This is a genomic window from Actinacidiphila glaucinigra, from assembly GCF_900188405.1.
Taxonomy (GTDB): Bacteria; Actinomycetota; Actinomycetes; order Streptomycetales; family Streptomycetaceae; genus Actinacidiphila; species Actinacidiphila glaucinigra.
Genome location: NZ_FZOF01000005.1, coordinates 392,470 through 450,140, shown reverse-complemented (window position 1 = coordinate 450,140; position 57,671 = coordinate 392,470). Strand labels below are relative to the sequence as shown.

The following is a 57,671-nucleotide window of genomic DNA, read 5'->3' as shown; positions in this document are numbered from 1 at the left end:
TCCGACCGCGCGGGGCTCGGCGACTGGACGGTCGACCGGGAGGTGTGGCCCGACGGGCTGACGCCGCTCGCCGGCCATGTGCGCTCCCTGGGCATGGAGTTCGGCCTGTGGGTCGAACCCGAGATGGTCAACCTCGACTCGGACCTGGCCCGCGAGCACCCGGACTGGGTCCTCGCCCCCGTGAGCGGCGTCGGCCCCGCGGCCCGGCAGCAGCACGTCCTCGACCTCTCCCACCCCGGCGTCGTCGCCCACCTGCTCGGGGCGCTGGACGCCCTGATCGGGGAGTACGGCATCGCCTACCTCAAGTGGGACCACAACCGCGAGGTGCACGAGGCCGTGAACGGACCGGCCGACCGCCCGGCGGCGCGCGCCCAGGTCGAGGCGCTCTACCGGCTGCTGGACACCCTCCGGGAGCGCCACCCCGCCCTGGAGATCGAGAGCTGCGCCAGCGGCGGCGGCCGCGTCGACCTGGGCATCCTCGCCAGGACCGACCGGGTGTGGGCCTCCGACTGCAACGACCCGGTGGAACGGCAGTCCATCCAGCGGTGGACGGGCCAACTGCTCCCCCCGGAGCTCGTCGGCGCCCACGTGGGTCCCCACCCCAGCCACACCACCGCCCGCGTCAGCTCCGACACCTTCCGCCTTGCCACCGCGCTCTTCGGCCACCCCGGCATCGAGCAGGACATCACCCGCTGCACGCCGGAGGAGCTGGCCCGGCTCACCGCGTGGACCGCCCTGTACCGCGAGGTGCGCCCGCTGCTGCACGGCGGACGCACCGTCCGCGCCGACCTCCCGGACGACGCGACGCTGCTGCACGGCGTCGTCGCCCACGACGGCACGGCCGCGCTGTACTGCTGGGCCCGCGTGGCGACCTCCCCCGAGGGCCAGCCGGGCCGGGTACCGCTGCCCGGCCTCGACCCCGCCCTCCGCTACCGCGTACGCGTCCGCACGGACATCGGCCTGCCCTCCTTCCACCAGAGGAGCGGCCCGGCCTGGCTCACCGAGGCGATCGACGACCGCCTCACCCTCCCCGGCACGCTCCTCACCGCCGCGGGCCTGCCGATGCCGCAGCTCAACCCCGAACAGTCCCTGCTGATCGAGCTGCGCCAAGCCGACTGACCCACCCCGCGCCCCGGGCCCGGATCGCTTCTCGCTCGCCCGTCCCCCTACTCCTCCTCGGCGTCCCCGGGCGCCGGCGCGGCCTGGCGGCCGAGCCAGTACAGGGCCGTGTCCATGTCGCGGGCGGTCCAGCCGTCCGCGACGGGGCCGGAGCGGACGAGGAGGTCGTCGAGGAGGTCCATGTAGCGGCCGTAGCGGCCCGGCGCCGACGTCAACTGGTAGCCCAGCCGCTCCAGGCCGAACTGCGCGCGGCGGTCGTAGACGGCCATCCGGTCCGGTGCGGCGGCGGTGAGCAGTGCCGAGGCCAGTGCGTCGCCGTTGCGGCAGCCGGGCAGGGGGAGCAGGGCCCTGCGGCCCTCGCGGGCGGCCGCGCCGCGCGGGGCCTGCGGGTCGCGGACCGCGTCCACGGCCCCGGACGTGACGGCCCGGACCTCCGCGTCGCGCAGGTTCATCAGCTCGACGACCCACGCGGTGCTCGCCTGCAGCCGCTTCCACACCACCAGCGCGGCGATGTCCGTCTTGCCGAGGCTTCCGGTGTCCCGGGCACGCTCCGCGACCTCCGTCAGCACCTCGTCGTACGCGGCCGGGACGGCGGCGCGGTACGCCTCGCGGGCGGCGGACAGGGTGGACCAGACCCCGTCGGGGAGCGGGGTGAGGGCGGCGGTCGCGGATGCGTTCATACGCCGATGGTGACCCGTCTCGGCCCGCTCCGTGTGCACTTGGCCGCATGTGATCGGTTCCGGTGTGATGTGCCGTCAGGACGGATCAGATCCAGCCACGCGCATGGGCCTCCGACCCGGCCTGGAAGCGCGTGTTCGCGTCCAGCCGTGCCATGAGCGCCGCGATGCGGCGGGTCGCCGTCCGTGTGCTCAAGCCCAGTTGACGGGCGATCGCCTGGTCCTTGAGCCCGGCACGGAGCATCGTCAGCAGCGCGACCTCCTCCGGGGTGGGTCCCTCCCCGCCGGCCGTCCGGGCCGGTGCGCCGATCGGTTCGGCCCTGGCCCAGTACGCCTCGTACAGCTCGATGAGGGCGTCCAGCAGACCGGACGGGTGCACGACGGCGAGGCTGTCGTAGACTCCGCCGACCAGCGGGACGAGGGCCACGCGGCGGTCGATGATGTGCAGCTTGAAGGGGAGGCTGGGCAGCATCCGGGCCTGCTCGCCGAGCGCGGCCATCTCCAGCACCGTCTCGAACCGGCCGGGCCGCTCCATGGACTCCGGGCAGTAGACCGAGCGGATGTCGACTCCGTCGCGCGCCCACGCGGCGGTCGACGCCTTCTCCGCCTCGTTGGTGTGCGGGAGCCCGTCCGCGCGGTCGAGGTAGGGCGGCTTGTCGAGGATCCATATGTGCGTGCTGACCGAGCGGTTGAGCTCGTCGATGCGCGGCGCGACGACATCGCGTCCCGAAAGCACCTCCACCAGGCTGCCCGGGTCGCTGCGCAGCCGTCCGGCCCGGTACTCCTCGGCGAGGTCGTCGACGACCGACCGCACCCCTGCGAAGGCGGCCTCGGCCTCCAGCCGGCGCCGGTCGAGCAGGGCGGTGAGCGCGGTACCGGGCCCGACGGGGCGGAACTCGCCCCGTCCGTCGCGGCGCAGGAGACCGAGCCCGGCCAGCCGTGCCACGGCGTGGCGGACGCGCTCCGGGGAGACTCCGGCCGTTCCGGCGTACTCCTGTGCGTCGAGGCCGGCCCGGTTGAGGAAGGCGCGGTAGACGTCCTCGTCGAACTCGCTGATACCCAGGGCCTGCAGCACGTACGCGCTCCTCGTGATGGCGTGGTCCGCCAGCTGTCCGAAGACGCCACAAGATTATCTGGACATCGAACGGTCGTGGGACGTTCACTTTTGAATCGTTCCTCACACCCGCACCGGGAGCGGCGGTTCCGTACCCGCCCCCGCACACCCCACCGCGCTCCGACGCGCGGTGACGTCCCTGGCCTCTTCCCTCTGGAGGACCGAACGTGACCTCGACGTCACGCATCAGACCGGCCGCCCTGGTGGCGGCCGCCGCCGTCGCACTGGCCCTGTCGTCCGCCGTCCCCTCCCAGGCCGCTCCCGCGGCCGGGCCCGAGCCGGTCCCGGTGGCGGGCCACCTCGTCGCGGGCCGCTACATCGTCACCCTCGCCGACCGGCCGATCGCCGCCTACCGCGGCGGAGTCGACGGCATACCCGGCACCGCCCCCGCGCCGGGCGCCAAGGTCGACCTGGCCGACCCGGACGCCGTGCGCTACCGCGCGCACCTCACCGGCGCCCAGCGCGCCGCGGCGGCCTCGGTGGGCGCGCGGATCAAGAGCCGGTACTCCGTGGTCACCAACGGCTTCACCGCGGACCTGTCCGCCACGCAGGTGGCGGAACTCTCCAAGGCCCCCGGAGTGCTGTCGGTCGCGCCCGACACCCTCAACAAGGTCTCCGACGACCGGAACTCGCAGGACTTCCTCGGGCTCACCGGGCGGCACGGCCTGTGGTCGGCCCTCGGCGGCACCAAGGAGGCCGGCCGCGGTGTCGTCGTCGGCGACATCGACACCGGCATCTGGCCGGAGAGCCGCTCCTTCGCCGCCGCCCCGCTGGGCACCGCGCGGCCCACGTCGAAGGACCCGTACCGCCCCTACCGCAAGGGCGACAAGGTTGTCATGCGGAAGGCGGACGGCGGCACCTTCACCGGAACCTGCCAGGCCGGCGAGGAGTTCACCGTCGGCGCCTGCAACAGCAAGCTGATCAGTGCCCGTTGGTTCGGCGACGCCTGGCTGGCCCAGGTGCCCGCCGAGCGCCGCGCGGACTACGTCTCCGCGCGGGACGGCGAGGGCCACGGCACGCACACCGCCTCCACCGCCGCGGGCGACAGCGGGGTCGACGTCACCGTCGACGGGCGGCACCTCGGCGAGGTCTCCGGTGTCGCGCCGGCCGCCGCGATCGCCGTCTACAAGGCGTTCTGGACCGGCAAGGCGGCCGGCGACAGCGGCGGCATGACCTCCGACATCGTCGCGGCCGTCGACCAGGCGGTCGCCGACGGCGTCGACGTCCTCAACTACTCCGCGGGCTCGGTCATCGAGACCGCGCCGGACTCCCCGGTCCAGGCCGCCTTCCGCACCGCCGCGGCCGCGGGCGTCTTCGTCGCCACCGCCGCCGGCAACTCCGGTCCCGAGGTGTCCTCCGCCGACAACGTCGCCCCGTGGACGACCACGGTGGCCGCGAGCACCCTGGCGCCCTATGAGGCCACCGTGCGCCTCGGCAACGGCGACACCTACGTCGGCGGAAGCACCACCGTCGACTCCCCGCTCGGCCCGAAGCCCCTCGTGCTTGCCGAGAAGGTGAGGAACGCCGCCGCCTCCGCCGGTGACGCCGCGCTGTGCCAGGACGGCACCCTCGACCCGGTGAAGGCCGCCGGCGCGATCGTCGTCTGCGACCGGGGCGTCAACCCGCGTGTGGACAAGTCCCACGAGGTCCAGCGGGCCGGCGGCGTCGGCATGGTCCTGGTCAACGTCAGCGACCTCGACACCGACGGCGACCTGCACGCGGTGCCCACGGTGCACCTCAACACCCCCGGTGCCACCGACGTCCGGGCGTACGCCGCCACCGCCGGGGCCGAGGCGAGCCTGCTCCCGGGCGGCACGACCGGCCAGCCGTACCCGCAGATCGCGCCGTTCTCCTCGCGCGGTCCGTCGACCGTGAACAACGGCGACCTCCTCAAGCCCGACATCGCCGCCCCGGGCGTCGGCATCCTCGCGGCCGTCGCGCCCGCCTCCAACTTCGGCCACGACTACGACTTCATGACCGGCACCTCGATGGCGACCCCGCACATCGCCGGCCTTGCCGCGCTCTACCTGGCCGAGCACCCCTCGTGGTCGCCGATGGCCGTGAAGTCCGCGATGATGACGACCGCCGTCGACACGAAGACGGCGACCGGTGCGAAGAACACCGACCTGTTCGCGCAGGGCGCCGGTGAGGTGCGGCCGGCGGGCATGTTCGCACCGGGCCTGGTCTACGACTCCACCGAGAAGGACTGGCTGGGCTACCTGGAGGGCCTGGGCGTCGACACCGGCAGCGGGGTGAAGGCCGTGGACCCCAGCGACCTCAACTACCCGTCGATCGCCATCGGGCGGATGGTCGGCTCGCAGACCGTGACCCGTACCGTCACGGCCGTGACGCCGGGCACCTACCGGGCCTCGATCTCGGTGCCCGGGGTCAAGGCCACCGTCCACCCCTCCGTACTGCACTTCAGCAGGGCGGGCCAGAAGGCCAGGTTCACCGTCAGCTTCGAGCTGACGACCGGGCGGTCCGGCGAGACCGTCACCGGTGACCTCACCTGGCGGCACGGCCGCACCGGCGTGCGCAGCCCGGTCGTCCTGACCCCGTGGAGCCTGATCGCCCCCGACCAGGTCTCCGGCCCCGCGGGCAGCGGCAGTGTCTCCTTCCAGGTGACGCCGGGCACCACCTCGCTCGCACTGACCCCGCGCGGCCCGGTCGCGGGCACCCCGGTCCGCAACGCGGTGTCCAACGACAAGCCCGAGCAGGACTTCGCCTTCACGGTGCCGGAGGGCACGCAGGCCGGGCAGTTCTTCGTCACGCCCGACAACCCCGAGGCCCGCCTCACCCTGCTGATCGCGTACGACCCGGGCGACGGCCAGGACCCGTACATCGTCGGTGACCTCGCCCTGGACCAGACGCGGCCGGTGGTGAGCCTGCCGAGCATGAAGGCCGGCAAGTACCTGGCCCTCGTCATGACGCTGGGCGGCCAGCCGGAGCTGACGGACTTCCCGTTCTCCTTCCAGGCCAACCTGATCGGCCCGGACAGCACGCCGACGCAGGGCACGTTCACGGTGACACCGCGGAACCCCGCCACGAAGCCCGGCGTCCCGCTGACGCTGACCGCCTCGTGGAGCGGCGTCCCGTCCGGCCGTCCCGCTACCGCCTACATCGGCTACCCGAACGCGGCGGGCACCCTCGTCACCATCGGCTGACGGGCCCCACGCGACGGTGCCGGCCCCCTCGGTGACGAGGGGGCCGGCACCGTTTCGTCATGGCGCCCGGCCGGATCAGGCACGTACGGTCCCCGGCCCCGAGCCCGCGCCCGGCAGGCCTCCCGGCGCCCGGGGCGACCCCGCGGAGGACGGGGCCTCGTAGCCGAGTTCGCCGCGGAGCGCCGCCGCGGCGAAGGCCGCCGCCGAGGCGAGAAGGAGCAGCGCCAGCGGTCCCCAGACCGCCGGGATGGACCACATCGGCCACTCGCCGGCGGCCTGCACCCAGAGCACCACGACGGCCGCGACGCCCATGGGGACGCCGTGCCACCGCACCACCCTCGCCGCGCGCGCGTGCCGCGGCCCCCGCGTGAAGAGCGCCCACAACGCGCCGACGAGCGCCATCAGGCCGGTCGAGAGTCCGGCGAGCGCGCCGACGAGGCGGTCCTCCGGCCACTCCAGGGGCCCGTCGCTCGTCTCCTGCCAGGTTCCCGCGGCGTCCCGCACCTCGACGACCTGCCCCCGCCAGATGAGGCCGACGACCTTGTCGTCCGGCTCCAGCTGCGAGAGCACCGGGCCCGTCCGGCGGAAGGTCAGGTGCCACGGTTTTCCGGAGGGCAGCAGGAAGTCCGCCTCGGGCGACTGCCGCTTGCCGCTGTGGGTGTCCACCGACCGTACGGTGAACCGCTGCTCCCACCGGCACTCCGACACCTCGACCGGTGCCGAGGCGCACGGCGGCGCGGCGCGGAACTCCCGTTCCCGCTCCAGCGCGTCACGCGTGAGGAAGACCATCGCCACCCCGACGGCCAGTGCCGTCACGGCGATCAGCAGCCACACCACGGCCGACGACCTGTTCCGTTCCACCTGTTCCACCGTGTCTCCCCACCCGCGTACGCCTCCCGCACCTCCCATCCGATCATGCCGGGCCGAGGGCCGGCCAGGTCCGCTGCCGGCAGCGGACGCCGCCTCCCCGTTGCCGGTTCGGGGCAACGGGGGAGCGCCGGGGAACGGCAGCGCGGCCGGCCCCCGAGGGGACCGGCCGCGCTGTGTGCGGACGCGGATCAGGCCAGGCCGGTCGCCCGGATCACCGTCTGCGTCACCGTGTTGCCGCGCTTGTCCGAGGCGCGCACGCGCAGCGACAGGAACTCGGCGCGTCGCGGCGCGTCCAGGCGGACCCGGGCGGCGCCGTCCTCCGCGCCGCGCAGCGAGGCCCGGTGCCACGTCCGGCCGTCGTCGTACGAGACCTCCACCGCGTCGGTGCTGACCCGCCCGGCCGACACGCCCGGCAACGGGGAGGCGCTCACCGTGAGTTCGGCGTCGCGCCGCGCGGCGCCGCCCGCATCGGTGCGGATCCCGTAGTCGAGCTGCAGGAGCGGGAGCACCTGCGGGTCGTCCGTGCCCGGCGTCGCGGAGGAGAAGCCCCACTCGGTGCGGGTCGCGGTGGAGTACGGGTACCCCTCCGTCCGCTCGGTGGACGTCACCAGCCGGTACCGGCCGGACGCCGCCGGGACGTCGCCGCCCAGCCAGCCGCCCTCGGTGCGGGTGACGAGGTCGCCGCCCCGGTAGAGCTCGTTCACCTGGGAGGTGGTGCCCGGACCGACCACACCCGCGTGGTCGCGGCCGCCGTCACCCCAGGCCGGGATGGTGACGTCGAGGACGTCGCCGTTGCGCTGCGGCAGCCACTGGCTCTCGTTCATCCGCGGGTGCTCCACGGGCCCGAACCACTGGACGTCGGTGGTGCGCCCGGCCGGGTAGCCGACCAGCCCGGAGAACTGGATCGAGCGGATGCCGTTGGCGGCCTCCTCCATCCAGGTCGCCTCACCCGACGGGGTCACCCAGTCGGTGCGCTCGGCGCCGGCGGACGACAGCCGGGTGCCGCCGACCTTGACACCCAGGTAGGGCTGGATGTCGTAGCGGAACTCGTCGACCTCCGTGCCGGGTTCGTTGCGGAACCCGACGTCGACCCGGGCCAGCCGGTGCTCGGCCGGCGCGTAGCGCTGGGTCTGCGGGATCGTCCCGTGCCAGGTGTGCACCAGGTCGTACAGGTAGTCCGTCTCGGCGTGGCCGACGACCCGCATCGGCACCGAGCCGGAACGGCTGTCCTGGATGCGGCCGATCAGCGTCTCGCCCTCGGTGCGGGAGATGCCGGCGACGACGAGGGTGGTGCGGCGCACGGGCTCGCGCAGCCGGCCGTCCAGGTCGTTCACCACGACCAGCAGGGCGACGCCCGCCTTCTGGGCGTCGGTGATCTGGTCGTCGTCCCCCGTGTAGCGGACCACGGCCACCTTGCCCTTGGCGCCGGCGGACGCGTACTCGGCCGCGGTGCCCTTGCCGGCGAAGACCGCGGGCAGCGTGCCGGTGCCCTCGGCGGGACGGCCGGAACCGGGCTGGAGCCACAGGTCGTCGAAGACCTGGTCACCGGAGGAGAGCGCCAGCAGCGGCTGCTGCATGCGCCAGCGGGCCGTGTACGCCAGGTCGCCGCCGGAGGCCTTCGGCATGGGCAGCGCCCACACGCTGTCGAAGCCGTCGCCGACCGTCGCGGTGTCCGTGATCGCCGGGGACCCGTCCTTGAAGGACTGGTTGAAGTCCATGCGGATGTCGCTGTCCGTGGAGGTCTTCGGCGTGACGACCTCGGTCCTGCGCAGCTTCGTGCCGTCCAGCGTCGTGTCGGTGTCGGCGTTGCCGACCACGACGCCGGTCCTGGCCAGCAGCGCCCGCCCGTAGGAGGACTCGCCGTGGACGCCGCGCACGGCGCCCCAGGTCCAGACGGTGTACGTGCCCGGCGGGACGACGGTGTCGAGCACGCCGTCGAGGTCGGTGTAGAGGGCCTGCGCGTACTCGTCGCCCTTGCGCTGGTACATCACCAGGCCGACCATCGGGTCGCCGGCGCGGTCGGTGACGTGGACGCGCAGGTGGTGGTACTCGTCACGGGTGCTGACCGCGAGCAGGGTGCGCGTGACGGCCTTGCCGTCGACGACGCCCTCGACGTGCCCGGTGAAGCGGGATCCCGCCGGGGCCCGGTCGAGCGTGGTGGTCACGGTGGTGGACGCGGTGCCGTGTGCGGGGACAGTGACCTGACGGTCTGTCACCGTGAAGAGGCCCTCGGGCGCGTCCCCCGCGTCCAGGCGCGGCGTCACGGTGACCGCGGTGTCACCGGAGTTGGCCCATTCCACGGTGCGGGTGACGGTCCCGCCGGCCTCGCCGCCCGGGGGGTGGATGCCGGCGTCGGCGGTGGCCGTGGCCACGAGCGTGCTGCTGGTGGCGGCCACCGCGTCCACGCGGCCGTTGCCGCCGGAGTCCGCGGGGATGTCCGGCGTCGCCACGGAGGTCGAGACCAGGGCGTCCTTGATCCGGGCGCCGTTCCAGTCGGGGTGCTTCGCCGCCACCAGGGCGGCGACGCCCGCCACGTGCGGGGTGGCCATCGACGTGCCGCTGAGGGTGGCGTACGACCCGGTGCCGAAGGGCGCCCACTGCGAGCGGGCCGCCAGGATGTCGACGCCGGGGGCGGTGATCTCCGGCTTCATCGCGTCGTCCCGGAAGCGGGGGCCGCGGCTGGAGAAGTCGGCGATGGCGTCGGAGGAGTCGACGGCGCCGACGGTGAGCGCGGCGTCGGCGGCGCCGGGCGCCGCCACGGTGCCCTCGTACGGGCCCGAGTTGCCGGCGGCTATGGTGAACAGCGTGCCGGTCTCGGCGCTGAGTTCGTTCACCGCCTGGCTCATCGGGTCGGTGCCGTCGGTGGGCTGGTCGCTGCCGAGACTCATGCTGACCACGCGGGCCTTGGCCTCGCGGGCGGCCCACTCCATGCCGCTGATGATCCAGGAGTCGGAACCGCTGCCGGCGTTGCTGAGGACCTTGCCCACGTGCAGCCGCACGCCGGGGGCGACGCCCTTCTCCTTGCCGTCGGAGGCGGCGCCGCTGCCGGCGATGGTGGACGCCACGTGGGTGCCGTGGCCGTGGTGGTCGTCGACGTCCTCGCCGGGCACGAAGCTGCGGGAGTCGGTGACGACGCCGTCGAGGTCGGGGTGCCCGGGGTCGTAGCCCGTGTCGAGGACCGCGACGTCCACACCCTGGCCCGTGTCGCCGCCCGCCCACACGTCGGGGGCGCCGATCTGCGCGACGCTGTCCGCGAGGTCGGCCTTGACCTTGCCGTCCAGCCACACCTTGCGCACGCCGCCGGTGAGGGCGAGGCCGCCGGCTTTCGCCTTCGCGGTGGTCTGCGCGGTGGCCGGGCCGGTCAGGTCGGCCCAGAACTCCGCCGCCTGGTCGTGGTCCTGGGTGGTGGCGGTGCTGTCGATGCTGGTCAGCGCGCGTGCGCCGGTGGCCCCCTCGGGGAGGGCGGGCGCCGCGAGCCTGCGGCGGGCGTCGGAGGAGTAGGTCAGGATGACGGGCAGGCCCTTGGACCGCGCGTCGTCGTAACCGTCCGCGATCAGGCGCGTGACGTTGAAGAGGTCGGTGTCCAGCAGCCCGGCCGCCACGTACCGCTCGGCGGCGAACGGGTAGACGTAGGTGTCGCCTTGCCGCGTGGTGATGCGGGCGTCCGCGCGGTGGCCCCGGGGGCCTTCCACGGTCACGGAGGCGCGGCCGTCGCCGCCGGGTGCGACGGTGACCCGGTCGCCGGTGATGAGGGTGACGGTGCGCGGGGTGGAGCCGGCGGGGGCTCCGCCGGTCACGGTCACGCTGTCCGACGGGGAGCCGGCGGCGGCGTGGTCGCTGGCAGCCGCCGGTGGGATCACCATCAGCACGGCCGCGACACCCGCGACGATCGGCAGGCCGGTTCGGCCTGGGAAGAGCGGTCTCACAGGGGATCCTTCACGTTAGATCCATCCAATGTCCGCCGCATGCTAGCGAGTTAAACGATTCAACGGACCGGTAAACGAGAGACGAACAGCGGCGTCTTTCCGCCTGCTGTCGGGATCACGACAAAATCGGGCCCCGCCCGCCGGTGCCGGGCAGGGCGCGGCGACAGGGGAGCGCGGCGACACGGGAGCGCGGCGCGTGGGAGCGCGGCAGTGGGGACGCGACGAGGCCCGCGGCCCGCTACCGCGGTGTGCCGAGGCGGTCGACGAGGTCGTGCCAGCCGGCGTCCAGCCGCTCGACGGGCATGCCGCGGGACGTGAGCAGGTACTCGACGAGCACGGTGTCGAGATAGCCCTGCAGGGTGTGCCCGGTCAGTTCGACGTCACCGGGGGCGCCCACCTGCCGGAGCAGCAGCGTCAGATGAGTGAGCCTGACCTGGTACGACGGGTTGTAGCGGCGGCTCTGCTCCCGGTGCGCGGCCATGTACAGGTCGCGATGGGCGTGCTCGTGACGTATCACGGCCGGGCCGAAGGCGCGCAGCCGCTCCAGCGGCGGGGCGTCCGGCCCCAAGGGCGGCGGGCCCGAGAGGAAGGCGGCCTGGATCTGCTGCTCGATGTGGTCGAGCAGCGACAGCATCAGCCCCCCGCGGTCGCCGAAGCGCCGGAAGACCGTCCCCTTGCCGACCTCGGCCGCGGCGGCGACGGCCTCCATGGTGACGTTCGCCGCGCCGCGCTCGGCGGCGAGTTCCGCCGCCACCTCCAGCAGGCGCTTGCGGTTCCGCGCGGCGTCGGCGCGCAGCCGCGGTGGCTCGCCCGCCGGTGTGAGCGTGAGGTCCGCGGGTCCGGCGGAGGCGTCGCGCACGGGGAAGACGGCGCGGGGCGGCTCGGTCATGGCCACAGCGTAGCGGCGGGAATGAAAGTGGACCGCAGTCCGTTTAGCTGCTACAACTTTCAACCGGACCGCGGTCCGTTTTCAGTCGGTCAAGCAGCTAGGGAGATCGCCCATGTCCGTCCGCATCCTCGCTCTGGTCGGCAGCCTCCGCGCCGGTTCGCACAACCGCCAGCTCGCCGAGGCCGCCATGAAGCACGCCCCCGAGGGCGTCGAGATCACGCTCTACGAGGGTCTGGCGGAGGTCCCCTTCTACAACGAGGACATCGACGTCGAGGGCTCGGTGCCGGAGGCCGCCGCACGCCTGCGGGCCACCGCCGCCGCGGCCGACGCGCTCCTGCTCTTCTCGCCCGAGTACAACGGCACCATCCCGGCCGTCCTCAAGAACGCCATCGACTGGCTGTCGCGCCCCCACGGCGCGGGCGCCCTGTCCGGCAAGCCGGTCGCCGTGGTCGGCACCTCGTACGGCCAGTACGGCGGCGTGTGGGCGCAGGACGAGGCCCGCAAGGCCGCCGGCATCGCCGGTGCCGCGGTCCTCACGGACGTCAAGCTCTCCATCCCGGGCTCCGTGATCCGCTTCGCCGAGACCCACCCGGCCGACGACTCCGAGGTCGTCGAGGGCCTGACCGGGGTCATCGAGCAGCTCAGCCGGGCCGGCGCCGCCGCGGCCTGACCCGCCCCACGCCGGGACCCCGGGGGCCGCCGCCCCCGGGGTCCCGGCGTCTTCCGTGGCACCGCGTGAAGCGGGGGGGCGAAGGCGTATGGCAGGGTCTTCGGGGTGATCGACAAGGACGGCGGCCGGCGCCGCGGATTCGTGCCCGCGTGCGGACTGGAGCCCGCGGACGTGGTGCTCGTCCACCGGGAGGCGTTGCGCGTCCTGCGGCCGGATCTCCACAGCGCGCACGTCGACGCCTACACCGACGGTGCCTGGCCCGACGAGGCGCTGTCCTCGTACCGGGGTGTGCTCGCCCTGGCCCGGGAGGCGGTGACAGCCGGGACGCGCTCCCGGAGGGACGACCCCGGAATGGGGATCGACATCGACGCACGGGACGACGCGCAGTTCGGCCTGCTGCTCGACCTGGCCCCGTACACGATCCACGCTTAGGCCGTGTCGTCAAATGCCCTCCCCCAACCTTCGGCCGGGGGTGCCCCCACTCGGCGACGCTCCCCCAGCTCCGCCGGGAGGTGCCCCCAGGCACGGCACTCCCCCAGCTTCGCTGGGAGGTGCCCCCACGCTGCGTTGTCGAATCGTCCGAGTAGCCCACTACGAGGACGACTCTCCGCCTTGCGATGCACCGCACCTGGGGGCACCGCCCAGCGTCAGCTGGGGGAGCCGCCGAGCCCGCCCTCCGGGCGGTGGGGGCACCTCCCAGCGGTAGCTGGGGGAGCTCATTTGACGACACGGCCTACGGCCGGTGCGGGGGACGGACGGTCTTCGTCGCGCACGACGCGGGGACCGGTCTGCGGATCGCCGTCACACGGCCGCAGGAGGCGGAACTCCTGGCGCGGCTCGCGGCACACGGGATCCCGGCCGCCGCGCTCGCGGCGCGGGGGCGATGACGGCGGTGCGGGCGGGCCGTGGACGGCCCGCCCGCACCGGTGGGGATGCGGTGCCCCCCTGTCAGCGCAGGCCGAAGGCCCGGGTCACGGTCTGGGTGACCGCGTTGCCCGCGGAGTCGTGCGCACGCGCACGCAGCGAGACGAACCGGGCCTGCTTCGGGGCGGACAGCTTGAAGCGGCCGTCGTGCCCGCAGGCGGTCTTCCGCCAGGTGCGTCCGTCGTCGTAGGACACCTCCAGCGAGACGGCCGAGAGGGTACCCGCGCCCACCGCGCCCGGGAGGTGGGCGGCGGTCACGGACAGCGTGTCGTTCCGGGCGGCCCTGCCCTCCTCGTCCGTGGCGACGCGGTAGTCGATCTGCGGCAGCGGCAGCACCGCGGCGTCGTCGCCCGACGGCGCCTTGGACGTGAACTCCCACTCGGTGCGCGTGGCGGAGGAGTAGGGGCTCACCGACGCGTCACGGCTCGCGTCCAGCACCAGGCGGTAGGGCAGCTTGCCCGCGGCCGGGGCGGTGCCCCCCATGCTGGTGTTGGTCGTGCTCCGGCCCAGGAGCGTGCCGCCCTGGTAGAGCGCCAGCGTCTGCCGCGTGCGGTCGTAGTCCATCGACATGCCGACGTGGTCCGCGCCGCCCCAGGCGGGGATGTCGAAGGCCAGCCAGCTCCCGCTGCGGGTGGGCAGCTTGTAGTTGTTGTTGAGGTACGGCCGCTCGACGGGCTTGAACCACTCCTGGGAGTGCCTGCTGCCCGCCCGGTACGTGGCGCGCGGCTCGATCTCGTACATCAGGCCGTCGACGTACGCCTCCTGGCCCCAGGAGTACCCGGGTCCGGTGGAGACCCAGTCGACCCGCCGGGAGTTCACCGGCTCCCGCATCGTCAGGCCGAGGCCCCAGTTGGAGTACACGGGCCAGTCGAAGCGGAACTCGCCGCCGCCCTTGGCCGGGTCGGGGCTGTCGAAGGTCACGTCGACCCGGGCCAGGTTCTTCGTGCCGCCCTCGACGACGAGCCGGCCCGGGATCTCGTTGTGCCACGTCCACATGAGGTCGTAGACGTACGGGCTGACCGGCTGCGAGCCGACCTTCAGGACGGCGCCCCGCGCCGACGCGCGGCGCATGAGCCGCTCGCCCTCGTCGGTGCTGAGCAGCGCGACGTCGATGGGGGCGGGCGGGAGGAAGGGGTCGCCGGTGTAGCTCCGCAGCTGGCGTCCCGGCTGGTCGTTCACGACGAGCAGGAGTCTGGCGCCCGCCGCGACCGCCGCCGCGGCCTGCTCGGCGTCGTCCACGTTCCCGTTGCGGCGCACGACCACGGCCTTGCCGCGGGCGGAAAGGCCGGCGTAGTCCGCGCTCGCGCCGTCACCGGCGGCCACCAGCGGGAACGAGTAGTTGCCCTTGGGGAGTGCGGTGACGTCCTCCTGCCGCAGGACGTCGGTGAACTCGTCGTCGCGGGTCGTCACTGACAGGGCGGGCTGCTCCTTGCGCCAGCGGGCGCCGAGGTAGAAGTCGCCGTGGGTGACCTTGTGCGTGGTGGGCTGGGCCCAGAGGCTGTCGTAGCTGGTCTGGGTCTCCATGTAGTCGCGCCATGTGCCGCCGCCCATCGCGCGGTTGTACTCCAGGCGCTGGTACGTCGCCTCGGTCGGCTGCGGTGTCGTCATCTCGACGCGCTGGAGCTTCGTCGCGTCCAGCGTCACCGTCCGGTCGCGGTCCATGACGACCTCGGGGTCGCCGAGGAGCGCCATGCCCATCGAGTGCCCGCCGTGCACCCCGCGCACGTCCTTGAAGGACAGCACCGAGTAGACGTCGTCCGGGATCCAGGTCTCCAGCCGCCCGGTCTGGTCGACGAGGTAGAACGCCGGGTCGAAGTCGCCGGAGCGCAGCACCTGGACGACGCCGGACATGGGCTTGCCTTCGCCGTCCTTGAGGACCATGGTCAGCTTGTGGGCGGCGTCGCCCAGCGACACCGCCGTGTGGGTGACCGTCTTCCCCGCCGTGTCGGCCGCGACGACCTGGCCGGACCAGCGGCCGTTGCCGGTCGCCTTCGAACCGTCGATGGCGACGGTGACCTCGGCGGTGCCGTGCGCCGGCACGACGACCTGCGACGCGGACAGCGCGAACAGCCCCGCGGGGGCGTTCGGTGCGTCGACGGACAGGGCGAGCGTCACCGGGGAACCCCCGGTGTTGGTGTACGTGACCGGGCGCCGGATCGCGGTCGCGCCGCCGCCCGCCTCCGCCTGGCCGGTGAACGCGGTCGCCGAGGCGAACACGCCGGCGCCGAGCGCCGACGGGACGTCCACCCGGCCGCTGCCCGCCTGGAACGCGTCGTACTGCGGGGTGCGCTTCGAGCTGCTCACCAGCAGGTCCTTGAGCTGGGCGCCGGTCAGCCCGGGACGCGCGGCCGCGAGCAGGGCCGCCGCGCCCGCGACGTGCGGTGTGGCCATCGAGGTGCCGCTGAGCGTCTGGTAGCTGCCCTCGCCCTCGGGCGCGTACTGCGAGCGGGCGGCCAGGACGTCGACGCCCGGGGCGGTGATCTCCGGCTTGAGGCCGCCGTCGCCGACGCGCGGACCCTGGCTGGAGAACCAGGCCATCTCGTCGGAGGAGTCGACGGCTCCCACGGTGAGCGCGGCGTCCGCCGCGCCCGGCGCGCCGATGCTGCCGGGCGTGCCCATGTTGCCCGCGGCGATCACGAACAGCGCACCGGTCTGCGCGCTCAGGCGGTCGACCGCGGCGCTGAGGGGATCCGTGCCGTCGGAGGGGTTCTCGGAGCCCAGGCTCATGCTCACGATGTCCGCGTCCTGGTCGACCGCGGCCCACTCCATGCCCGCCAGCACCCAGGAGTCCTGGCCGGAGCCCGTGTCGGCCAGCACCTTGCCGATGTGGAGGTCGGCGCCGGGGGCGACGCCCTTCTCCTTGCCGTCGGAGGCGGCGCCGGTGCCGGCGATGGTGGAGGCGACGTGGGTGCCGTGCCCGTTGCGGTCGGTCACGTCCTGGTCCGGGACGAAGCTGTGCGTGGCCGTGATCCGGCCTGACAGGTCGGGGTGCCCGGTGTCGACGCCGGTGTCGAGGACGGCGACGTCGACGCCCTTGCCCGTGTCGCCGGCCGCCCAGGCCTGCGGGGCGCCGATCTGGGCGGTGGTGTCGGCGAGATCGGCCTCGACCTTGCCGTCGAGCCAGATGCGGGCGATGCCCGAGCCGAAGGAGGGGGCGGCGCCGGCGCCGGTCTTGGCGGCCCGCGCTCCGGCCCCGGACGCGGAGGTGACGGACCGCCAGAAGTCGGCGGAGAGGTCCCGGTCCTCGGTGAGGGCCGCGCCCTGGACGCTGCTGAGGTCCCGGACCCGGGTGGCGCCGCGGGGCGTCGTGGAACGCAGGCCGGCGGAGGCGCTGTCGTAGGAGACGATCAGCGGCAGGTGGTCGCGGTGGGCGTCGTCGTAGCCGTCCGCGACGAGCTTGCTGATGTTGAACAGACGCCGGTCCAGCGTGCCCGCCGCCACGTAGGGGAGGGCGGACTCGGGATAGACGTACAGGTCGCCGCGCGACTCCATGATGTGCGCGCGGGCCTTGCCTCCGTCGGCGCCGCGCAGCTCGACGGTGCCTCCGGCGGCTCCGGACTGCCGGGTGATAACGATGTCACCGGTGATCAGGGTGACCGTGTGAACGCCCGGGGGGACGTTGCTCCGCGGCGCCGGGGCGTCGGACCCGGTGCTCGCGGGCTCGGCGGCGTGGGCGGCGGAGAGTGCGGCGGGCTGCGCCAATGACAGGAGGGCGGCGCCGGCGGCGGCGAACACGCCCCAGCGGCCTGGTGATGGTCTCAAGGGATTCCCTGGCAGTTCCGTCGGGCCGGGTCGGCCCGGAAACGGTTAGGACTGCCCCGGTGGGGGCGGTGGCATCCTGGCCCCAAAACCCGTGGACGGAGGCCCGGCGTGCACGGTGATCTTCGCCACGTCCGCTGTGCCGTCCGGTGGGTTTGGGTCCGTCAATCCCGCTCCCACGTGCGGGAGTTGTCCGCCGTGCCGGTGGCGCGGCGCACGGTGCCGTCCGGCCGGGCGCCGGAGGGCGAGCGGCTCGCCGCGGTCGCCCCGGTGTCGCGCTGCGCCGCCCGGTGCCATCCGTACTGCTAGAAAGGGAAGGAAATTCGCATACAGGGCAAAAAGGAAAGGGGGTCGACGTGGACTACGCCGCGTCCTTCGGAGCCGGCCTGGTCGTCGGCATCATGTACGGCCTGCTCAGGGTGCCGTCCCCCGCGCCGCCGTTCGTCTGCCTCGTCGGCCTGGCAGGCATCCTGGTCGGATACTCCGTGCCGGGGTGGTTGGTGTGAGGACCCTGCTCTCCAGATGCCTCCTCGCCTTCTCCGTGGGAGCCCTGGCGGGTGTCCTGTACTGGCTGATGGGCGTCCTGGCGCCGGCCCCGCCGTGGATCTCGCTCGCCGGTCTGCTCGGCATCCTCGCCGGTGAGGTGGCGACCCGGCGCCTGCTGACGCGCCGCCGGAACCGGCCCGCCGACCCGCCCGAGGGGCCGCCCCCGGCTACTCCCTGAGGGGCGCCCCCCGGTCCGGACCCAGCCACGTCGTCAGGGCCCACCACCAGTGGAGGGCGTCCAGCGGGTCCGCGGTGGCGTCCGCGGGTGGCTCACCGGTGATCTGCCGGAGCCGGCCGAGCCGGTAGCGCACGGTGTTGGGGTGGGTGAACAGCGCCGCCGCCGTCTGGTCCAGGCGCCGGCCGTGTTCCAGGAACGCCAGTGCCGTGAGGGCGAGTTGGCGGTGGAAGACGTCCGCCGGATCGAGGGTGCCGAGGAGCCTGCCGGCCAGGAGCGAACCCAGCAGCGGTTGTTCGGCGGTGGCGATCTCCCCGGCGAACTCCGTCAGCTCCCGCACCCCGCGCCGTCCGCGCCGGCCCCCGGCGGTCAGCGCGCGGACGCAGAGCCGATGGACGGGGGGCAGTTGGTCCAGCGGTACGGCGGGGGAGAGGACGACCAGTCCGCCCGCCGCCTCCGGCCCGAGTTCCCCGCTTCCCGGCATCCGCGGCAGCAGACCCGCCGGCCTGCCCTCGACCCGTCCGGCGATCCCGCGCAGCGCGGCGATCGCGTCCGCGAGGCGGCGGGAGGCGGCGGCGTCGAGGCCGTCCGCGACGAGGCAGTGGTACCGCCCGCCGGGCCGCAGGCCGGCCCGCGCCAGGTCCCCGGCGGCCGGCGGTGCGCCGCCGGTCAGGATCCTGCGCAGCAGCCGCGCCCGCAGGCCGTCGGACGCGGGCGGCAGTTCCTGCTCGGCCGTGCGGTAGCCGTTGATCACATGGCGTTCGACGGCGTCGCCGTACTCCTTGAGCCGCAGGACGGCGGAGAGCAGCATGCCGTCGGGCACGCCGGCCGACCTGCTGCGGTCGACGGCGATCTCCACCGTGCGGGTCAGGGCCGCCTGGACGCCGCGCAGCACCGAGGTGATGGGGACGCCCTGCTCGGCCCGGTCGGTGCCGAGCAGCAGCGCGGCGGCGAAGTCCTGCCCGTCCACGCCGCCGAACGTGCCGAGCCAGGGGCCGGCCGCCGCGACGATGGCCGTGACGTGCCGCAGGGTCTCCGCCTCGCCGAGCCGGGCGACGTCGGGGGAGTGGGTCCGCGCGGCGTGGACGAGCTGACGTCGTACGCCGGCGTCGCCGGCCATGTCCCGCAGGATCCCGGCGACGGGCTCGGGCTGGTGGGTGACCGTCAAGAGCCCCGCCCCTTCCGCGACCGAACGCTGTGGCCGGGCGACAACCGGGTGCGCGCGCGTTGGCGGCCGGCCACTACCGCATTGTCATGACCACCTGATTACCTGTCGGCTACCGAAGGTAACAGCAAGGTCATCCGGGCAACACCCTTCGCGCATCCCCCCGCACCCTCCGGAAGGCACGCCATGGAGACAGTGACAGACCCCGCCATGCCCAGCCGGCGCCGTGTCCTGACGGCGGCGGGAGGCGTGCTCGCCGGGGCCGCCGCCCTCGCGCAGGCGGTCCCGGCCCACGCCGCCGCCTCCCAGGACGCCGACGTGATCGTCATCGGACACGGCCTGGCGGGCCTGGTCGCGACCGCCGAACTGGCCGACAAGGGGCGCAAGGTGCTCCTCCTCGACCAGGAACCGGAGACCAACCTGGGCGGCCAGGCGTTCTGGTCCTTCGGCGGGCTGTTCCTCGTCGACTCCGCCGAACAGCGGCTGATGGGCATCAAGGACTCCCGCGAGCTGGCGTGGCAGGACTGGCAGGGTGCGGCCGGCTTCGACCGCGACGTCGCCGACCCCCGCGGCCAGGACCACTGGGCCTACAAGTGGGCCGAGGCCTACGTTGACTTCGCCGCGGGGGAGAAGCGGTCCTGGCTCCACCAGCAGGGCGTGCGCTGGTTCCCGATCGTCGGCTGGGCCGAGCGGGGCGGCGGCCTCGCGGACGGCCACGGCAACTCGGTGCCGCGGTTCCACGTCACCTGGGGGACCGGCCCGGCCGTCGTCGAGCCCTTCGAGAAGCGGGTGCGGGCCGCGGCCGCCAGGGGGCTGGTGAGCTTCAGGTTCCGGCACCGCGCCGACGAGCTCGTGCGCACCGCGGGCGCCGTGACCGGGGTCCGCGGAGCCGTCCTGGAGCCGAGCAACGCCCCCCGCGGTACCCGCAGTTCGCGGACCGTCGTCGGCGACTTCGAACTGCGCGCCCCGGTCGTGATCGTGACCTCGGGCGGTATCGGCGCCAACCATGACCTGGTGCGGCAGAACTGGCCGGCGCGGCTCGGCGCACCGCCCAAGAACATGATCTCCGGGGTGCCCGAGCACGTGGACGGCCGCATGCTCGCCATCACCGAGCGGGCCGGCGGGCGGATCGTCAACCCGGACCGCATGTGGCACTACACCGAGGGCCTGCAGAACTACGCCCCGATCTGGGCGAAGCACGGCATCCGCATCCTCCCCGGCCCCTCCTCGCTGTGGCTGGACGCCACCGGCAGGCGCTTCTCCGCCCCCGACCTGCCGGGGTACGACACCCTCAGCACGCTCAAGGCGATCACCGGCACCGGGTACGACTACTCCTGGTTCGTGACCACCCAGAAGATCCTGGCGAAGGAGTTCGCCCTCTCCGGCTCCGAGCAGAACCCGGACCTCACGAACAAGGACATCCCGCTCACCCTCTCCCGGCTGTGGCAGACCCCGGAGCCCATCGAGCGGTTCAAGAGGAACGGCGCCGACTTCGTGGTCTCCTCCTCGCTGCCCGCGCTCGTGGCCGGGATGAACCGCCTGACCGGCGAGGAGCTCATCGACCTGGCCGACCTCAGGCGGCAGATCGATGCCCGGGACCGCGAGATCGACAACCCGTACACCAAGGACGCCCAGGTGATGGGGATACGCAACGCCCTCGCCTACCCGGGGGACTTCCTCAGCCGCACCGCCACGGCGCACAAGATCATGGACCCCGCCGCGGGACCGCTGGTCGCGGTGCGCCTGAACATCCTCACCCGCAAGACGCTCGGCGGTCTCCAGACCGACCTGTCCGGCCGGGTGCTGGACGCGGACGGGGCGCCGGTGCCGGGTCTGTACGCCGCGGGCGAGGTCGCCGGCTTCGGCGGCGGCGGTGTCCACGGCTACCGCTCCCTGGAGGGCACGTTCCTCGGCGGCTGCCTCTTCTCCGGCCGCCAGGCCGGCCGTGCGGCGGCGGCCGCGACGGCGACCTGAGGGCAGGGGCCGCACCATGCATCTGACGGGAGATGCCGGTGGTTCGGCTTTCCCGCCGTCTCGCGCCCTTCGGGCGCAAAGCGGCGGGCTGCGGATGGGGAGGGTGGGGCCGGTCTCCCGGTGTGCGGTCCGCGGGTGGGTGTGTGGTGGGGGTTCAGGCTCCTGAGCGCGGCCGGCTGTTCATCGGCTACAGGTCTCGTCGCCGTCCGCGGGTACAGATGGCCGGTTGCCACGCCCACCGTTCGTGGGTGGCGCGCCCGCCGTAACCGGCGTCTGCGGGTGCTTCCCCGACATCGGGCCCTGTTCCACCGAACATGTCGGCGAAAGCGAGCCCGATCTCCCGCCCACCACCCAACAGCACCCCGAATCAGCCGCAGCCGCCGGTTACGGCGGGCGCGCCCACCACCGGGAGTGGGCGTGGAAGCGGCCATCTGCACCCGCGGACGGCAACGAGACCCCGGCCAACGGACACGCGACCGCTCCAGAGCCCGAACCCCAGCCACCCACCACCCGCACAACGCCGCCAAGGCACCGTCCCCACCCTCCCGTCCGCAGCCCGCCGCTTTGCGCCCGAAGGGCGCGAGACGAACCCGCACCCACCCACCGGCGCCGCACCCACCCACCCCCCCCGCCGTCCTCGCGCGACCGCGTCCGGGGCGGCCGGAACGCTGATCGATTTCGGACAAGATTTGATGCCGCCATGACAAATCGATCCCCTCGCTGTCACGCTGTGTCGACACCCGCACACGGACAGCGTCATCCCGCACTGCGAGCTCCGCCCCGTCCGGCCCACCCCGCCGGCGGGACCGCACGGCCACCGTCAGCCGACCGCCGCAGGAGGAGAACCCCTTGTCCCACTTACGCACCCTGCCCCGTCACGCCAGGGCCGGCGTCGTCGCCCTGACCGCCGCCGCCGCGCTCCTCGGCGCGGCCCTTCCCTCAGGCCAGGCGCTCGCCACCGGCCGGGAGCGGGGCAGCACGACGATCGTCGCATCCCCCCACACCGGCGCGTTCCCCGCGCGCCTCTCCCCGTCCGCCCGCGCCTCGCTGATCCGCGAGGCCGCCTCCGCGGCGCCCGCGACCGCCACGGCGCTGCGCCTCGGGCAGCGGGAAGGACTCGTCGTCAAGGACGTCGCCAAGGACGCCGACGGCACCGTGCACACACGCTACGAACGCACCTACGCGGGACTGCCCGTGCTCGGCGGCGACCTCGTCGTCCACCGTGACGGCGGCCGGCTGACCCAGGACCGCGCCACCGACGCGACGCTGTCCGTGCCGAGCACGCGGCCCGCGGTGGCGGCCGCCACCGCGGGGAGAAAGGCCCTCGCCGCCACGCCCCGGGCCGGAAAGCCCCGTGCGGCCGGTGACCCGCGGCTCGTGGTCTGGGCCGCGACCGGCAGACCGGTCCTGGCCTGGGAGACCGCGGTCGCCGCCACCCAGCCCGACGGCACCCCCAGTGAACTGCGCGTCGTCAGCGACGCCCGCACGGGCAAGGAGCTCTCCCGCTCCGAGGGCGTCAAGACCGGCACCGGCACCGGCGCCTTCGTCGGCACCGTCCCCCTGGGCACCACCGAGGCCGGCGGCGCCTACCAGCTCAAGGACGGCACCCGCGGCGGCCACTACACCACCGACCTGAACAACACGACGACCTCGGGCACCGGCACCCTCTTCACCGACGCCGACGACGTCTGGGGCGACGGCACCGTCGCCAACCGCCAGTCCGCGGGCGTGGACGCGCACTTCGGCGCCGGCGCCACCTGGGACTACTACCAGGACACCTTCGGCCGGAACGGCATCTACAACGACGGCGACGGGCGGTACAGCCGCACCCACTACGGCAGCAACTACGTCAACGCCTACTGGAGCGACACCTGCCGCTGCATGACCTACGGCGACGGATCGGGCAACACCCACCCCCTCACCGCCGTCGACGTGGCCGGGCACGAGATGAGCCACGGCGTCACCAGCGCCACCGCCGACCTCGACTACAGCGGGGAGTCGGGCGGCCTGAACGAGGCCACCTCCGACATCTTCGGCACCATGGTGGAGTTCCACGCGAACCTCGCCGCCGACACGCCCGACTACCTCATCGGCGAAGAGATCGACATCAACGGCGACGGCACCCCGCTGCGCTACATGGACAAGCCCTCCAAGGACGGCGACTCCCACGACTACTGGTCGTCCTCGCTCGGCGGCGTCGACGTCCACTACTCGTCGGGCCCGGCCAACCACTTCTTCTACCTGCTCGCCGAGGGCAGCGGCCCGAAGACCGTGGGCGGCGTGGACTACGACAGCCCGACCTACGACGGCGTCCCCGTGCCCGGCATCGGCGCCGCCGACGCCGCCGCGATCTGGTACCGGGCGCTGACCACGTACATGACCTCGACCACCGACTACGCCGGAGCCCGCACCGCCACCCTCCAGGCCGCGGCCGACCTCTTCGGCGCGTCCAGCCCGGTGTACGTCACCGTCGCCAACACCTGGGCGGCCGTCAACGTCGGCCGGCGCATCGTCGACGGCATCGACCTCATCCCGCCCGGTGACCAGATCAGCGGCGTCGGCCAGACGGTGTCCCTGCAGATCGAGGCGACCACCAGCAACGCCGGAGCCACCCTGGAGTACGAGGCCACCGGCCTGCCCCACGGCGTGAGCATCGACCGCGACACCGGCCTGGTCTCCGGCACCCCCGACTCCACCGGTACGCACGAGGTCACGGTCACCGTCACCGACAGCACCGGCGACACGGCGTCCGCCGGCTTCACCTGGACGGTCGCCCACGTCTACGGCAACAGCACCCGCGTCGACATCCCCGACGCCGGGGCCGCCGTCGAGTCGCCGATCACCGTCACCGGCCGAGGCGGCCACGCGTCCGCGGTCGCCCAGGTCCACGTGAAGATCGTCCACACCTGGCGCGGCGACCTCGTCGTCGACCTCGTCGGGCCGAGCGGCAGCACCTACTCGCTGCTCGACCGCACCGGCGGGTCCGCCGACAACGTCGACCAGACCTTCACCGTCGACGTCTCCGCCGAGACGATCGACGGCACCTGGAAGCTCCGGGTCCGGGACGCGGTCGCGCTCGACACCGGCTACATCGAGAACTGGACCATCACCCCGTAGCGGACCACACTCCGCTCCGCCGGCGGGCCGGGCCATCCCCCCACCCGGCCCGCCGGCGCCCCACACCCCGATAATCCGTTGCCCCCGGCCGACACGCCGGGTGATCATCGCCGGATGCTCACCACCCCGCCCGACGGCCGCGCCGGGATCGACGCCTCACTGGTCACGCGCCTTCTCGCGGCGCAGTTCCCGCAGTGGGGCCATCTGCCCGTCACGCCGGTGTCGGCCGACGGCTGGGACAACCGCACCTACCGCCTCGGCCACGCCATGACGGTCCGTCTGCCCACCGCCGAGGGCTACGTCCCCGCGGTCGCCAAGGAGCACGAGTGGCTGCCGCGCCTGGCGCCCTCGCTCCCCGCGGCCGTCCCGTCCGTCCTCGGCATGGGCGTCCCGGGCGAGGGCTACCCCTACCCCTGGTCCGTACGCGGCTGGCTGCCCGGCGAGACGGCGGCCCCCGAACGGATCGCCGACCTCCCCCGATTTGCCCGCGCCGTGGGCGAGTTCCTGCTCGCCCTCCAGCACTGCGACCCCACCGGCGGCCCGGCCGCCGGCCCGCACAGCTGGTACCGGGGCGCGTCACCCGCCCACTACGACGAGGAGACCCGCCGCTGCCTGGGCCTCCTCGAAGGCCACGTCGACACCACCCGCGCCCGCGCCGTCTGGGACGCCGCACTCGCCGCCCGATGGCACGGCCGACCCGTCTGGTTCCACGGCGACATCGCCTCCGGCAACCTCCTCGTCCACGGTGGCGAACTCACCGCCGTCATCGACTTCGGCACCTCCGGCGTGGGCGACCCCGCCTGCGACCTGGTCATCGCCTGGACCATGTTCTCCGGCGACAGCCGCGAGGCGTTCCGCCGCACCGTCCGCCAGGACGCCGCCACCTGGGCCCGCGCCCGCGGCTGGGCCCTGTGGAAGTCCCTGCTGGTGCTCTCCGAGTCCCTCGCCACCGACCCGGTTCGCGCCGAGACCGACCGGCGCATCATCGCCGAAGTCCTGGACGACCACGACCGGTTCGCCCGGGAGGGCGCGGGCGCGGCGGGGTGAGCGTGCCCGCGCTCGGCGCCCGGCCGGCTGCGCACCCGGCGCTCCGGCTCACCCGGGAGGCCGGCGCAGAACGAGCACGGCGAGTCCCTCGGCGTCGAAGCAGTCCACCGAGGCCCAGCCTGCGACGAGGACGCCGATCTCGTCCTCGTCCAAGGCGATGTTCCTGCGCTCGGCGGGGGTGTTCGCGGCCAGGGGGGTGATCACCACCAGCGCGCCCCCGGGCCGGAGCCGGGCGGTGAGACGGCGCAGCACGCGGCTGCGATCACGCAGGAACGCGATCACCAGGCGCAGGGTGACGAGGTCGTATGCGGCCTCGTCCAGTTCGGCGGGGGCTTCGTGCTCGATGTCGCCGCGCAGCCAGCGCACGCCCTTTGCGGCCGGCCCGCGCTTTCCGGCCCGCTCCAGAGCGCTCTCGGCGAAGTCGAGGCCGTCCACCGCGTAGCCGAGATCCGCCAGGTGCAGGGCGAGTTCGCCGGTGCCGCAGCCCATGTCCAGTGCCCGGGACCCGTTTCCCGCCGGAACCTGTTCGGCGAGCAGATCGCGTTCCGACGCGGAGAGACGGCGGAAGTCCCGTCCCGAGGCATAGTGCTCGTCCCATGCGGTCCGGCTGACGTAGGCCAAGGAATCACTCCTGTCGTGCGGCGCGACGGGCCGGCCGGGCAGTGGCCGTTCCACCGGACCCAACGAGCTGGCCCGGCGCGACGACCGTGCCTCTTTCGGCCGTCATGAGGACGTTGCCGCGCCAGGGGCGCACCGCTGGCGCGGCACACCGACCCTTGGTGCGCCCGTACTCCGCCCGAGGCGGCGATGGCCGAAACGCCGGCCGGCTCAGCCCGCGCGCTCCGCCGCGCTGCGCTCCACGCAGAACTCGTTGCCCTCCGGGTCGGCGAGCACCACCCAGCCCGTGCCGTCCGGGCGGCGCCGGTCGTCGATCTGCGACGCGCCGAGCAGCAGGAGGCGCTCCACCTCCTCGTCGCGGGTGCGGTCCTGCGGCTGGACGTCCAGGTGCACGCGGTTCTTGACGGTCTTGGCGTCCGGCACGGTCACGAAGAGCAGACCGGGGCCGCCGTCGACCTCGATCAGGGCCTCCTCGTCACCGGGATGGTCGTCCTCGTGGAGCGGGCGGTCCAGGACGAGGGACCAGAAGCTCGCCAGACGGTGGGCGTCGGCGCAGTCGATCGTGATGTGGCGCATCGCGGAACTCATGGGGACGGATTCTTGTGCACGGCGGAGGACCGGGGCAACGCGATTGTGTCGGAGGCGCCGGGTAGCGTTTCCCTTGATCCCCCGTCCGGTCCCGTGCGCCGGGAAGCAGGAAGCGGCATCCGTGAGCGACGACGTCCTGTCGGTCATACCGACCGACCCCCGGTGGCAGCCCGGCCGTGACGCGGCCGAGCGTGCCGCCGCCCTGGTCGCCTCCCTGGAACCCGGGGATCCCGACGGTGCCGACGTCGAGATCGAGGTCAGCCGGTACGACACCGTCATGCCGGTCGACTGCGGGGGCAACCTGGCCGCCATCGGCTGCCCGTTGTGCGGCGGCTCCGTCGACACGCGGTGGTGGGCCGACCTGCTGGAAGCGCACGCCGACGAGGGCTTCGAGACCCTGGCGGTCGACGTCCCCTGCTGCGGCGGCGCCACCTCGCTGGACGCACTGCGCCACGACTGGCCGTGCGGGTTCGCGCGCTTCGAGATCGCCGTGTGGAACCCCGCACGCGACTGGTTCGGCGCGCACGAACTGGCCGCCCTCGGTGAGGCGCTCGGCCACCCCGTACGGCAGATCAGGGCGCGCGTCTGAGCCGTCCGGGTGCCGGACCGTCAGTCCGTTCGGCCCGTCGCGGCGACCGTGACGCCGAGGCCGATCATCGCCAGCCCGCCGGTGCCGCCGATCGCCGAGAGCCGGCGGTCGGAGCGGCCCAGCCACACGCGGGCGGCGGAGGCGGTCAGCCCCCACAGAGTGTCGCTGACGAGGCCGATGCCGATGGGGACGAGGCCCAGGAGCAGCATCTGCGCGGGCAGCGCCCCGGCGGAGTGGTCCACGAACTGGGGGAGCACGGCGGCGAAGAACACGATGCCCTTGGGGTTGGTGACCCCGACCGCCAGGCCGTCCGCGACGGTCCGCAGGTCACCACGGGCCGGTCGCTCGGGGCCGTCCATCGCGCCCACCGTCAGTTCCCGCCGGTGCCGGAACGCCTTCACGCCGAGGAACACCAGGTAGGCGGCCCCGGCCAGTTTCACCGTGAGGAAGAGCGTCAGGGACCGCTCGAAGAGCGACCCCAGGCCGAACGCCACGGCCACCACCAGCAGATACGAACCGATGAAATTGCCCAGCACCGACGCGAGGGCGGTGCGCCGGCCGTGCGCCAGGGCGCGGCCGATGACGAAGAGCACGCTGGGCCCCGGGACGACGATGACGAGCAGGGACATCGCCGCGAACGCGAGCAGCCGGTCCGTGGACACCATGGTCCATCACCTCCGCGGCCATTGAACCAGGTGCCCGGGTTCCCCCGCCGGTCGTGCGGCGACCGGCGGGGGAAGCGGGCGGGCGGGACGCTCAGTCCCGGTCCACCACGGCCTCGCCGTACGGGACCAGCCGGACCGGCCCGACGAGCCCGGTGCGCTGCGAGGCGGCACCGCCGTACACGGACGGGTCGCTGACGCGCAGCCGGTTGATCAGCGGCGTGGCCACCTCGACCTCGATCGTGTTGGTGCCGCGGCGCAGCAGCCCGCCGAGGTCCACCACGGGGTCGATGTGGCTGGTGACCGGAGCCGGACGCCCGTTGACGCTGACCCGGAAGGTGTCGGTCACCTCGCCGAGGTCGAGCACGGCGCCGAACCCGCCGCTCCAGGACCCGTCGAGTTCGACGGTGGTGCGGTAACGGCCGATTCCCGCGGCGTCCGTGAGGTCCGGGATGGCGTTCCACGGAGCCAGGGCGTCCAGGGCGATCCGGTGCCGTACGACGGTGGTGCGGTCGGGGTCCGCGCCGGGTCGCCAGTCCTCGGCGTCCAGCGTCCAGGAGGTGAGCTCGCGCGGCGCGGGCACCTCCCGGACCACGGTGCCGACCGAGCCACCGCGCGACAGCCCCGTGGTGTAGGTGCCCGCCGCGCGGGCGCGCAGGACGAGCCGCCCGTCGTCGAAGCGCACGTCGTCCGCGTCCGTGGTGACGGCGTGCGTACGGCCGGGCCTGCCGTGGAACCGTCCCGGCGGTGCGAAGGCCACCACCATCGACTCGGACGGCTGCAGGGCCACCCGGAAGGTGAACAGGTCGCCGTCCTGCTCGTACAGCGCCAGCGGCCGGGCCTCACCCGTCCACGGGTCCAGCAGGTAGGGCACCGCGCCCGAGCGGGTGCGGCGCACTGTGACGGCGTGGTCGATCGCGGCGACGGGCGGCTTCACGGTCTCGGCGTGCTTGCCGTTGACGAGGTAGAACCAGTCGGAACCCTCGTCGAAGCGGTGCATCGTCAGCAGCGTCGAGGGCACGGCGTGGCTCACGTCGGGCACCACAGCGAGGTCCGCGAGCGCCTGGCCCACCGCGGCCTTGTCGGTGACCTGGCGGACCCGCGGCTGCGTCAGCAACTCGGCGACGAGGGTGCGAACCTGCTGCAGGCGCGAGTCGTCCGCCACACCGGGTGTCGTGACCGTCGTCCAGTCGCCGAGCAGGACGATCGGCAGGCCCGCGCGCGTCAGGCGCAGCAGGTGGCGCGCGTCCGCGAGCGTGAGGGTGACCGCCGAGCCGGAGAAGAAGTCGCCCTCGACGAACAGCGCGCGGTAGGCCGGGCCGTCGGGGGCCAGCCGGCCGTCGCGGACCTTCGCGGACGGCAGGTCCAGCAGGGGGCTGCTGACGAACTGGTGGGTCCAGCCGAGCGGCACGCCCGTCGAGGTGAACCAGGAGGCGCCGATCCCCGTCGCGGTGTACCCGGTCTGCCGGAAGACGGCGACGTCGATCCGGGAGGTGCCGCGCTGCATCGCGTGGTGCACCCGCGACAGGTACCCGGACACGTCGCCGACGTGCCGCCAGGTCGGGTGCCGCGGTCCCCAGGACTCGCCGTAGCCGACGGTGCCGTTGTACGGGGTGAAGGCCGCGTAGCCGGGCCACTTCACGCCGGGCAGCGTGGCGTACGAGAAGCCGTGCACGACGGTCTGGTTGACGCCGGCCGCGTAGGCGCCGCCCATGGTGCGCAGGAACTTCTCCCACGTGGTGCTGTACGCGGAGCCGGTGTAGGCGCCGGACTCGCAGGACAGCACCGTGTGCCCGGCCATGTCGCGGCCGCCGGCCAGGCAGCGGTAGTCGTCGAGGTTCTTGAAGCCCAGCGACTCGCCCTCGGGGATGTCCAGCAGCGCGGCGGACAGGATCGCGTCGGTCTGCAGCCCGTACGGCTGGGCGCGCATCCCCAGGCCCAGCGCGTGCGCCCAGTCGCGGAGCGCGGTGAGGTGGTGGGTGTTGTACAGGTCGCTGACGGTGTCCCAGAAGTCGTGGCGTATCTGGCGGGTCGCGACGGCGTCGTAGACGTAGACCTGGTTGCCGCCGCTCATGGCTATCGCGGGGAGGACGGGCAGCAGCGGGTAGCCGTTGCGCTTCTCGAAGGCGGCGGGGAGTCCCGGGGTCCAGGGCAGCGCCTTGGTCTCGATCTCCAGTGAGTCCTCGAACAGGACGCCGCCGGCGCTCTTGAGGAGTCCCCGGATCTCCTTGGTGAGGAGGTTGCGCTCCCAGAAGCCGGTCACCGCCGCGGTGCCCGCCGGGCTGAAGTGGTCCACGACGTACGCGGTGGGCGAGGTGTGCGGGCCGCCTTCAGGGGTCTGCCCGGTGCCGCGCTGCCAGAAGGCCGTCAGCACCCAGTCGCCCTCGGCGGGGGCGGTCCAGTCCACGGCGCCGTCGGCGACCTGCGCGGTGAGGTCCCGGACGCTCGCCCGGTCCAGGCCGGTCTCCTTGCGGGTGGCGTTCTCGGGGGCGATCCGGGTGGCCAGCACGCCCAGCAGCCGCTGCCGGGTGACTCCGGACGCGGGGGCCGCGGAGGGCGGCGGCACCGGACCCGAGTAGGCCGTGCCGGCGGCCACGGTGACGGCGCCGAGGGCGAGTTCCTGCACCGCGGCCTCGCTGTCGGGGGTGATCCCGGGGACGGCGGCGGGCCAGCTGGGGCCGACCGTGAGGTCGATGGTGACGCCCCGGCGGCGGGCCTGGTCCAGGGCGGCGTGGACGCCGGCCACCCAGGCGGGGCTGCCCCAGCCGTGGTGCTCGGTGTCCAGGACGGAGGTGTCCTTCACGCTGTGGTGGACGGCCGCGATCTCGGCGCCGCCGAACCCGGCGTCGGCGATCTGGTCGACCTCGCGTCTGATCTCGTCCGGGTCCACCAGCCCGTCCGGCCACCACCAGCGGAACTTGGGCCGCACCGCGCTGCCCGGCTCGGCGAACGAGCCGGCCGCACCGCCCGCGCCCGCGGCCCCGGTTCCGGTCCGCGCCTCCGCAGCGGCGGCGGGCAGCGCGGGGGCCAGGGCCGCCGCGGTGCCCGCGACGGCGGTGGCGATCAGGAGGCTGCGGCGGGAAACCCCGCCGCCCTCGGGGCGGTTGCTGTCGTCGTGCATGGTTCCGTAGCTCCCCGGAGTGAGAGGTGGAGGTGCCTTTCATCCCGGAGTGATCAGTGCCGAGATGCAAACGCGCTGACGTATTGAACCGTTTCAATTCCCGTGGAGGCTACAGCGAGTTCCCTGGCGGGGGCAAGGTCCCGGAGCGGATGAACCCCTGCGGGCGTGGTCGGGACGGCCTGCGCGGCATCGGGGGGAGGGGGTGCCGGCGGCTCGCGCCGGGGTCTCGCGGCGCGTGCGGGCCGTCAGATGAGAACGTTTCAGGGAGGGTTCCGTCGGACGCGGTCCGAGGCCGCGGGGAAACGATGGCGGGGAAGCGGTGGCGCGATCCGTCGCGCGGCCGTGTTCGCCGTCGTCCGGGACGCCCGGCGCCCCGTTCCCGCATTTCCACCGTATAGCGCACGGGGGGCCTTGCCGCAAGGCCCCCATACAGGGCGAAAATCACTCCTCACGCGCCGGGGAACGGCGCGGGACGGGAGCGAAGATGCGTTGTCTGTTGTCCACGATCGGGACACGTGGAGAGGTCCAGCCGCTGGCGGCGCTGGCGGTAGAACTGAAGGCCATGGGACACGACGCGGTGATCTGCGCGCCCCCCGATTTCCGGGAATGGGCGCGGTCCCTGGGCATCGGATACCTACCCGTCGGGCCCGAACTCCGCGGGACGGCGCAGCAGGGCCGGGGAACGGCTCCGACACCGGAGCAACGCCGCCTGATGATCGAGGGTACGGTCGCCGCGCAGTTCGAGGCCGTGGGCGCTGCCGCCGAGGGCTGCGACGCCATCGTGGCGGGCGGCGCACTGGCCGTCGCCGCCCGGTCGGTGGCCGAACAGCGCGGGATCGCCTACGTCTACGCGGCGTTCGCCCCGGTCACCCTGCCCTCCGGGCACCACGCGCCGCCCGTCTTCGGCATGCTCGGGCAGAAGCCCGCGGACGGGGACACCGGCAACCGCGCGCTGTGGGCCGAGGACGCCGCCCGCTGGAACGCCCTGTGGGCCGCGCCCCTCGACGCCCACCGCGCCGCGGCCGGACTGCCGCCGGTCGAGGACGTACGCGCCCACATCTTCACCGCCGCGCCGTGGCTGGCCGCGGACCCGGCGCTGGCACCCTGGCCCGGGCCCTCCGCCTCGCTCGACGTCCTCCAGACGGGCGCCTGGCTGCTCCCGGACCACCGGCCGCTGTCCCGCGGGACGGAGGCGTTCCTGGACGCGGGGGACCCACCGGTCTACTGCGGCTTCGGCAGCATGCGCGCACCGGACGGCGTCGCCGGGACGGTGATCGCCACCGCCCGCGCCCTCGGACGGCGCGTCATCCTGTCGCGGGGCTGGGCCGGTCTGGCGCCCGTGGACGACGGACCCGACTGCCTGACGATCGGCGAGGTGAACCAGCGGGCGCTCTTCCCGCGCGTCGCCGCGGTGCTGCACCACGGCGGCGCGGGCACGACCACCGCGGCCGCGGGGGCACCCCAGGTCGTGTTCCCGCAGATGTTCGACCAGTTCTACTTCGCCGGCCGCGTCGCCCGGCTCGGCATCGGCACCGCCCACCCCGCCGGCACCCCCGACGCGGAATCCCTGCACGCGGCCCTTCGCGCCGCCCTCACCCCTGAAGTGGCGGCCCGGGCCCGGTCCGTCGCCGGCGCCGTCCGCACGGACGGCGCGCGGACCGCGGCCCTGCGTCTGGTCGAGGCGCTGTAGCGGGCCGCTTCGCGCATCCTCCGCAGCCCGGTGCCGCAGACGGCACCACCCTCGCCGATCCGTCGCGGCGGGCGAGGGCGGTGCCCCGTGCCGGCTACTGGCCGACGGTGAAGATCACGGCTCGGCCCCCTGGGCCGCCGCACGGTAGAACTGCTTCAGCCCGGGCAGGAACGCCTGCGTGCAGGCGATGTCCTCCGCGTCCGCCGTGCCCTGACAGGCGTCGAAGGTGAGCGTGGCGAAGCGCTCGCGCAGCCACCCGCCGGCCAGTGGCTCCAGGGCGGCGGCGACCGCGGGAACCTGCTCCGCGGTGACGTGGCAGACGATGTACCCGTCACCCTCGTGGAGCGGTACCCCACCGAGGACGGCGTGCGACAAGGGGAAGTCGCCGTTGCCGAAGGCCAGGCCGCCGTCCGTGAGACACCGGTGCAGCGCGTCCCAGGGCGAGTCGAGTTCGCAGAGACGGTCTGTGTCCCAGCGCTCCTCGACCTCCGCGACGACAGCGGTGAGCGCGTCGTCGTCCTCGCAGGCCAGGATGCGTGCGGAGTCGGTGGCGTCCAAGCCGAAGAGGACGGCGCGAGTCCCCATCATGCCCTCCCTGCGGATGTCCGGATGCCCGTGCGATCCGACCACACGGCCGCGCGTGCTCGCGCTACGTTCGGGGCCATGCGGATCACGAAGTACACCCACGCCTGCGTGCGCATCGAGCACGAGGGGCGCGTGCTCGTCATCGATCCCGGGACGTGGAGCGAACCGGCCGCGCTGAGCGGGGCGGACGCCGTGCTGGTCACGCACGAGCACACCGACCACGTCGACGTCCTCCGCCTGGCCGGGCTCGGCGTGCCGGTTCACGCGCCCGCCGGGGCGGACATCCCGCGGCTGGAGACGACCCGGGTCACCGCCGGCTCGGAGTTCACCGCCGCGGGTTTCCGCGTGCGCGCGGTGGGCGGCCGCCACGCGTCCGTCCACGCCGGCCGGCCCGACTGCGCGAACCTCGGCTACGTCGTCGACGACGCCGTCTACCACCCCGGTGACGCGCTGCACCTGCCCGGGCAGCCGGTCGAGACCCTGATGGTCCCGCTCCAGGCCTCCTGGCTGAAGACGGCCGAGGCGATCGACTTCGTCAACGCCGTCGCACCGCGGCGGGCCTTCGGGATCCACGACGGCCAGATCAACGAACGCGGCCTCGGCAGTGTCAACGGCTGGCTCGCGGAACAGACCGACCACGGCTACCGGTACCTGCGGAGCGGCCGATCGCTCTGACCTTCGCCGGCGGCCACGCGCGGGTGGCCCGCGCGTGGCCTCCGGGTGAACGCCGTTCGCCGGGAGGCCGTACGGGGCGGGTCCGGCGCACTACGATCGCGCGATGGCTGACGACACCTTCCTCGCCCACGGTCCCCGGGTGGCCATCCGGCGGATCACCGTACGGGACCACGCGGAGATCGACGCGCTCGCCCGGGCCAGCGCCGCACTGCACGTGCCCTGGGTGCCCCGGTGGGAGCACACCCCCGATTCCTTCGCCGCCTACGTGGAGCGCTTCGACCACGCGACGCACAAGGGCTTCGTGATCTGCCTCCACGAGACGGGTGCCGTCGTCGGCGGGGTCAACATCAACAACATCGTCAGGGGCACCATTCAGAGTGGCTCCCTCGGCTACGCCGCATACGCGCCGACCACGGGTCGCGGCTACATGACGGAGGGGCTGCGGCTCGTGATGGCGTACGCCTTCGACGACCTCGGCCTGCACCGGCTGGAGGCCAACATCCAGCCCGCGAACGTCGCGTCGATCCGGCTGGTGGAGCGGCTGGGCTTCGAGCGCGAGGGGTACTCGCCCCGCTTCCAGTACCTGGACGGCGCCTGGCGGGGCCACGAACGGTGGGCCGTGACGGCGGAGATGGCGCTCGGAGACCCCCGGGACGCCGGGTGACGCGGTGTTAGCGTCCCGGTCATGGACGACAGCGTTTACGTGGGCAACGCCGGTGAGGACGCGCCGCTCGACCGGGGCTGGCTGCTGGGGCACTTCAAGGAGGCCGGCGACCCCCGGCACAGTGACGCGGTGGAGATCAAGTGGGGTGTCCACCCGGCGGGGGACGAGCGCGGCGAGTGGGTGCGGGGCGAGGAGCGGACCGCGCTGCAGGTCCTCGTCAGCGGGCGGTTCCGGGTCGAGTTCCGGGGGCGGTCGGTGGTGCTGGCCCGCCAGGGGGACTACGTCGTGTGGGGCAAGGGCGTTGACCACTCGTGGGTGGCGGAGGAGGACTCGACGGTGCTGACCGTCCGCTGGCCGTCCGTGGCCGGGTACGCGGTACCGGCCGCCGAGGACGCGTAGGGCTTGTCCCGACGGGCCGGTCGTGCGGCTCTCGGGACCTTCCCGGCGACCGGATCCGCTTCGCCCCCGCTGCCGCGTCGGTGCCCATCCGGACGAACTGGTCGCGGTCATGCGGGAGTCGGGTGCCGCCCCCGGCGATGCGGACGGCAGGGACATCGACGAGCACGACGAAGCCGCCTTTGCGCCGGCTCACCGCATCACGGGTGTCCATCCGGCACCGGAACTCTTCGCGTCCGCGGAATTCGTCTTCGGACTCGCCCCCGTGCCCCTCACGTGGCTTCGATCCACCGGTGCCGGCGGTCGGCCCGTCGGCTTCCGCCCCGTCCGCCCGGCCCCGGGTTCCTCGGCAAGCGCGGGTCCCGTCCGGTCGCGTCATCGCCAACAGGGCTGTGTGCGACACGAGTTGACGGAGACAATCGGAATCCGGGACCGCCGCCGGCCCCTCGGACGCTGGCTCGAAATTTTCGCCGCCGCCGCCGATTTGAGCCGCCCGGCGTCGGTACCGGCCTCGGTGGACCCCCACTGATCAGGGAAAAGACCCTCAGATCCGCATCATCCGGGCGGTGAGGTGTGTCCGCCGCGGTGGCTGAATCTTTTCGGTCGCCATCGTCACCCCACTGTTGCCGCCCGGTAAATCCGCACGTGGTCGGTACCGCGTGGGACCGCTCCCACTGTGCGCACTTGACCGACTTTCGGACAATGATCTCCGCAGTGGTGACAGCGGACGAACATGCTGAAACGATCCACCACGTCGCGCGAGCATCACTCGCACGTCACCTCGCGGAGGCCTCACCGGCCTCCAATGTTCCCGTCCCCAGCGGCCGTTCGAACGGCCGGGCACAAGGAGCTCCACGAGTGACGAACCATCCCGCTGTCACGGGTGCCAGTTCACCGCAGAATCCCACTCCCAACCGCCGTGCGCACGGCGCACGCGGCCGTGTCGCGGCGATCGCCGCGGTCACGCTCGCCGCACTGCTGACCCCCCTCCTCCCGGCCACCGGCGCCGTCGCCGCGTCCGAGGGGGACGGGACGGCGCCGCGCAGGATCGTGGCGGAATCCCGCCCCGAAGCGCGCGCCGTCGCCCTGTCCGCCGCGCAGCGCAAGCAGTTGCTCAAGGCGGCGTCCGACGGACGTGCCGGCACCGCCCGCGCCCTCCGGCTGGGCGGCAAAGAGGCGCTGATACCCAAGGACGTCATCAAGGACGCCGACGGCACGGTGCACACGCGCTACGAGCGCACCTACGCGGGCCTCCCCGTCATCGGCGGCGACCTGGTGGTCCACGAGCGGGCGGGCGGCCGCACCGTCAGCAAGGCGTCGTCCGCGCCCGTCGCGGTGCCCAGCACGAAGGCGGCCGTCAGCGCCGCCAAGGCGCGGAAGTCCGCCCTCGCCGCGGCCAAGAGCGAGCGCACCAAGGCCCCGGCCGCGGACGGCGCCCCCCGCCTGGTCGTCTTCCTCGGCGACGGCAAGCCGACCCTGGCCTGGCAGTCGTACGTCACCGGCACCCAGGAGGACGGCACCCCCAGCCGGCTGAACGTCGTCACCGACGCCGCGACCGGCAAGGAGCTCCAGAGCGTCGAGGAGATCCGCTCGGGCACCGGCAACAGCCAGTACAGCGGGCAGGTGCAGATCGGCACCGTGAACAACGGCGGCGTCTACGAGCTGACCGACCCGGAGCGCGGCGGGCACAAGACGTACGATCTGACCGGCGTGGGCGGCATCGGCAACCTGGTCACCGACGACGACGACGTCTGGGGCGACGGCACGCTCGCCGACCGCCAGACCGCCGCCGTGGACGCCGCCTACGGCCAGCGCGAGACCTGGGACTTCTACAAGGAGCGCTTCGGCCGCAACGGCATCGCCGACAACGGCGTCGGGGCCTTCTCCCGCGTCCACTACGGCGACAACTACGCCAACGCCTTCTGGGACGACGGCTGCTTCTGCATGACGTACGGCGACGGCCGCGAGAACGCCCACCCGCTCACCGAACTCGACATCTCCGCACACGAGATGACCCACGGCGTCACCTTCGCCACCGCCAACCTCACCTACACCGGGGAGTCCGGCGGCCTCAACGAGGCGACCAGCGACATCATGGGCACGGCCGTCGAGTTCTTCGCGGACAACCCCGCCGACGTGCCCGACTACACGATCGGCGAGCTCGCCGACGTCCGCGGCACCGGCAAGCCCCTGCGCTACATGGACCAGCCCTCCAAGGACGCCTCGGCCAAGGGCACCTCGCAGGACTACTGGACGCCCGAGACCAGGAAGCTCGACCCGCACTTCAGCTCCGGCGTGGCGAACCACTTCTTCTACCTCCTCTCCGAGGGCAGCGGGAAGAAGACCATCAACGGCGTCGCCTACGACAGCCCCACCTACGACGGCCTGCCGGTCGCCCCGATCGGCATGGGCAACGCGAGCGCCATCTGGTACCGGGCCCTCACCACCTACATGACCAGCGGCACCGACTACGCGGGAGCCCGCACCGCCACCCTCCAGGCGGCCGCCGACCTGTTCGGGCAGGGCAGCGAGACCTACGAGGCCGTCGGGAACGCCTGGGCGGCGGTCAACGTCGGCGCCCGCTACGTGAACCACGTCGCCATCGTGGCCCCCTCCACCCGTCCCGTGGCCGTCGGCCAGCCCATGAGCCGTCAGATCGAGGCGGTGGGCTCCCGTCCCGGGCGGCTGGCCTACTCCGCGCACGGGCTGCCCAAGGGCCTGTCCATCAACGCGCGCACCGGCCTGATCAGCGGCACGCCGAAGAAGGCCGGCACCTTCAAGACGGCCGTCACCGTCGAGAACACCGCCCAGCACAAGGCCAAGCGCACCGTACGCTTCGACTGGCCCGTGCTGGCCTCCGGCGGGAGCTTCTTCGTCAACCCGGCCCGCTTCGACATCCCCAACTGGAAGACGATCGAGTCCCCGCTGATCGTGACCGGCCGCAAGGGCCACGCGCCGAGCGACCTCAAGGTGACCGTCGACCTCGTCCACCCGTGGGTCGGCGGCCAGATCGTCACCCTGGTCGCCGAGGACGGGACGGAGATCCCGGTGAAGCCCTGGTACTGGGACACCGGCGAGGGCGCGGTGCACGCCACGTACACCGTGGACGCCTCGGCGGTCCCCGCCAACGGCACCTGGAAGCTGCGGGTCACCGACAACACCCCCGGCATCTTCACCGTCGACCCCGGCTACCTCGACCGCTGGAGCCTGACCTTCTGACCCACCCGGCGCAGCCGGTGCCGCTCGGCACCGGCTGCGCCGCGTTTCCACCACGCCGTTCCGGGAGGTCAGCGGCGACAGGGCCGCGCTCGACCCGGTCCGCGCCCGAAGGCTTCAGGCCGTGGCGCCCCGGTACGGTCCCGCAGCGTCGATAATCGACATATGAGTCAGCGGAACGCTTCGAACACCACGCTGGGTGACTTCCTGCGGGCGTGCCGTGCCCGGGTGAACCCCGGGGACGTGGGCCTGCCGGACGACGGGCGGCACCGCCGGGTCCCGGGGCTCCGGCGGGAGGAGCTGGCGCAGCTGGCGAACGTGAGCGTGGACTACGTGGTGCGCCTGGAGCAGGGCCGCACGGTGCACGTCTCGACGGCGGTGCTGGAGTCGCTCGCGCGGGCGCTGCGCCTGCGGCCCGACGAGCGTGCCTACCTGCTGCGGGTCGCCGCGGCCGGCGCCGCACCGCTCCCCTCCGCGCCGGGGCGCATCCGGCCGCAGACGCAGACCCTGCTCGACGGTCTGCAGGAGTACCCGGCCCTGCTGCTGAGCCACCGGCTGGACGTACTGGGCTGGAACGCGCTGGGCGCGGCGCTGCTCACCGACTTCTCGGCCGTCCCCGAGCCGCAGCGCAACCTGGTGCGGATGGCGTTCCTGGACCCCGCCTTCCGCGAGCTGTACGTCGACTGGCGAACCGTCGCCCGCGAGTGCGTCGCCTACCTCCGCATGGGTACGGCGCGCGACCCGCACGACCCGCGGCTCAAGGCGCTGGTGGAGGAACTCGCCGACGCCGACGCCGACTTCCGCCACTGGTGGTCGGACCACCGGGTGCGGACCCGGGCGGCCGGCGAGAAGACCTTCCGGCACCCGATGGCCGGCACCATGACGCTGGACTTCCAGAGCCTCGTCGTGGGCGACGACCCGGACCAGACCGTCTTCGTCTACACCGCGCAGCCCGGCACACCCGCCCACGAGGCGCTGCGCTTCCTGGCCACGTGGTCGGCGAGCCCCGCGGCCGTGCGTCCGTGACCGGACCCGGCTGGTACTGCCGGTCCCAGGCAGGCGTCTCCTACGGTTGATCCTTCTCTGGTCCGCCCCCCGCCGGGCGCGGACGCTGGGACACGTCGACAGAACGACCCCCAGTGATCATGAGGAGCACATCACATGACGACGTGGTTCATCACCGGCGCATCCCGCGGGTTCGGCCTGGAAATCGCCCGGCAGGCCCTCGAGCGGGGCGACAACGTCGTGGCCACCGCCCGCACCCCCCGCGCCGTGGAGGAGGCCCTGGCGGCACACGCCGACCGGCTGCTGGCCGTACCGCTCGACGTGAACGACGAGGAGCAGGCCCGGGCCGCCGTCGAGGCGGCGGTCGAGCGCTTCGGCACCATCGACGTCCTCGTCAACAACGCCGGCCGCGGCCTGCTCGGCGCGGTGGAGGAGACCAGCGACGCCGAGGCGCGCGCGGTGTTCGACACCAATGTCTTCGGACTGCTGACCGTGACCCGTGCCGTCCTGCCCGTCATGCGGGCCCGGCGCTCCGGCCGGATCGTCAACCTCAGCTCCGTCGGCGGCTTCGTCGGGTGGGCGGGCTGGGGCCTGTACTGCGCGACCAAGTTCTCCGTCGAGGCGGTGACCGAGTCGCTGCGGCTGGAGCTCGCGCCGCTCGGCATCCAGGCGACCGCCGTCGAGCCCGGCCCGTTCCGCACGGACTTCCTGGACTCCTCCTCCCTGCACCGCACCGAGCGGGTCATCGAGGACTACCAGGCGAGCGCGGGCGGCATGCGCGCCTGGGCCGACAACAGCAACCACGCCCAGGACGGCGACCCGGTGAAGGCGGCGGCCGCCATCATCACCGTCGCCGACGCGCAGGAGATGCCGGCCCGGATCCCGCTGGGCAAGGCAAGCGTCGCGGACGTGGAGGACAAGCTCGCCGGTGTGGCCCGTGACGTCGAGACCTGGCGGGACCTCGCCCTGTCCACCGACTTCGCCTCGTGACCCGGGCGGGGTCCGCGGCTCGGTGAAGGCCCCGGGTCCCCCGCCGTGACGGCGGGGGACCCGGGGCCCCGGTCTGTCCGACCGGCCTCAGCGCACCGCCTCGGGGCCGCCGTTGAGTGCGGTGAGCAGTGCCAGCGGCGTGGCCGCCGCCCAGGCCTGGGGCGAGCAGGAGTGCGGGTACGGCACGGGGACCGGGTGCTCGTCCCGTCCGTACCCGGCCATCACCTCCGGCAGGCGCCAGTCGTGCGCGGCGGCCGCCTGGACCAGCCCGTGGGCGATCTCCGAGGCCTCCTCGGCCAGACCGCTGCGCGCCAGACCCAGGACGACGACCGCGTTGTCGTGCGGCCAGATGCTGCCGCGGTGGTACGACAGCGGGTGGTACGGGGCCTGGCCCGCCGCGAGCGTGCGCACCCCCCAGCCGGAGAAGAAGTCGGGCTGCAGTAGCCTCCGGCCCACCGTCCGCGCGTCGGCCGGGTCGAGGATGCCGGACCACAGCAGGTGCCCGGCGTCCGAGGCGAGCGCGTCCACCTGCCGGTTCTCGCCGTCCAGGGCGAGGGCGGGGAAGTCGCGGCCGCTCATCCAGAAGTCCCGGCGGAACCGCTCCCGCAGGTCCGCCGCGGCCTTCTCCAGCCGGTCCGCCTCCTCGGCGTCGCCCCAGACCCCACGGGCCAGGCGCGCGGTGCGGACCAGGGCGTCGTAGGCGTAGCCCTGCACCTCGGCGACGGCGAGCGCGCCCTCGGGGCGGCGGCCGTCGGCGAAGCAGATGGCGCCTTCGGAGTCCTTCCAGTTCTGGTGCGCCAGCCCGCCGCGCGCGGCGTCGGAGGTGTAGCGGAGGTAGCCGCCCGCGCCGAGCCCGCCGTCGCGGAACATCCACTCCACCGCGGCACGCGCGTGCGGTTCCAGGCGCCGCGCGAGCCCGGGGTCGCCGGTCGCCGCGCTGTGGGCCTCCAGCAGCACCAGGAACAGCGGTGTGGCGTCGACGCTGCCGTAGTAGCGGCCGTACGGCACCTGCCGGAAGTGGGCGAGTTCGCCGTGCCGGACCTCGTGCACGATCCTGCCCGGCTGCTCGAGGCGGGCCGCGTCGTGCCGGGTGCCCTGGGTCGCGGCGAGTGCGAGCAGCGTGTCCGCGGCCAGCTCCGGCCGGTACGGCAGCGCGAACATCGAGGTCAGCAGGGAGTCGCGGCCGAAGAGGGTGAGGAACCAGGGGATGCCGGCCGCGGGCACCAGCAGCGGCTCGCCCGCCGGGCCCGTCGCCGGCACGCGCAGCCGTGCCAGGTCGGCCAGGCCCGCCGTGCAGGCGCGCGCGAGCTCGTCCCAGTTGGTGAGCGAACGCGGCCGCGGGCGCGCCTGGACGAAGCCGTCCTCCTCGGCGGCATGCCGGTTGCGCACCGACATCGGGTCCGGGGGCGCGGCCGGTTCCGCGGCGCCGTGGGGAACCGCCCGGACGCTCAGGGCGAGCTCGGTCGCACCGTGGCCGGGCAGCGACAGGCGCCAGCTCAGCAGGCGCGCGGTGCCGGCCGGCTCCAGCGGGCGGACGGCGGCGGGGGCGGGGGAGGTGGTGACGGTGGTGCGGGCGTCCCAGTCCTCGCCGCGCCGGTACCGGAAGGTGACACCGTCCGGGCGGTCCTCGGCGGTGCGCCGGCCGTCGGCCTTGTCGTAGCGCCGGTGGTCGCCCCGCAGCTCGAACTGGTCCGCGAAGTCCGCGTCCACCTCCAGCGCGATCTCCACCGTGGCCGGCTCCGCGCGGTTGCTGACCACGCGGACGCGCTCGGTGAGCGCGCCCGCCTCGACGGCCTGCCTGCGGAAGAGCGAGTACGCCGGGGGCTCGTCCCGGCCGCCCTCCGGGGTGAGCACGAAACCGTCGCCGGAGGAGGTCAGCAGGGACGGTACGACGCCGTCCGCGGTGAGCCGCCAGCGGCTCAGGTGGCGGGCGTCGCGCAGGAAAAGGCCGTCCGGGGTGTCGCCGCGGCGTCCCGTGATGTCGCCGGAGCGGCTGGTGGAGGCGAAGGTGCCGCGGTGGACCAGCAGACGTTCGACGCTCATCGGGCGGGCTCTCCTTGCGGTGTCCGGTGCAGCAGGTCCAGGGCCAGGGCGGCGGTCCAGCTGAAGCGGCGGATGCCCCGGCCCTGGCCGCTGTGCGGTTCGACGTACTCGGCGAAGCCGGTGCGGCGGGCGTCGTCGAGCGCCTGCTCGCGCAGGGCGTCGGCCGCCGGGTCCGCCCCGTGCTGCCGCAGTCCGCGGTGGACCAGCCAGGCGGTGTTGAACCAACTGGGGCCCCGCCAGTAGCGGTTGCCGTCGTACTCCGGGGAGGTGAGGTCGTAGCTCGGCACCAGGTGCACCCGGCCGAGACCGAAGCGCTCGCCCTGCGCCGTCGCGACCAGCGAGCGTGCGACGGTCTCCGGGAGGCCGGGCACGATCAGGGGCACGAGGCCCGCGACGCTGTGCCCGCCGACGGCCTCGCCGGTCGTCAGGTCACGGGCGAGGAAGATGCCCGCGGCGGGGTCCCACAGCCGCTCGACCAGGGCGGCCGTGGCCTCGGCAGCCTTGCGGCGGTGCGGTGCGGGGTCCGCGCCGGCCGCCGCGGCGATCTCGGCGAGGGCGTGCTCGGAGGCGATGAACAGGGCGTTGAAGCAGGGGTCCTCGAGGGCGAAGGCGTGCGGGGTGCGCGCGTCGTCGTAGCCGTGGTCGCGGTAGTCGGCGGCGAGCCGGACGTAGCGCCCGTAGTCGAGGTCGGTGGGGCGGTCGGCGGCCGAACTGTGGTCGAGGTCCGCCCTGCGGAAGGACTCCGGCGGCGCCGGCTCCACCCGGGCGAGCGCCGCGTCCCACACCGGGCTGTTGTCCAGGCCCGGCTCCCAGGGGTGCACGACGGCCGCCAGCCCGCCGCCGCCCAGGTCGCGCGAGGCGGCGAGGTAGCGGTGCCAGGCGGCCAGCCGGGGGTACATCCGCCGCAGGAAGCCGCGGCGCCGGGACTCGGCCGGGTCCGCGAGGTGCACCTGCCAGGCGGCGAGGGCGTGCACCGGGGGCTGGACGATGCCGGAGGTCTCGATGTCCGCGGGCGCGCCCGAGGCGGCGCCCGCGCCCGAGCTGCGCCAGAAGTCGGGGCTCGGGAAGTACGCGTCCAGGGGCACCGAGGGGTTGAAGACGATGTGCGGGACACGGCCGTCGCGCCACTGCGCCCCCAGCAGGGTCTCCAGTTCCCGCTGGGCCCGGCGCGGGGCGAGCCGGGCCAGCCCGATGGCGATGAAGGCGGAGTCCCAGCTCCACTGGTGCGGATAGAGGGTGCGCGAGGGGACGGTCGCCGCGCCCGTCCAGTTGGACAGCAGGACGCGGGCGGCGGCCCGGCGCAGCGCGGCGTCCTGGTCCTCTTCGCGGCCCGGGGACCGCAGGGCCGGTTCGAGGACGGCCGTCATCCGGCGGCCCGGTGCAGGAAGGCGGGGACGGAGCGCACGGCGTCGACGGGGTCACCCGTGAGACGGCACTCGGCGGCGAGGTAGCCGTCGTACCCGGCGGCGTCCAGCGCCCCGAGCCAGGCGGGCCAGTCCAGGTGGCCGGCGCCGGGCTGGAAGCGGTTGGAGTCGCTGACCTGGGCGTGGCCGATCAGCGGTGCCACGGCCAGCACGGCCGCCGCCGGATCGGTCTCCTCGATGTTCATGTGGTAGCTGTCGATCCCGATGCGCACCGAGTCCAGACCCACGGTGCGGATCAGCTCGGCGGCCTGCTCCAGCCGGTTGACCATGTGGTCCTCGTAGCGGTTGAGGGGCTCCAGGAAGAGCGTGACACCCTCGGCGCGGGCGTGCTCGCCCAGTTCCGTCAGTCCCTTCAGGAGCACCTCGCGGTCCTCCTCCTCGCTGCGCGGCGGCTCGAAGGGCGGCAGCCGGCGGGAGAACATGCCGTACGAGGCGGGTGTCTGGGCGCCCAGCCCGCCGAGTTCGGCGATGATGCTGAGCTGCGACTTCATCTGCGCCACGGCGTCACGGCGCAGGTCGGGGTCGAAGGCGCCGAAGAAGTGCAGCATGTCGACGCAGACGGTCGGCATGACGACTCCGTCGGCCTGGGCCCTGCGCAGCTCGGGGAGCCGGTCGCGGAAGTGGAAGTCGCCCTTCCCGCGCAGTTCGATGGCGTCGTAGCCGGCCTCCCGGGCGAACTCCCACTTCTGCTGGAGGGAGTCACCGGGCAGCAGCTGTTCCTGGCAAGCGGTCTTGAACATGATCGAGGGGCCTCTCAGAACTCCAGGACGACCTGGAGCGCGTCGGCGGGACGCTCATCCAGCAGGACATAGGCTTCGGCCGCGTCGGCGACCGGGACGACATGACTGACGAGGGACCGCACGTCGACGCGGCCCTCGGCGACCAGCCGCAGGAAGGTCTGCTGCAGGCGCTCGACGGTCCAGCGCCCGCTGAGCTGCGGCGGGACCCCGCCGATCTGGGAGCAGATCAGCTGGACGCGGTTGTGGTGGAACTCGTCGCCGAGCCGCAGGCCCACGCCGTCGCCCTGGTAGAAGCCGGAGGCCACGACCCGGCCGCCGACCGCGACCGAGCGCAGGGCGTCGTGCAGGGCCGGGTAGGCGCCGCTGATCTCGATGGCGACGTCCGCGCCGCGGCCGTCGGTGGCGGCGCGGATGCGTTCGGCGACCGCGTCCGTGCGGGCGTTGAGCGTGGTGGTCGCGCCGTACTCGGCGGCCTTGGCGAGGCGGACGTCGAGCGCGTCGACGGCGGTGACGCGGGCGCCGTTCAACTGGGCGAGGCGCGTGGTGAGCAGTCCGATGACGCCCTGGCCGAAGACGGCGACGTCCTCGCCGAGGTGGACGTCGGCGCCGAGGACGGCGTTGTACGCGATCGCGCCGACGCGGGCGAAGGCGCCGGCCAGCGGCTCCAGACCGGCCGGGAGCACGTGCCCGACCATGCGCTCGGCAGGCACGACGCCCTCGCTGCGGTGGCCCCAGATGCCCCAGACGAGGTCGCCGACGGCGGGCATGCCCGGTACGTCCGTAAGTTCGGGTGAGACTTCCGTCACCTCGCCGACCTCGGAGTACCCCCAGCCGGCCACGGGGTACTCGATGCCCGCCGCGCCGTCGCGGAACAGACGGGCCTCCGGGTCCCAGGTGCGGGTCAGGTACGGGTTGGTGCCGCGGTACGCGGTCAGTTCGGTGCCCGCGGAGATGCCGGAGTAGCGGGTTCGCACGCGCAGATGGCCAGGGGGCAGAGGGACTGACTCGCTCGGGGCGACCTCCACCTGACGGGGGCCGGTGAACTGGACTACGCGTTCCACAGGGGACTCCGGAAAGATCGGTTATGCGGTCCGTTCAGCCATCGAAGGCTGACTTACGTCGAAGATATCCGAGACTTAAGTCTTGTCAACAAGCAAAAGTGGTGCTCTGATGCAACGCGTACGTAACGCAAGGCTGACGATGAGGACGGTTGATGCGCATGTGGTCCCGACGGTCGAGGGCGCTGGCGAGCGGCTTGGCCGCCGCAGTGGGAATCGGGGTGATGTCCGGCTGCGCGGCGCAGGACAATGGGAAACCCGACAACAAGATCACCGTCTGGAGCCTGGAGAACCTCACCGACCGCGTGGAGGCGACGAAGAAGACCGTCGCCGCCTTCGAGAAGGAGTCCGGGGTCAAGGTGAACCTGGTCGGGGTCGACGAGGGCCAGCTGCCGCAGCTGATCATGTCGGCCGCCGCCGCGGGCACCCTTCCCGACGTCATCGGGGGCATACCCCTCGCGCCGGTCTGGCAGATGTACAGCAACGGCCTGCTGAACACCGACGCCACGAAGAAGATCGTCGACGATCTGGGGTCCGGTACCTTCAACGGCAACGCCCTCAAGCTGACCGGCGACGGCGCCACGCGCCTCGGCGTGCCCAGCGACGCCTGGATGCAGATCCTCGTCTACCGCAAGGACCTCTTCGCCAAGGCGGGTCTCGCCGCACCCGACAGCTACGACGCGATGCTCAAGGCCGCGCGGAAGCTCAACAGCGGCGGCACCAGCGGCATCTCGCTCTCCACCGACCCCAGTGACGTCTTCACCCAGCAGAGCTTCGAGGACCTCGCCCTCGCCAACGGCTGCGAACTCGCCGACGCCAAGGGCGACGTCACCCTCGACAGCCCGCAGTGCGACCGCGCCTTCGACGCCTACGACAGGCTCGCCGGCGACTACGGCGCCCCCGGCACCCAGACCGTGGACACCACCCGGGCCGTCTACTTCGCCGGCCGCTCCTCCATGATCGTCTGGTCCACCTTCCTCCTCGACGAGCTGGCCGGCCTGCGAGGCGACGCGCTGCCCAGCTGCGCCCAGTGCAAGAAGGACCCGCAGTACCTCTCCGACAACAGCGGGATCGTCACGGCGCTGAGCGGTCCCGACGCCGCCAAGCCCGCCCAGTTCGGCGAGATCTCCTCCTGGGTGGTGACCAAGACCGCGGAGACCGCGGCCTCGGAGAAGTTCATCGAGTACATGATGGGCGACGGCTACCAGGGCTGGTTCGGCATGGCCCCCGAGGGCAAGATCCCGGTCCGGGCCGGAACCGCCGACGACCCGCAGAAGTACCTCAAGGCCTGGCGGGCCAGCGACATGGGCGTGGACACCAAGAAGTCCATGGAAGAGGTCTTCTCCCCGCAGCTGCTCGACGAACTCGCGGCCGGGGTCAGCAACATGAAGCGCTGGGGCATCACCCAGGGCCAGGGCGCACTCGTCGGCGCCACCATCGGCGAACTGCCCATCCCCAAGGCGGTGGGCGACATGACCACCGGCCAGACCTCCCCCCAGGAGGCGGCCGAGGAGGCCGACGAGGAAGTCGCGTCCCTGCAGAAGTCCCTCCAGTGAGCCGCCCCCGGCCTCGTCCTTCAAGGAAGCAGTGATGAGCACCGCACAGAGCACACAGCAGCGGAGAACGCCGGAGGCGGACACCGCGAACACCAGGTCCCAGCGCCCGCTGACCCTGGCCCAGCGGGAGAACCGGGCCGGACTCGCCTTCGTCTCGCCCACCCTGCTGGTGGTCCTGGTCGTCGTGGTCCTGCCGATCGCCTGGACCGTCCTGCTGGCCTTCCAGCACGCCCGGCTGGTCGACATCCAGGGCATGGGCTTCCTGTCCAACTGGACGTGGAGCAACTTCAGCGAGGTCTTCACCTCGCCCGGCTTCTGGACCTCCCTGTGGACCACCCTGGTCTACACCGTCGGCGCCACCGCCGGCTCCATCGTCCTCGGCCTGATCGCGGCGCTCGCGCTGCGCCGCCCCTTCCGCGGCCGGGCGCTGCTGCGCGGCACCATGCTGCTGCCCTACGTGGCCCCCGTCGTCGCCGTGACCTTCGTCTGGGAGATCGCGCTCAGCCCGCAGTTCGGCGTCGTCAACGAGGTGGGCACCAAGCTGTTCGGCTGGGACGAGCCGGTCGCCTTCCTGTCCACCAGGTCCCAGGAGATATCCCTGCTCGGCTGGCACGTCCACGTGCCGCTCGCCCTGCTCACCGTGATCGCCTTCGAGACCTGGCGCTACTTCCCCTTCGCCTTCCTCTTCCTGATGGCCCGGCTGCAGGCCGTCCCGGAGGGACTGGAGGAGGCCGCCGTGGTCGACGGTGCCACCCTCACCCAGCGGTTCCGCCACATCCTGCTGCCCCAGCTGATGCCGGTCATCGCCCTGCTGTCGGTGCTGCGCTTCATCCTCACCTTCAACAAGTTCGACGACATCTACCTGCTCACCGGCGGCGGCTCGGGCACCGACGTGGTCGCGGTGCGCGTCTACGACTTCCTCACGGCCCGCTACGACGTGGGCGCGGCCGCGGCCCAGGCCCTCGTCCTCGCCGCGATCCTCGCCGTGCTGCTCGGCATCTACTTCAAGTTCTTCGCCAAGAAGGTTCAGGAGGAGGCGTGATGGCCAGTCGCGCACAGATCGAGGACCGCACCTTCGGGGTCCTTCGCTGGGTGGTGATCGCCGGACTCGCGGTCATCACGATCTTCCCCTTCTACTACATGCTGCTGCTCTCGGTGAAGCCGATCGACCAGCTGCTGCTCGACCCCGGCAAGCTGTGGGTCGGCACCTCCGAGTTCACCCTCGACACCTACCGCACCGTCCTCAAGTCGGTGGACGACGGCGGCCAGGGCTTCTTGCGGATGCTCGGCAACTCCGCCCTGGTGGCGCTCGGCTCCATGCTGCTGACCCTGCTGGTCTCCGTCCCCGGCGCCTACGCGATCACCCGGCTGAGGTTCCTCGGCGGGCGGCAGGTCAGCGCGCTGTTCCTGGCCGTCTACCTCTTCCCGGCGACGCTGCTCGCTGTGCCGCTGTTCGTCGTCTTCGCCCGGATCGGCCTGCAGGGCAGCCTGTTCGGCCTCGCGATCGTCTACATCGCGCAGACCGTGCCGGTGTCCATCTACATGCTCAAGAACTACTTCATCACCATCCCGGAGAGCATCGAGGAGGCCGCCGCCCTCGACGGCGCCTCACGGCTGCAGACCGTGCGCAAGGTCGTACTGCCGCTGGCCGCACCCTCGTTGATGGCCACCGGGCTGTATGTCTTCATGATCGCCTGGAACGAGTTCCTCTTCGCGCTGCTGTTCCTCGCCGCCGATCCGGACAAGTGGACGGTGTCCCTGGGGCTGCAGCAGCTCGCCAACGGCATCGAGGTGCCGAAGACCGTCCTCATGGCAGGCTCCGTCGTCCTGACGATTCCCGTGGTACTCCTTTTCTACGCGGCCGAACGGCTCCTCACCGAGGGCCTGACCAGCGGCGCGGACAAGAGCTGAGCACCATGGCCCGACACGAGGGGGAGCGAGCACGGATGGCTACGCCCTGGAGCACCGCCGGACACCTGCTGGAACTGATCAGGACCGGGCAGGCGACCACCCGTGGGGAACTCCAGCGCGTGACGGGCCTGTCCCGCTCCACCGTCGGGCAGCGGCTGGACCAGCTCTTCGCCGCGGGCTGGCTGCGCACCGTACCCGGCGGGCAGTCCACCGGCGGACGGCCCTCCACCCACCTGCAGTTCGACTCCGGGCACGCCGCCGTGCTCGCCGCCGACCTGGACACCACCAGCGCCCGCGCCGCGGTGCTGGACCTGTCCGGGCGGGTACTCGCCGAGCACACCGGCGAGTTGCTGCTCGACCAGGGCCCGGACCGGGTGCTGGACGAACTCGGCCGGTGGTTCGCCAAGCTCGTCGTCGCCGCCGGCGTCCCGGCGGCCAAGGTGTGCGGCGTCGGCCTGTCGGTGCCCGGTCCCGTCGACTGGACCACCGGCGTGGTGGTCCGGCCGCCGATCATGCCGGGCTGGGACGGGTACCCCGTGCCGGCCCGGATGCAGGAGGCGCTCGCCCGCCACGCCGGACTGCCCGCCTCGGTGCCGGTCCTCGTCGACAACGACGCCAACCTGATGGCCCTGGGAGAGCAGCGCGACTCCTGGCGCGACTGCTCGGCCTTCGTCCTGGTCAAGGTGTCCACCGGCATCGGCGCGGGCGTCGTCATCGACGGCACCGCCTTCCGCGGGATCGACGGCGGCGCCGGCGACCTCGGGCACATCCGCCTGCACGACGCGTCCGACGCGCTGTGCATGTGCGGGTCCCACGGCTGCCTCGCGGCCGTCGCCAGCGGCCGCGCGCTGGCCGGGCAGCTCAGCGCCCTCGGCGTGCCGGCCGGCTCCGCCGCGCAGGTGCGGGAGCACCTCGACGCCGGCCATCCCGACGCGGTGCGCCTGGCCCGCGAGGCCGGCAGGCGCTGCGGCGAGGTGCTGGTCACGGTCGTGACCCTGCTCAACCCCGGTGTCCTGATGATCGCCGGGGACCTCGCCGAGACCCATTTCGTCACCGGGGTGCGCGAACTGCTCTACCAGCGCGCGCTGCCCCGGGCCACGCGCAACCTGCAGGTCGTGACCTCCCGCCTCGGTGACCGCGCCGCGCTCGCCGGCGCCACCGCCATGGTGGTCGAGCACCTCTACGCCCCGGACCAGGCCAACGAACGGCTGGCCGCCGCGGCCCCAACCGACCCTGGAGCACAACCGTGAACACCCCCGCCCCCGTCGAGGTCGGACTGATCGGCGCAGGCCCCTGGGCCCGCGCCATGCACGCGCGGATCCTCGCCGCCGGACCCGAGACGCGGCTCACCGCCGTCTGGGCCCGCAGGACCGAGGCCGCCCGCGAGATCGCCGACACCTACGGCGCGGTGACGGCCGGCAGCCCGGAGGAACTCTTCGACCGCTGCGAGGCCGTGGCCTTCGCCGTGCCGCCCGCCGTCCAGGCCGAACTCGCCGTACGGGCCGCGAAGGCCGGCAAGGCCCTGCTGCTGGAGAAGCCGCTCGGCCCCGACCTGGCCTCGGCACGCGCGGTCGCCGACGCCGTCGCGGAGGCCGGCGTCGTCTCCCAGATGGTGCTGACCAAGCGCTACCAGGCCGAGACCCGCGACTTCCTGCGGCGGGCCCAGGAGGCCGAGGTCACCGGCGCCCGGTCCTGCTACCTGCACGGGGCCTTCCTCGGCGGGGAGTTCGCCACGGGCTGGCGCCTGGAGCAGGGTGCCCTGCTCGACCTCGGCCCGCACCTCATCGACCTCCTCGACGCGGCCGTCGGCCCCATCACCTCGATCCGCGCCACCGGCGACCCCCGGCGATGGGTGGAGGTCACCTGCGAGCACGAGAACGGGGCGGTCAGCCAGGCCTCCCTCTCCGGCAGCGTCCGGCTGCCCAAGCCCCGCACCCGGATCGAACTCCTCGGCCCCGGCGGCGAGGTCGTCTACGACACCTCCGTCATCGACCACGAGGAGGGCTGGCCCGTCCTGCGCGCCGAATTCGCCGCCGCCGTCCGGTCCGGCCGCGCGGGCGAGCTCGACGCGCGCCGCGGACTGCGCCTGCAGGAACTCATCGACGCCGCCCTGCGCTGATACCCGGCGGGTATCACAGAGCGCGGAACAGGTCTTGGACGCGGCGCCCGCCCGGCCCGAAGACTCGGAGGTGTCACAGGACACCACGAGAGGGGCGAGCGTCATGAAGGTCTTCCTCACCGGAGGCTCCGGCTACATCGGCCGGGCCGCCATCGAGGCCCTGGTGCGCCGGGGGATCCAGGTCGCGGCCCTCGCGCGCAGCGAGGAATCGGTCCGGGCCGTCCGCGGGCTCGGAGCCGTACCCGTGCCGGGGGCCCTGACCGACACGGACGTGCTGCGGGCCGCCGCACGCGCCGCCGACGGGGTCATCCACATGGGCCAGCACTACGGTCCCGACACCGCCGAGGTCGACCGGGCGGCGGCCGAGGCGCTGCAGGACGGCGCCGGGCCGCGCCCGTACGTGCACACCGGCGGGGTGTGGGTCTACGGCGACACCGACGGCGTGGCCGACGAGGACGGCCCGCTGTCGCCGCCCCGCATCACCGCCTGGCGGACGGACAACGAGAAGCGCGTCCTGGCCCGGGCCGGGACTGGGGAACGGCCCGTCGTGGTCATGCCCGGCCTGGTCCACGGCCGCTTCGGCGGGCTCGTCGAGATGTTCTACGCGGCCCCCGGCCGGGAGACCGGCTCCGTGCCCTGCGTCGGCGACGGCGCCAACCACTGGTCGACCGTGCACGTCGACGACCTCGCCGAGCTGTACGTACTGGCCCTGAACGCCGCGCCCGGCTCGGTGTACGCCGGGGTCGGGGATCTCCACCCGACCCAGGCGGAGATCGCCCACGCGGTGAGCCGGGCGATCGGCCGCCCCGGAGCGGTCCGGCACCTGACGGAGGCGGAGGCCGAGGAGCGGATGGGCCCCATCGCCGAGGCCTTCGCCCTCGACCAGCGGCTCACCGGCGCCCGGGCCCGCCGGGAGCTGGGCTGGCGGCCCACCCGGTTCGACCTGCCGGCCGACCTCGCCCGCCCCTGAGCCCGCCTCTGAGCCCGCCTCTGAGCCTGCTCCTGAGCCCGCCCTGAACGTGCCCCCGAGCCCGCCCCGCTGAGAAGCGCGGCCCGGACGGATACGCTCGGATGTGTCCGTCCCGGCGGGAATGCGAGGAGGGATCCGTGGACCTCGATCTCCGCAAGCTGCGGTACTTCGTCGCGGTGGCCGAGGAACTGCACTTCGGCAGGGCGGCGGAGCGCCTGCACATCGCGCAGCCCGTGCTGTCACGGCAGATCAGGGCGCTGGAGGACGAGCTCGCGGTGCGGCTGTTCTCCCGCGACCGCCGCAGCACCGAGCTGACCGCGGCCGGCGCGCAACTCCTCGCCGACGCCGGACCGCTCCTGGCGGCCGCCGACGCGACCCGGCGGCGCGCCGCCCGCGCGGCCCGGGGCCGCGCCTCCTTCACCGTGGGCTTCATGCCCGGACTGATCGTCACGGGTGCCGTGCGGGAGCTCTCCCGCCGGCACCCGGAGCTGTCGGTCGAGGTCGTCAGGACGAACTGGGACGACCAGACGGCGGTGATCCTCGACGGACGCGTCGACGTCGGCTACGTCAGGATGCCCGTCGACACCCGGGGCCTGGCGACCCGCAGCCTCCTCGCCGAACCCCGCGTCGCGGTCCTGCCGGCGGACCACCCCTACGCCGGCAAGCCCGCCCTCCGTATCGCGGACCTGGCCGGCGAGCACCTCCTGCAGGACCCCGCCGCCGTGCCCGAGTGGCGGGACATCGCCCGGGAGCTCGCCGACCCGCGGCGGCGGCCGTCGGTTCCGGGCTTCCGTTCCGTCGAGGAGAAGCTCGAGAGCGTGGCCGCCGGCCGCGGCGTCGTCGTGCTGCCGCTGTCCACCGCGACCTACTACACCCGCGCCGACATCGCCCATGTCGAGATCGAGGACATCGGCCCCAACCGGGTGTTCCTGGCCTGGGACGGCAGCCGGCACGACCCGCTGCTCGAGGAGTTCGCCGGCATCGCGGTCGCCTGCGCCGACTCGTCCGCCTGACCGCTGAACGGTTTCCGCACCCGGTCCGTACTGAGGGCACGGGGACGAGAGGAGAAGCCCTGCGCGAAGGCGCGACGGGGCGGCGGAGCGGGAGAGAGACGCCGATGAATCTTGACGTGGTGGGGGAGCCGGGGCCGACGGGCGTCGCCGGCGGGGCCGACGTCTGGGTGGAGAACTGGGGAGCGCAGGCCATGTGCCGGATGGAGGACCCGGACGTGCTGTTCGTCCAGGGTGCCGCCCAGAAGCGTGTCAAGGCCGTGTGCGGCGGTTGTCCCGTGCGCACCGAGTGCCTGGCCGACGCCCTCGACAACCGCACCGAGTTCGGGATCTGGGGCGGTATGACGGAGCGTGAGCGCCGCGCGCTGCTGCGCCGCCGTCCCACCGTCACGTCCTGGCGCACCCTGCTGCGGACGGCGCGTCAGGCCTACGAGCGCGGGCCGCAGCGGGCCTCGGCCTGAACGCGCCGCCGCACACCGGAGGCGGCAGGGACCCAACACCGTTGTCGGACCGGGCTGTTACGGTCACCGGCCATGGCAGCAGACGATGGAATCGCGTGGATCGGCGGGCGCTGGCCGGATTCCGACGACCCCCTCCTGGGGGTGCAGGCCGGTCTTGTGTTCGCGGAGCACGTCGCGCCGCAGGACCTGGCGGTGGTCTTCGGCGCCGTCCCCTGGGAGATCCCCGAGCCCGTCGGCGCCGAGGCCAAGGCCGTCCACGAGAGGACCCACCCCCGTATCCGGGTCCCCGACGAACCCCGCCTCACCGCCTACGGGAAGGAGGGGGACTGGTCCTTCCTCGCCGGGAACTTCGACCACCTGATCCACTTCCGGGAGGACTTCGCGCTGCCCCGGGGGACGGGCCGGGCCGTCCTCCTCTACAACATCGCCGCGAAGGGCATGTACTGCATGGCCTACTTCGAGGACGGGCGCCGGGTGTGGAGCGGCGAGATCCACGGCCGCTTCGGCGGCGCCGCTGAACCGGACGGCGGGCACTACTTCGACCACGTGCCGGAGATGTCCTTCCTCAACCGGGCGATGCACGACGCGGGATGCCGTCCCGAGGTCCGCCATGCCGACGGGCGCCCGGTCTTCGAGAACGACGGCTGGATCACCGACTGGCGGGAGCGGTTCCTCAAGGGCCTGGAGATCGCCTTCGGGATCTCCGTGTGCCAGGAGGCCTTCGACGCGGGCCGGTACCCGCTGGCCTCCGTGTACGCGTCCTGATCACCGCCGGGCCGCCCGGACGGGCCGGATGGAACCGGGGCCGGGCGAACGGGCTCCATGGCCCGGTGAGCACCATCGTCGAGTTCTTCGTGGCGCCGGGTCACGAGACCGCGGCCTCGGTCGTGGCCGGCGGACCCGGCAGGGCCTTCGAGTCGCTGGAGTACGGCAACTTCGACGCCGAGGAAGCGCTGATCGAATGGGAGGGCATCGTCACCGGCCGGAGCTTCGGCGAACTCGTCGACGCCGGTGTGCCCGAGGCCGTCGCCGAGGCCGGCGACTGGGAGGGCCCCGTCGTCCTCGCCGTTTCCCGAGCCCTTCAGGACGCACTCGCCGCCGCCGACGCGTCCCGGCTCGCCGAGATCGGCGAAGCGTGGATCCGGGAGCGGGCGGCGGACGGGGAGGTGTTCGACCACGAGATCGTGACCGAGATCCTGGGCGGTCTCGCCCGGCTGGCTCGCGGCATCGGCGGGCGGGGCGGCTACCGCGTGTACTGCTGGACGGCGTAGGGGCGCGGACGTCACCGCCGGTCAACGCCCGCTCGATCAAGGGCCCGTGTCAGTCCGGCGCGCCGGTGCGTCGATCGGCGTGACGTTGGGCCCGGCCTCGCCGTAGGCGTCGAACCCGACGATCCTGCCCTCCTCGACCGTGAAGACGTGGACGACCGCGGAGTCGAAGGGCCCGCCGGTCCCGCGGCCCGCGCCCTGTGTCCGTCCCACGGCGACGACCTGGCCGCCCTCCTCGAAGAGCCGGTCGGTCTCGATGCGGCTCTCGATCATGTGGAACGTCTTCTTGAAGAACGCGGCGAAACCGGCGAGTCCGGGGTCGGCGCCCCCGCCGGGCAGTGCGTCGGTCACCCGGATCCGGATCCCCGGGGAGGCGATGGCGGCCAGGGTGTCCCGGTCGGACCGCAGCATGGCGTCGTACATCGCCTCGGCGACCTCTTGTGGGGCCGCGCTCCCGGATCCGGGTGTCTCGGGCATGGCGATCTCCTGAGGTGATTCAAGGATCAACTGTTGGGAAGGTTGTCGGATCGTAGGCGAGCATAGGGGAGTCGGGGGTTCCTTCGCCGGGCGGTCCGAACCGCGGAATCCGGCGGCTTCCGGCGCGTCCCGCGGTCAGCTCGGGGCGTGCCACATGTCGGGACCGAACACCTCGTGGCGGATCGCCGCGGGAGCCACGCCGGCCCGCACCAGCCCGGGCCGCAGTGTCCTGGTGAACGAGGTGGGGCCGCACAGATAGGCGCGCGTCCCGGGTGCCACCTCCACCTGGGACAGGTCGGGCGCCCCCTGACGGGCGTGCGGCGGTGCTCCCGCCGGGTCCTCGTACCAGAGGTGCAGCCGCCCGCCGAGCCGCCGCACGCACTCCTCCACCTCGAAGCGCAGCGGATGCGTCCACGGGGTGCGGTCGTGGTGGAGCACCGTGACCGGCCGGCGCGAGCCCGTGGCGCTCAGCTGCCGCAGCATGCTGACCAGCGGTGTCACGCCGATGCCCGAGGAGGCGAGGAGCAGCGGGGCGTCGGAGTCGTCCAGGACCACCTCGCCGTACGGCGGCGACATCTGGACGGCGGCTCCGAGCCCCAGGTGCTCGTGCAGGAAGGTCGACACCTCTCCGGCCGGGCGCGCCGCGTCGCCGCGGTGCCTGCGCACCGTGACCCGCCACAGGGGGTCCGCCGGCGCCGACGACAGGCTGAACTGGCGCAGCTGGAACGCCCCGTCGGGCAGCGCGGCGGCCATGGTGACGTACTGCCCGGCCTGGAACGGCTCGGCCGCGGCGCCGTCCACCGGCTGCAGGTGCAGGGAGACGACGTCGAAGGCCTCCTCGGTGCGCAGCACGACCTGCCAGTACCGCCACGCCTCGCCCGGTTCCGCGCCCACCGACGCGTACAGCTCCCGCTCGCTGCCCGCGAGGCCGTTCGCCATGAGCCAGTACGCCTGGTCCCAGGCCGCCGCGGCCTCGGGGGAGAGCGCGCCGCCGAGCACGTCGGAGAAGGCCCGCATCAGGTACCGGTGCACCAGCGTGTACTGCTCCGGTGTGACGCCCACCGAGGCGTGCTTGTGCGCGATGCGCCGCACGACGTCCTCGGGCCGTATGTAGGGCCGGTGCGCCAGCAGCGACGCGAAGCCGACGAGGGCGGAGGCGATGGCGTTCTGCTGCTCGCCGTTCGCCTGGTTGCCCCGGTTGAACATGCGGTGCAGCAGGTCGGGGTGCTCGTCGAAGAGCGACCGGTAGAAGTGCCGGGTGATGTCGGTGATGACCGGGCCCACCGACGGCAGGCTCTCGGCGATCAGGTCGCGGGACCGCGCGGACAGCATGGGGTTCCCCAACTCGGACGTGGTGCGGGCATGCCGCGGCGAACCGGCGTCGCGCCGTGTTCCGCGCAGGGCGGCACGACGCGAGCGGTTTAACTTGCATCCAGGATGATACTTATAGCGCCGCGGAACGGCCCACCGGGTCGCACGCTCCCTTCGGGCGGTCCGTCAGCCGAGCGAGTCGAGGAAGGCCGACATCGCCTGGCGCAGTGCGTCCGGGCGCTCCAGATGGACGTCGTGGCCCGCCCCGGGGACGCCGACGGCCACCGCCCGCGGCTGCCGGCGGCACATCTCCTCGGCCTCCTCGGCCCCGATGATCCCCTTCTCGGCGAGCACGACCAGCGTCGGGCACCGCAGCGCGTCCCACTCCTGCCAGAAGGCCCGCTCCGCGTTCTCCCGCAGGGACGCCACCATGACGTCGCGGTCGAAGCGCGGCCACCAGCCGTCCTCGCGCCGCTCCAGGCCCTCCGCCCAGCCCCTGCCGACCGGGCCGCCGCCGAGGAACGCGGCGGCGGACTCCACCGAGGGGAAGGGCACCGGCCAGGAGTCAAGCCACGCCCCGATGTCCGCGGGAACGCCCGGGTTCGGTCCGCCGGGTCCCGCCTCGACCAGCACCAGGGCGCGGACCAGGTCCGGGCGGGCCGCGGCCGTCAGCATCGCGGTGTGGCCGCCGAGCGACTGGCCGACCAGGATCACCGGCCCGGTGCCCGACCGGGTGATGACGGCCACCGCGTCCTCCACATAGGCCGCCCGGGAGACATCCCCGGGACGCCGCTCGGAGGCGCCGTGCCCCCGCTGGTCCACGGCGACCACGCGATGACGCGGGCTCAGCCACCGCGCGGTGCCGTCCCACTCGCCCGCGTGGCCGGCCAGGCCGTGCAGCAGGACCACCGACGGCCCCGGACCGGGCCGGTCCCGGCACTCCAGCCGTACGCCGTCGCGGAGCACCGTCATCCGGGACCACGTCATCACGAACCCCCCTTCCACCGGCGCGGAGGGCCCGCGCCGCGTGCTGTCGCCCCGCACCCTGCCGGACGCGGTGGGCGCCCGCAAACGGCGCCCCGCCGGTCGCCCGGAGAGGCGGCCTCCGGGTGCCTTTCGGCGGTTTCTTCCCGCCCGCCCACCCCGGTGGTACGGTCCGGTCCAGTCGTGGCCCCGCCCGGAGGGTGACGAGACGCACCCGAGGGTGACCGGCGAGGGAGAAGCGCGACGTGAGACGGATGACGGCCCGTCCGGCGAACGGGCACCAGGCGCGGGTGCTGCGCCTGCTGCGCGACGCGGGCCCGCAGTCGCGGGCCGTGCTCGGCGACCAGGTGGAACTCTCCCGGTCCAAGCTGGCCGTCGAGGTCGACCGCCTGCTGGAGACGGGT

Annotated in this window: 48 protein-coding genes (2 of these 48 only partly in view); 29 read left to right on the top strand and 19 right to left on the bottom strand. The window is 73.5% G+C overall.

What is annotated here, in order from left to right:
* Window positions 1-1,119, top strand: partial view of an alpha-galactosidase gene (locus CHF15_RS13245; RefSeq protein WP_089223934.1) — the 3' portion only. 1,062 nt of this gene lie to the left of the window's left edge; only the last 1,119 of its 2,181 coding nucleotides appear in the window; its start codon lies off the left edge, out of view; the stop codon is at window positions 1,117-1,119.
* Window positions 1,120-1,166: 47 nt separating this feature from the next.
* Here CHF15_RS13245 and CHF15_RS13240 read toward each other — a convergent pair whose 3' ends face one another.
* Together CHF15_RS13240 and CHF15_RS13235 are read right to left on the bottom strand one after the other, a co-directional pair.
* Window positions 1,167-1,799, bottom strand: a complete 633-nt coding sequence (locus CHF15_RS13240) for a hypothetical protein (RefSeq protein ID WP_089223933.1) — start codon at window positions 1,797-1,799, stop codon at window positions 1,167-1,169.
* Between the two features lie 85 nt (window positions 1,800-1,884).
* Window positions 1,885-2,871, bottom strand: coding sequence for a LuxR C-terminal-related transcriptional regulator (locus CHF15_RS13235; protein WP_089223932.1), 987 nt, complete (start codon window positions 2,869-2,871; stop codon window positions 1,885-1,887).
* 206 nt (window positions 2,872-3,077) lie between these two features.
* Here CHF15_RS13235 and CHF15_RS13230 point away from each other — a divergent pair, with 206 nt between their 5' ends.
* Window positions 3,078-6,074, top strand: coding sequence for a S8 family serine peptidase (locus CHF15_RS13230; protein WP_089223931.1), 2,997 nt, complete (start codon window positions 3,078-3,080; stop codon window positions 6,072-6,074).
* Window positions 6,075-6,149: 75 nt separating this feature from the next.
* Here CHF15_RS13230 and CHF15_RS13225 read toward each other — a convergent pair whose 3' ends face one another.
* The 3 genes from CHF15_RS13225 to CHF15_RS13215 all read right to left on the bottom strand — a co-directional run bounded on the left by CHF15_RS13225 (window position 6,150) and on the right by CHF15_RS13215 (window position 11,759).
* On the bottom strand, window positions 6,150-6,935 hold the full coding sequence (locus CHF15_RS13225; RefSeq protein ID WP_179279769.1) for a hypothetical protein: 786 nt from the start codon (window positions 6,933-6,935) through the stop codon (window positions 6,150-6,152).
* A gap of 197 nt (window positions 6,936-7,132) precedes the next feature.
* Window positions 7,133-10,870 carry a S8 family serine peptidase gene (locus CHF15_RS13220; RefSeq protein WP_089223930.1) on the bottom strand — a complete coding sequence of 1,246 codons (3,738 nt, stop codon included), beginning with the start codon at window positions 10,868-10,870 and terminating at the stop codon, window positions 7,133-7,135.
* Window positions 10,871-11,108: 238 nt separating this feature from the next.
* A complete protein-coding gene (locus tag CHF15_RS13215; protein ID WP_179279768.1) occupies window positions 11,109-11,759 on the bottom strand; it encodes a TetR/AcrR family transcriptional regulator in 651 nt (216 codons plus the stop codon).
* 112 nt (window positions 11,760-11,871) lie between these two features.
* Between CHF15_RS13215 and CHF15_RS13210 the strand changes: the two genes are divergently transcribed.
* Both CHF15_RS13210 and CHF15_RS13205 read left to right on the top strand, forming a co-directional pair.
* Window positions 11,872-12,429 carry an NAD(P)H-dependent oxidoreductase gene (locus tag CHF15_RS13210; protein WP_089223928.1) on the top strand — a complete coding sequence of 186 codons (558 nt, stop codon included), beginning with the start codon at window positions 11,872-11,874 and terminating at the stop codon, window positions 12,427-12,429.
* 105 nt (window positions 12,430-12,534) lie between these two features.
* Window positions 12,535-12,861, top strand: a complete 327-nt coding sequence (locus CHF15_RS13205; protein WP_089223927.1) for a hypothetical protein — start codon at window positions 12,535-12,537, stop codon at window positions 12,859-12,861.
* A 516-nt stretch (window positions 12,862-13,377) separates the two neighbouring features.
* On the opposite strand, the gene CHF15_RS13200 is transcribed toward CHF15_RS13205, so the two are convergent.
* Complete coding sequence (locus CHF15_RS13200; RefSeq protein WP_245938807.1) at window positions 13,378-17,115, bottom strand: S8 family serine peptidase; 3,738 nt, start codon at window positions 17,113-17,115, stop codon at window positions 13,378-13,380.
* A 353-nt stretch (window positions 17,116-17,468) separates the two neighbouring features.
* Here CHF15_RS13200 and CHF15_RS13195 point away from each other — a divergent pair, with 353 nt between their 5' ends.
* Window positions 17,469-17,618 carry a DUF1427 family protein gene (locus tag CHF15_RS13195; protein WP_089223925.1) on the top strand — a complete coding sequence of 50 codons (150 nt, stop codon included), beginning with the start codon at window positions 17,469-17,471 and terminating at the stop codon, window positions 17,616-17,618.
* Window positions 17,615-17,836, top strand: coding sequence for a DUF1427 family protein (locus CHF15_RS13190; protein ID WP_245938806.1), 222 nt, complete (start codon window positions 17,615-17,617; stop codon window positions 17,834-17,836). The genes CHF15_RS13195 and CHF15_RS13190 overlap by 4 nt, the downstream gene beginning before the upstream one ends.
* Here CHF15_RS13190 and CHF15_RS13185 read toward each other — a convergent pair.
* On the bottom strand, window positions 17,826-19,001 hold the full coding sequence (locus CHF15_RS13185) for a helix-turn-helix domain-containing protein (protein WP_245938805.1): 1,176 nt from the start codon (window positions 18,999-19,001) through the stop codon (window positions 17,826-17,828). The genes CHF15_RS13190 and CHF15_RS13185 overlap by 11 nt on opposite strands.
* Window positions 19,002-19,184: 183 nt before the next feature.
* Between CHF15_RS13185 and CHF15_RS13180 the strand changes: the two genes are divergently transcribed.
* From CHF15_RS13180 to CHF15_RS13170, 3 genes are all read left to right on the top strand, one after another.
* Window positions 19,185-20,972: an FAD-binding dehydrogenase gene (locus CHF15_RS13180; protein WP_089223924.1), complete on the top strand. Its 1,788-nt coding sequence runs from the start codon at window positions 19,185-19,187 to the stop codon at window positions 20,970-20,972.
* A gap of 849 nt (window positions 20,973-21,821) precedes the next feature.
* The gene (locus CHF15_RS13175; RefSeq protein ID WP_089223923.1) at window positions 21,822-24,089 is read left to right on the top strand and encodes a M4 family metallopeptidase; all 2,268 of its coding nucleotides are present in this window, start codon (window positions 21,822-21,824) and stop codon (window positions 24,087-24,089) included.
* Window positions 24,090-24,203: 114 nt separating this feature from the next.
* Window positions 24,204-25,136, top strand: coding sequence for an aminoglycoside phosphotransferase family protein (locus CHF15_RS13170; protein ID WP_089223922.1), 933 nt, complete (start codon window positions 24,204-24,206; stop codon window positions 25,134-25,136).
* A gap of 48 nt (window positions 25,137-25,184) precedes the next feature.
* On the opposite strand, the gene CHF15_RS13165 is transcribed toward CHF15_RS13170, so the two are convergent.
* Both CHF15_RS13165 and CHF15_RS44385 read right to left on the bottom strand, forming a co-directional pair.
* Window positions 25,185-25,757 carry a class I SAM-dependent methyltransferase gene (locus tag CHF15_RS13165; RefSeq protein WP_089223921.1) on the bottom strand — a complete coding sequence of 191 codons (573 nt, stop codon included), beginning with the start codon at window positions 25,755-25,757 and terminating at the stop codon, window positions 25,185-25,187.
* Between the two features lie 207 nt (window positions 25,758-25,964).
* Entirely contained in the window at window positions 25,965-26,342 is a 378-nt protein-coding gene (locus CHF15_RS44385) for a VOC family protein (protein ID WP_089223920.1), read from the bottom strand.
* A gap of 121 nt (window positions 26,343-26,463) precedes the next feature.
* On the opposite strand from CHF15_RS44385, the gene CHF15_RS13155 reads away from it, so the two are divergent.
* Entirely contained in the window at window positions 26,464-26,931 is a 468-nt protein-coding gene (locus CHF15_RS13155) for a hypothetical protein (RefSeq protein WP_089223919.1), read from the top strand.
* A gap of 20 nt (window positions 26,932-26,951) precedes the next feature.
* Here the strand turns inward: CHF15_RS13155 and CHF15_RS13150 are convergent, their stop codons facing one another.
* Window positions 26,952-27,596, bottom strand: a complete 645-nt coding sequence (locus CHF15_RS13150; RefSeq protein ID WP_089223918.1) for a LysE family translocator — start codon at window positions 27,594-27,596, stop codon at window positions 26,952-26,954.
* A 91-nt stretch (window positions 27,597-27,687) separates the two neighbouring features.
* Window positions 27,688-30,714 (bottom strand): glycosyl hydrolase, encoded by a 3,027-nt coding sequence (locus CHF15_RS13145; RefSeq protein WP_089223917.1) that lies wholly within the window; start codon window positions 30,712-30,714, stop codon window positions 27,688-27,690.
* A gap of 484 nt (window positions 30,715-31,198) precedes the next feature.
* Between CHF15_RS13145 and CHF15_RS13140 the strand changes: the two genes are divergently transcribed.
* On the top strand, window positions 31,199-32,404 hold the full coding sequence (locus CHF15_RS13140; protein WP_089223916.1) for a glycosyltransferase: 1,206 nt from the start codon (window positions 31,199-31,201) through the stop codon (window positions 32,402-32,404).
* 114 nt (window positions 32,405-32,518) lie between these two features.
* Here the strand turns inward: CHF15_RS13140 and CHF15_RS13135 are convergent, their stop codons facing one another.
* A complete protein-coding gene (locus CHF15_RS13135) occupies window positions 32,519-32,992 on the bottom strand; it encodes a DUF1877 family protein (RefSeq protein ID WP_089223915.1) in 474 nt (157 codons plus the stop codon).
* 75 nt (window positions 32,993-33,067) lie between these two features.
* Between CHF15_RS13135 and CHF15_RS13130 the strand changes: the two genes are divergently transcribed.
* The 7 genes from CHF15_RS13130 (at window position 33,068) to CHF15_RS13105 (ending at window position 39,935) form a co-directional block, all read left to right on the top strand.
* Complete coding sequence (locus tag CHF15_RS13130; protein WP_089223914.1) at window positions 33,068-33,664, top strand: MBL fold metallo-hydrolase; 597 nt, start codon at window positions 33,068-33,070, stop codon at window positions 33,662-33,664.
* Window positions 33,665-33,767: 103 nt separating this feature from the next.
* On the top strand, window positions 33,768-34,328 hold the full coding sequence (locus CHF15_RS13125) for a GNAT family N-acetyltransferase (RefSeq protein ID WP_089223913.1): 561 nt from the start codon (window positions 33,768-33,770) through the stop codon (window positions 34,326-34,328).
* Window positions 34,329-34,349: 21 nt separating this feature from the next.
* Window positions 34,350-34,727, top strand: coding sequence for a cupin domain-containing protein (locus CHF15_RS13120; RefSeq protein WP_089223912.1), 378 nt, complete (start codon window positions 34,350-34,352; stop codon window positions 34,725-34,727).
* A gap of 22 nt (window positions 34,728-34,749) precedes the next feature.
* On the top strand, window positions 34,750-35,253 hold the full coding sequence (locus CHF15_RS46695; RefSeq protein ID WP_220093285.1) for a DUF6461 domain-containing protein: 504 nt from the start codon (window positions 34,750-34,752) through the stop codon (window positions 35,251-35,253).
* A gap of 329 nt (window positions 35,254-35,582) precedes the next feature.
* Window positions 35,583-37,943 carry a M4 family metallopeptidase gene (locus tag CHF15_RS13115; protein WP_089223911.1) on the top strand — a complete coding sequence of 787 codons (2,361 nt, stop codon included), beginning with the start codon at window positions 35,583-35,585 and terminating at the stop codon, window positions 37,941-37,943.
* Between the two features lie 162 nt (window positions 37,944-38,105).
* On the top strand, window positions 38,106-38,966 hold the full coding sequence (locus CHF15_RS13110) for a helix-turn-helix transcriptional regulator (RefSeq protein WP_089223910.1): 861 nt from the start codon (window positions 38,106-38,108) through the stop codon (window positions 38,964-38,966).
* A gap of 135 nt (window positions 38,967-39,101) precedes the next feature.
* Window positions 39,102-39,935 carry an oxidoreductase gene (locus CHF15_RS13105; RefSeq protein WP_089223909.1) on the top strand — a complete coding sequence of 278 codons (834 nt, stop codon included), beginning with the start codon at window positions 39,102-39,104 and terminating at the stop codon, window positions 39,933-39,935.
* 87 nt (window positions 39,936-40,022) lie between these two features.
* Here the strand turns inward: CHF15_RS13105 and CHF15_RS13100 are convergent, their stop codons facing one another.
* Genes CHF15_RS13100 through CHF15_RS13085 form a run of 4 tightly spaced genes read right to left on the bottom strand, consistent with a single transcriptional unit; the run spans window position 40,023 to window position 45,203 of the window.
* Entirely contained in the window at window positions 40,023-41,978 is a 1,956-nt protein-coding gene (locus tag CHF15_RS13100) for an amylo-alpha-1,6-glucosidase (protein ID WP_089223908.1), read from the bottom strand.
* Complete coding sequence (locus tag CHF15_RS13095; protein WP_089223907.1) at window positions 41,975-43,345, bottom strand: MGH1-like glycoside hydrolase domain-containing protein; 1,371 nt, start codon at window positions 43,343-43,345, stop codon at window positions 41,975-41,977. The genes CHF15_RS13100 and CHF15_RS13095 overlap by 4 nt, the downstream gene beginning before the upstream one ends.
* Window positions 43,342-44,142: a sugar phosphate isomerase/epimerase family protein gene (locus CHF15_RS13090; RefSeq protein ID WP_089223906.1), complete on the bottom strand. Its 801-nt coding sequence runs from the start codon at window positions 44,140-44,142 to the stop codon at window positions 43,342-43,344. The genes CHF15_RS13095 and CHF15_RS13090 overlap by 4 nt, the downstream gene beginning before the upstream one ends.
* A 14-nt stretch (window positions 44,143-44,156) precedes the next feature.
* Window positions 44,157-45,203: a zinc-dependent alcohol dehydrogenase gene (locus tag CHF15_RS13085; RefSeq protein WP_089223905.1), complete on the bottom strand. Its 1,047-nt coding sequence runs from the start codon at window positions 45,201-45,203 to the stop codon at window positions 44,157-44,159.
* A 152-nt stretch (window positions 45,204-45,355) separates the two neighbouring features.
* Between CHF15_RS13085 and CHF15_RS13080 the strand changes: the two genes are divergently transcribed.
* The 10 genes from CHF15_RS13080 (at window position 45,356) to CHF15_RS13035 (ending at window position 54,498) form a co-directional block, all read left to right on the top strand.
* Window positions 45,356-46,756: an ABC transporter substrate-binding protein gene (locus CHF15_RS13080; protein WP_089223904.1), complete on the top strand. Its 1,401-nt coding sequence runs from the start codon at window positions 45,356-45,358 to the stop codon at window positions 46,754-46,756.
* 34 nt (window positions 46,757-46,790) lie between these two features.
* Window positions 46,791-47,798, top strand: a complete 1,008-nt coding sequence (locus tag CHF15_RS13075; protein WP_179279767.1) for a carbohydrate ABC transporter permease — start codon at window positions 46,791-46,793, stop codon at window positions 47,796-47,798.
* Complete coding sequence (locus CHF15_RS13070; protein WP_089223903.1) at window positions 47,798-48,667, top strand: carbohydrate ABC transporter permease; 870 nt, start codon at window positions 47,798-47,800, stop codon at window positions 48,665-48,667. Before CHF15_RS13075 ends, CHF15_RS13070 begins: the two co-directional genes overlap by 1 nt.
* Before the next feature lie 35 nt (window positions 48,668-48,702).
* The gene (locus tag CHF15_RS13065) at window positions 48,703-49,917 is read left to right on the top strand and encodes an ROK family transcriptional regulator (RefSeq protein WP_089223902.1); all 1,215 of its coding nucleotides are present in this window, start codon (window positions 48,703-48,705) and stop codon (window positions 49,915-49,917) included.
* Window positions 49,914-50,786, top strand: a complete 873-nt coding sequence (locus CHF15_RS13060) for a Gfo/Idh/MocA family protein (RefSeq protein WP_089223901.1) — start codon at window positions 49,914-49,916, stop codon at window positions 50,784-50,786. Before CHF15_RS13065 ends, CHF15_RS13060 begins: the two co-directional genes overlap by 4 nt.
* Window positions 50,787-50,889: 103 nt before the next feature.
* Complete coding sequence (locus tag CHF15_RS13055) at window positions 50,890-51,756, top strand: NAD-dependent epimerase/dehydratase family protein (RefSeq protein ID WP_089223900.1); 867 nt, start codon at window positions 50,890-50,892, stop codon at window positions 51,754-51,756.
* A gap of 137 nt (window positions 51,757-51,893) precedes the next feature.
* Window positions 51,894-52,769 (top strand): LysR family transcriptional regulator, encoded by an 876-nt coding sequence (locus CHF15_RS13050; RefSeq protein ID WP_089223899.1) that lies wholly within the window; start codon window positions 51,894-51,896, stop codon window positions 52,767-52,769.
* 104 nt (window positions 52,770-52,873) lie between these two features.
* A complete protein-coding gene (locus CHF15_RS13045; RefSeq protein WP_089223898.1) occupies window positions 52,874-53,227 on the top strand; it encodes a WhiB family transcriptional regulator in 354 nt (117 codons plus the stop codon).
* Between the two features lie 72 nt (window positions 53,228-53,299).
* On the top strand, window positions 53,300-53,992 hold the full coding sequence (locus tag CHF15_RS13040; RefSeq protein ID WP_245938803.1) for a hypothetical protein: 693 nt from the start codon (window positions 53,300-53,302) through the stop codon (window positions 53,990-53,992).
* 65 nt (window positions 53,993-54,057) lie between these two features.
* Entirely contained in the window at window positions 54,058-54,498 is a 441-nt protein-coding gene (locus CHF15_RS13035) for a hypothetical protein (protein WP_089223896.1), read from the top strand.
* 36 nt (window positions 54,499-54,534) lie between these two features.
* Here CHF15_RS13035 and CHF15_RS13030 read toward each other — a convergent pair whose 3' ends face one another.
* From CHF15_RS13030 to CHF15_RS13020, 3 genes are all read right to left on the bottom strand, one after another.
* Window positions 54,535-54,972 carry a nuclear transport factor 2 family protein gene (locus CHF15_RS13030; RefSeq protein WP_089223895.1) on the bottom strand — a complete coding sequence of 146 codons (438 nt, stop codon included), beginning with the start codon at window positions 54,970-54,972 and terminating at the stop codon, window positions 54,535-54,537.
* Between the two features lie 135 nt (window positions 54,973-55,107).
* On the bottom strand, window positions 55,108-56,304 hold the full coding sequence (locus CHF15_RS13025; RefSeq protein WP_089223894.1) for a globin domain-containing protein: 1,197 nt from the start codon (window positions 56,302-56,304) through the stop codon (window positions 55,108-55,110).
* 165 nt (window positions 56,305-56,469) lie between these two features.
* On the bottom strand, window positions 56,470-57,270 hold the full coding sequence (locus CHF15_RS13020) for an alpha/beta fold hydrolase (RefSeq protein ID WP_089223893.1): 801 nt from the start codon (window positions 57,268-57,270) through the stop codon (window positions 56,470-56,472).
* 251 nt (window positions 57,271-57,521) lie between these two features.
* Between CHF15_RS13020 and CHF15_RS13015 the strand changes: the two genes are divergently transcribed.
* A protein-coding gene (locus CHF15_RS13015; RefSeq protein WP_089223892.1) for an ROK family transcriptional regulator crosses the window boundary here: on the top strand, window positions 57,522-57,671 show its 5' portion. It continues 1,032 nt past the right edge of the window; the window shows 150 of its 1,182 coding nt (coding positions 1-150); the start codon lies at window positions 57,522-57,524; its stop codon lies beyond the right edge, outside the window.

What these genes read in the sequence shown, in the direction of transcription:
- CHF15_RS13240 (WP_089223933.1), bottom strand. Translation starts at nt 1,799, where the DNA reads ATGAACGCATCCGCGACCGCCGCCCTCACCCCGCTCCCCGACGGGGTC.
- CHF15_RS13215 (WP_179279768.1), bottom strand. Translation starts at nt 11,759, where the DNA reads ATGACCGAGCCGCCCCGCGCCGTCTTCCCCGTGCGCGACGCCTCCGCC.
- CHF15_RS13210 (WP_089223928.1), top strand. Translation starts at nt 11,872, where the DNA reads ATGTCCGTCCGCATCCTCGCTCTGGTCGGCAGCCTCCGCGCCGGTTCG.
- CHF15_RS13180 (WP_089223924.1), top strand. Translation starts at nt 19,185, where the DNA reads ATGGAGACAGTGACAGACCCCGCCATGCCCAGCCGGCGCCGTGTCCTG.
- CHF15_RS13170 (WP_089223922.1), top strand. Translation starts at nt 24,204, where the DNA reads ATGCTCACCACCCCGCCCGACGGCCGCGCCGGGATCGACGCCTCACTG.
- CHF15_RS44385 (WP_089223920.1), bottom strand. Translation starts at nt 26,342, where the DNA reads ATGAGTTCCGCGATGCGCCACATCACGATCGACTGCGCCGACGCCCAC.
- CHF15_RS13150 (WP_089223918.1), bottom strand. Translation starts at nt 27,596, where the DNA reads ATGGTGTCCACGGACCGGCTGCTCGCGTTCGCGGCGATGTCCCTGCTC.
- CHF15_RS13145 (WP_089223917.1), bottom strand. Translation starts at nt 30,714, where the DNA reads ATGCACGACGACAGCAACCGCCCCGAGGGCGGCGGGGTTTCCCGCCGC.
- CHF15_RS13140 (WP_089223916.1), top strand. Translation starts at nt 31,199, where the DNA reads ATGCGTTGTCTGTTGTCCACGATCGGGACACGTGGAGAGGTCCAGCCG.
- CHF15_RS13135 (WP_089223915.1), bottom strand. Translation starts at nt 32,992, where the DNA reads ATGATGGGGACTCGCGCCGTCCTCTTCGGCTTGGACGCCACCGACTCC.
- CHF15_RS13130 (WP_089223914.1), top strand. Translation starts at nt 33,068, where the DNA reads ATGCGGATCACGAAGTACACCCACGCCTGCGTGCGCATCGAGCACGAG.
- CHF15_RS13125 (WP_089223913.1), top strand. Translation starts at nt 33,768, where the DNA reads ATGGCTGACGACACCTTCCTCGCCCACGGTCCCCGGGTGGCCATCCGG.
- CHF15_RS13120 (WP_089223912.1), top strand. Translation starts at nt 34,350, where the DNA reads ATGGACGACAGCGTTTACGTGGGCAACGCCGGTGAGGACGCGCCGCTC.
- CHF15_RS13110 (WP_089223910.1), top strand. Translation starts at nt 38,106, where the DNA reads ATGAGTCAGCGGAACGCTTCGAACACCACGCTGGGTGACTTCCTGCGG.
- CHF15_RS13105 (WP_089223909.1), top strand. Translation starts at nt 39,102, where the DNA reads ATGACGACGTGGTTCATCACCGGCGCATCCCGCGGGTTCGGCCTGGAA.
- CHF15_RS13100 (WP_089223908.1), bottom strand. Translation starts at nt 41,978, where the DNA reads ATGAGCGTCGAACGTCTGCTGGTCCACCGCGGCACCTTCGCCTCCACC.
- CHF15_RS13095 (WP_089223907.1), bottom strand. Translation starts at nt 43,345, where the DNA reads ATGACGGCCGTCCTCGAACCGGCCCTGCGGTCCCCGGGCCGCGAAGAG.
- CHF15_RS13090 (WP_089223906.1), bottom strand. Translation starts at nt 44,142, where the DNA reads ATGTTCAAGACCGCTTGCCAGGAACAGCTGCTGCCCGGTGACTCCCTC.
- CHF15_RS13080 (WP_089223904.1), top strand. Translation starts at nt 45,356, where the DNA reads ATGCGCATGTGGTCCCGACGGTCGAGGGCGCTGGCGAGCGGCTTGGCC.
- CHF15_RS13075 (WP_179279767.1), top strand. Translation starts at nt 46,791, where the DNA reads ATGAGCACCGCACAGAGCACACAGCAGCGGAGAACGCCGGAGGCGGAC.
- CHF15_RS13070 (WP_089223903.1), top strand. Translation starts at nt 47,798, where the DNA reads ATGGCCAGTCGCGCACAGATCGAGGACCGCACCTTCGGGGTCCTTCGC.
- CHF15_RS13065 (WP_089223902.1), top strand. Translation starts at nt 48,703, where the DNA reads ATGGCTACGCCCTGGAGCACCGCCGGACACCTGCTGGAACTGATCAGG.
- CHF15_RS13055 (WP_089223900.1), top strand. Translation starts at nt 50,890, where the DNA reads ATGAAGGTCTTCCTCACCGGAGGCTCCGGCTACATCGGCCGGGCCGCC.
- CHF15_RS13045 (WP_089223898.1), top strand. Translation starts at nt 52,874, where the DNA reads ATGAATCTTGACGTGGTGGGGGAGCCGGGGCCGACGGGCGTCGCCGGC.
- CHF15_RS13040 (WP_245938803.1), top strand. Translation starts at nt 53,300, where the DNA reads ATGGCAGCAGACGATGGAATCGCGTGGATCGGCGGGCGCTGGCCGGAT.
- CHF15_RS13030 (WP_089223895.1), bottom strand. Translation starts at nt 54,972, where the DNA reads ATGCCCGAGACACCCGGATCCGGGAGCGCGGCCCCACAAGAGGTCGCC.
- CHF15_RS13025 (WP_089223894.1), bottom strand. Translation starts at nt 56,304, where the DNA reads ATGCTGTCCGCGCGGTCCCGCGACCTGATCGCCGAGAGCCTGCCGTCG.
- CHF15_RS13020 (WP_089223893.1), bottom strand. Translation starts at nt 57,270, where the DNA reads ATGACGTGGTCCCGGATGACGGTGCTCCGCGACGGCGTACGGCTGGAG.